Origin of the sequence: Pseudomonas sp. GM60 (genome assembly GCF_000282415.1) — a bacterium.
In the GTDB taxonomy this organism is placed as follows: Bacteria; Pseudomonadota; Gammaproteobacteria; order Pseudomonadales; family Pseudomonadaceae; genus Aquipseudomonas; species Aquipseudomonas migulae.
Window position 1 is genome coordinate 1 of record NZ_AKJI01000105.1, and the last position, 53,489, is coordinate 53,489.

Annotated in this window: 48 protein-coding genes, 4 tRNA genes and 1 riboswitch; of the genes, 23 read left to right on the forward strand and 29 right to left on the reverse strand. The window is 57.6% G+C overall.

The window, feature by feature from the left end; genetic code table 11:
• Nucleotides 1-205: 205 nt before the first annotated feature.
• Together cheR and PMI32_RS06025 are read right to left on the reverse strand one after the other, a co-directional pair.
• Nucleotides 206-1,033, reverse strand: a complete 828-nt coding sequence (gene cheR / locus PMI32_RS06030; protein ID WP_008033047.1) for a protein-glutamate O-methyltransferase CheR — start codon at nucleotides 1,031-1,033, stop codon at nucleotides 206-208.
• Between the two features lie 46 nt (nucleotides 1,034-1,079).
• Nucleotides 1,080-2,012 carry a chemotaxis protein CheV gene (locus tag PMI32_RS06025; protein WP_008033048.1) on the reverse strand — a complete coding sequence of 311 codons (933 nt, stop codon included), beginning with the start codon at nucleotides 2,010-2,012 and terminating at the stop codon, nucleotides 1,080-1,082.
• An 81-nt stretch (nucleotides 2,013-2,093) separates the two neighbouring features.
• On the opposite strand from PMI32_RS06025, the gene flgA reads away from it, so the two are divergent.
• The 4 genes from flgA (at nucleotide 2,094) to PMI32_RS06005 (ending at nucleotide 4,704) form a co-directional block, all read left to right on the forward strand.
• Entirely contained in the window at nucleotides 2,094-2,855 is a 762-nt protein-coding gene (gene flgA / locus PMI32_RS06020; RefSeq protein ID WP_032829077.1) for a flagellar basal body P-ring formation chaperone FlgA, read from the forward strand.
• Nucleotides 2,856-3,022: 167 nt separating this feature from the next.
• Nucleotides 3,023-3,349, forward strand: a complete 327-nt coding sequence (flgM, locus tag PMI32_RS06015) for a flagellar biosynthesis anti-sigma factor FlgM (RefSeq protein WP_008033053.1) — start codon at nucleotides 3,023-3,025, stop codon at nucleotides 3,347-3,349.
• A 48-nt stretch (nucleotides 3,350-3,397) separates the two neighbouring features.
• Nucleotides 3,398-3,865: a flagella synthesis protein FlgN gene (locus tag PMI32_RS06010; RefSeq protein ID WP_008033056.1), complete on the forward strand. Its 468-nt coding sequence runs from the start codon at nucleotides 3,398-3,400 to the stop codon at nucleotides 3,863-3,865.
• A gap of 92 nt (nucleotides 3,866-3,957) precedes the next feature.
• A complete protein-coding gene (locus PMI32_RS06005; protein WP_008033058.1) occupies nucleotides 3,958-4,704 on the forward strand; it encodes a flagellar brake protein in 747 nt (248 codons plus the stop codon).
• A gap of 63 nt (nucleotides 4,705-4,767) precedes the next feature.
• Here PMI32_RS06005 and PMI32_RS06000 read toward each other — a convergent pair whose 3' ends face one another.
• The 4 genes from PMI32_RS06000 to PMI32_RS05985 form a co-directional block, all read right to left on the reverse strand.
• On the reverse strand, nucleotides 4,768-6,138 hold the full coding sequence (locus PMI32_RS06000; protein ID WP_008033059.1) for an MFS transporter: 1,371 nt from the start codon (nucleotides 6,136-6,138) through the stop codon (nucleotides 4,768-4,770).
• A gap of 70 nt (nucleotides 6,139-6,208) precedes the next feature.
• Nucleotides 6,209-7,450: a glutamine synthetase family protein gene (locus PMI32_RS05995; protein ID WP_177318890.1), complete on the reverse strand. Its 1,242-nt coding sequence runs from the start codon at nucleotides 7,448-7,450 to the stop codon at nucleotides 6,209-6,211.
• 320 nt (nucleotides 7,451-7,770) lie between these two features.
• Nucleotides 7,771-8,463, reverse strand: coding sequence for a sensor histidine kinase (locus PMI32_RS05990; RefSeq protein ID WP_008033064.1), 693 nt, complete (start codon nucleotides 8,461-8,463; stop codon nucleotides 7,771-7,773).
• A complete protein-coding gene (locus tag PMI32_RS05985) occupies nucleotides 8,460-10,064 on the reverse strand; it encodes a tetratricopeptide repeat-containing response regulator (protein WP_008033066.1) in 1,605 nt (534 codons plus the stop codon). Before PMI32_RS05985 ends, PMI32_RS05990 begins: the two co-directional genes overlap by 4 nt.
• A 243-nt stretch (nucleotides 10,065-10,307) precedes the next feature.
• Between PMI32_RS05985 and PMI32_RS05980 the strand changes: the two genes are divergently transcribed.
• A complete protein-coding gene (locus PMI32_RS05980; RefSeq protein WP_008033069.1) occupies nucleotides 10,308-14,441 on the forward strand; it encodes a CheR family methyltransferase in 4,134 nt (1,377 codons plus the stop codon).
• 7 nt (nucleotides 14,442-14,448) lie between these two features.
• Here PMI32_RS05980 and PMI32_RS05975 read toward each other — a convergent pair whose 3' ends face one another.
• Entirely contained in the window at nucleotides 14,449-14,988 is a 540-nt protein-coding gene (locus tag PMI32_RS05975; protein ID WP_008033071.1) for a hypothetical protein, read from the reverse strand.
• Between the two features lie 318 nt (nucleotides 14,989-15,306).
• Here PMI32_RS05975 and PMI32_RS05970 point away from each other — a divergent pair, with 318 nt between their 5' ends.
• Complete coding sequence (locus PMI32_RS05970) at nucleotides 15,307-16,518, forward strand: site-specific integrase (protein WP_008033073.1); 1,212 nt, start codon at nucleotides 15,307-15,309, stop codon at nucleotides 16,516-16,518.
• Here the strand turns inward: PMI32_RS05970 and PMI32_RS05965 are convergent.
• On the reverse strand, nucleotides 16,515-17,048 hold the full coding sequence (locus PMI32_RS05965) for a hypothetical protein (protein WP_008033074.1): 534 nt from the start codon (nucleotides 17,046-17,048) through the stop codon (nucleotides 16,515-16,517). The genes PMI32_RS05970 and PMI32_RS05965 overlap by 4 nt on opposite strands.
• A gap of 117 nt (nucleotides 17,049-17,165) precedes the next feature.
• On the opposite strand from PMI32_RS05965, the gene PMI32_RS0129130 reads away from it, so the two are divergent.
• The 8 genes from PMI32_RS0129130 to PMI32_RS05945 all read left to right on the forward strand — a co-directional run bounded on the left by PMI32_RS0129130 (nucleotide 17,166) and on the right by PMI32_RS05945 (nucleotide 22,648).
• The gene (locus PMI32_RS0129130; RefSeq protein WP_032829078.1) at nucleotides 17,166-17,366 is read left to right on the forward strand and encodes a helix-turn-helix domain-containing protein; all 201 of its coding nucleotides are present in this window, start codon (nucleotides 17,166-17,168) and stop codon (nucleotides 17,364-17,366) included.
• Between the two features lie 252 nt (nucleotides 17,367-17,618).
• Nucleotides 17,619-17,753 carry a hypothetical protein gene (locus tag PMI32_RS30915; RefSeq protein ID WP_008033076.1) on the forward strand — a complete coding sequence of 45 codons (135 nt, stop codon included), beginning with the start codon at nucleotides 17,619-17,621 and terminating at the stop codon, nucleotides 17,751-17,753.
• Complete coding sequence (locus tag PMI32_RS0129135) at nucleotides 17,750-17,989, forward strand: hypothetical protein (RefSeq protein WP_008033077.1); 240 nt, start codon at nucleotides 17,750-17,752, stop codon at nucleotides 17,987-17,989. Before PMI32_RS30915 ends, PMI32_RS0129135 begins: the two co-directional genes overlap by 4 nt.
• A complete protein-coding gene (locus PMI32_RS31170) occupies nucleotides 17,979-18,287 on the forward strand; it encodes a hypothetical protein (protein ID WP_032829079.1) in 309 nt (102 codons plus the stop codon). Before PMI32_RS0129135 ends, PMI32_RS31170 begins: the two co-directional genes overlap by 11 nt.
• Before the next feature lie 95 nt (nucleotides 18,288-18,382).
• Nucleotides 18,383-18,997, forward strand: a complete 615-nt coding sequence (locus tag PMI32_RS05960; protein ID WP_008033079.1) for a hypothetical protein — start codon at nucleotides 18,383-18,385, stop codon at nucleotides 18,995-18,997.
• Nucleotides 18,994-20,007 carry a toprim domain-containing protein gene (locus PMI32_RS05955; protein ID WP_008033081.1) on the forward strand — a complete coding sequence of 338 codons (1,014 nt, stop codon included), beginning with the start codon at nucleotides 18,994-18,996 and terminating at the stop codon, nucleotides 20,005-20,007. The genes PMI32_RS05960 and PMI32_RS05955 overlap by 4 nt, the downstream gene beginning before the upstream one ends.
• Nucleotides 20,004-21,788, forward strand: a complete 1,785-nt coding sequence (locus tag PMI32_RS05950) for a DUF927 domain-containing protein (protein WP_008033082.1) — start codon at nucleotides 20,004-20,006, stop codon at nucleotides 21,786-21,788. Before PMI32_RS05955 ends, PMI32_RS05950 begins: the two co-directional genes overlap by 4 nt.
• Nucleotides 21,789-22,366: 578 nt before the next feature.
• The gene (locus PMI32_RS05945; RefSeq protein WP_008033083.1) at nucleotides 22,367-22,648 is read left to right on the forward strand and encodes a hypothetical protein; all 282 of its coding nucleotides are present in this window, start codon (nucleotides 22,367-22,369) and stop codon (nucleotides 22,646-22,648) included.
• 67 nt (nucleotides 22,649-22,715) lie between these two features.
• Here PMI32_RS05945 and PMI32_RS30005 read toward each other — a convergent pair whose 3' ends face one another.
• Nucleotides 22,716-22,928: a hypothetical protein gene (locus PMI32_RS30005; protein WP_081501791.1), complete on the reverse strand. Its 213-nt coding sequence runs from the start codon at nucleotides 22,926-22,928 to the stop codon at nucleotides 22,716-22,718.
• A complete protein-coding gene (locus PMI32_RS30010) occupies nucleotides 22,925-23,179 on the reverse strand; it encodes an ogr/Delta-like zinc finger family protein (protein WP_081501792.1) in 255 nt (84 codons plus the stop codon). Before PMI32_RS30010 ends, PMI32_RS30005 begins: the two co-directional genes overlap by 4 nt.
• 139 nt (nucleotides 23,180-23,318) lie before the next feature.
• On the opposite strand from PMI32_RS30010, the gene PMI32_RS05940 reads away from it, so the two are divergent.
• From PMI32_RS05940 to PMI32_RS0129145, 3 genes are all read left to right on the forward strand, one after another.
• A complete protein-coding gene (locus PMI32_RS05940; protein ID WP_008033084.1) occupies nucleotides 23,319-24,044 on the forward strand; it encodes a hypothetical protein in 726 nt (241 codons plus the stop codon).
• A gap of 80 nt (nucleotides 24,045-24,124) precedes the next feature.
• Complete coding sequence (locus PMI32_RS30015; RefSeq protein ID WP_081501793.1) at nucleotides 24,125-24,307, forward strand: helix-turn-helix transcriptional regulator; 183 nt, start codon at nucleotides 24,125-24,127, stop codon at nucleotides 24,305-24,307.
• Between the two features lie 736 nt (nucleotides 24,308-25,043).
• Nucleotides 25,044-26,141, forward strand: a complete 1,098-nt coding sequence (locus PMI32_RS0129145; protein WP_008033085.1) for a RelA/SpoT domain-containing protein — start codon at nucleotides 25,044-25,046, stop codon at nucleotides 26,139-26,141.
• Nucleotides 26,142-26,350: 209 nt separating this feature from the next.
• Here the strand turns inward: PMI32_RS0129145 and mobV are convergent, their stop codons facing one another.
• On the reverse strand, nucleotides 26,351-27,364 hold the full coding sequence (gene mobV, locus PMI32_RS29410) for a MobV family relaxase (RefSeq protein ID WP_008033087.1): 1,014 nt from the start codon (nucleotides 27,362-27,364) through the stop codon (nucleotides 26,351-26,353).
• A gap of 489 nt (nucleotides 27,365-27,853) precedes the next feature.
• Nucleotides 27,854-27,930: transfer RNA gene (locus tag PMI32_RS05935), tRNA-Arg, on the reverse strand.
• Between the two features lie 292 nt (nucleotides 27,931-28,222).
• On the opposite strand from PMI32_RS05935, the gene PMI32_RS05930 reads away from it, so the two are divergent.
• The gene (locus PMI32_RS05930) at nucleotides 28,223-28,456 is read left to right on the forward strand and encodes a hypothetical protein (protein WP_008033088.1); all 234 of its coding nucleotides are present in this window, start codon (nucleotides 28,223-28,225) and stop codon (nucleotides 28,454-28,456) included.
• Between the two features lie 21 nt (nucleotides 28,457-28,477).
• On the forward strand, nucleotides 28,478-28,657 hold the full coding sequence (locus tag PMI32_RS05925) for a PA3371 family protein (RefSeq protein WP_008033091.1): 180 nt from the start codon (nucleotides 28,478-28,480) through the stop codon (nucleotides 28,655-28,657).
• Here the strand turns inward: PMI32_RS05925 and phnN are convergent.
• Complete coding sequence (gene phnN, locus PMI32_RS05920) at nucleotides 28,632-29,204, reverse strand: phosphonate metabolism protein/1,5-bisphosphokinase (PRPP-forming) PhnN (protein ID WP_008033093.1); 573 nt, start codon at nucleotides 29,202-29,204, stop codon at nucleotides 28,632-28,634. The genes PMI32_RS05925 and phnN overlap by 26 nt on opposite strands.
• A 388-nt stretch (nucleotides 29,205-29,592) precedes the next feature.
• Here phnN and PMI32_RS05915 point away from each other — a divergent pair, with 388 nt between their 5' ends.
• Nucleotides 29,593-29,919, forward strand: coding sequence for an Arc family DNA-binding protein (locus PMI32_RS05915; RefSeq protein ID WP_003178899.1), 327 nt, complete (start codon nucleotides 29,593-29,595; stop codon nucleotides 29,917-29,919).
• 222 nt (nucleotides 29,920-30,141) lie between these two features.
• Here PMI32_RS05915 and mgtE read toward each other — a convergent pair whose 3' ends face one another.
• Nucleotides 30,142-31,584 (reverse strand): magnesium transporter, encoded by a 1,443-nt coding sequence (gene mgtE, locus PMI32_RS05910; RefSeq protein WP_008033095.1) that lies wholly within the window; start codon nucleotides 31,582-31,584, stop codon nucleotides 30,142-30,144.
• A gap of 320 nt (nucleotides 31,585-31,904) precedes the next feature.
• Between mgtE and PMI32_RS05905 the strand changes: the two genes are divergently transcribed.
• Nucleotides 31,905-32,423 carry a hypothetical protein gene (locus PMI32_RS05905; RefSeq protein ID WP_008033097.1) on the forward strand — a complete coding sequence of 173 codons (519 nt, stop codon included), beginning with the start codon at nucleotides 31,905-31,907 and terminating at the stop codon, nucleotides 32,421-32,423.
• A 19-nt stretch (nucleotides 32,424-32,442) separates the two neighbouring features.
• On the opposite strand, the gene PMI32_RS05900 is transcribed toward PMI32_RS05905, so the two are convergent.
• From PMI32_RS05900 to ltaE, 7 genes are all read right to left on the reverse strand, one after another.
• A tRNA-Arg gene (locus PMI32_RS05900) sits at nucleotides 32,443-32,519 on the reverse strand.
• 72 nt (nucleotides 32,520-32,591) lie between these two features.
• Nucleotides 32,592-32,668, reverse strand: a tRNA-Arg gene (locus tag PMI32_RS05895).
• A gap of 108 nt (nucleotides 32,669-32,776) precedes the next feature.
• Nucleotides 32,777-32,867: transfer RNA gene (locus PMI32_RS05890), tRNA-Ser, on the reverse strand.
• 62 nt (nucleotides 32,868-32,929) lie between these two features.
• The gene (gene csrA, locus PMI32_RS05885) at nucleotides 32,930-33,118 is read right to left on the reverse strand and encodes a carbon storage regulator CsrA (protein ID WP_002554426.1); all 189 of its coding nucleotides are present in this window, start codon (nucleotides 33,116-33,118) and stop codon (nucleotides 32,930-32,932) included.
• 187 nt (nucleotides 33,119-33,305) lie between these two features.
• Nucleotides 33,306-34,547: an aspartate kinase gene (locus PMI32_RS05880; RefSeq protein ID WP_008033100.1), complete on the reverse strand. Its 1,242-nt coding sequence runs from the start codon at nucleotides 34,545-34,547 to the stop codon at nucleotides 33,306-33,308.
• Nucleotides 34,548-34,638: 91 nt separating this feature from the next.
• On the reverse strand, nucleotides 34,639-37,257 hold the full coding sequence (gene alaS / locus PMI32_RS05875; protein WP_008033101.1) for an alanine--tRNA ligase: 2,619 nt from the start codon (nucleotides 37,255-37,257) through the stop codon (nucleotides 34,639-34,641).
• 146 nt (nucleotides 37,258-37,403) lie between these two features.
• Nucleotides 37,404-38,408: a low-specificity L-threonine aldolase gene (ltaE, locus tag PMI32_RS05870; protein ID WP_008033103.1), complete on the reverse strand. Its 1,005-nt coding sequence runs from the start codon at nucleotides 38,406-38,408 to the stop codon at nucleotides 37,404-37,406.
• 197 nt (nucleotides 38,409-38,605) lie between these two features.
• A riboswitch (FMN riboswitch) is annotated at nucleotides 38,606-38,777 on the forward strand.
• 102 nt (nucleotides 38,778-38,879) lie between these two features.
• On the opposite strand from ltaE, the gene PMI32_RS05865 reads away from it, so the two are divergent.
• Complete coding sequence (locus PMI32_RS05865; protein ID WP_008033105.1) at nucleotides 38,880-39,389, forward strand: 6,7-dimethyl-8-ribityllumazine synthase; 510 nt, start codon at nucleotides 38,880-38,882, stop codon at nucleotides 39,387-39,389.
• Between the two features lie 173 nt (nucleotides 39,390-39,562).
• Here PMI32_RS05865 and astE read toward each other — a convergent pair whose 3' ends face one another.
• From astE to PMI32_RS05830, 7 genes are all read right to left on the reverse strand, one after another.
• On the reverse strand, nucleotides 39,563-40,573 hold the full coding sequence (gene astE, locus PMI32_RS05860) for a succinylglutamate desuccinylase (protein WP_008033106.1): 1,011 nt from the start codon (nucleotides 40,571-40,573) through the stop codon (nucleotides 39,563-39,565).
• A 12-nt stretch (nucleotides 40,574-40,585) separates the two neighbouring features.
• Nucleotides 40,586-40,873: a hypothetical protein gene (locus PMI32_RS05855; protein WP_008033108.1), complete on the reverse strand. Its 288-nt coding sequence runs from the start codon at nucleotides 40,871-40,873 to the stop codon at nucleotides 40,586-40,588.
• Nucleotides 40,874-40,893: 20 nt separating this feature from the next.
• Nucleotides 40,894-42,240, reverse strand: coding sequence for an N-succinylarginine dihydrolase (gene astB, locus PMI32_RS05850; protein ID WP_008033110.1), 1,347 nt, complete (start codon nucleotides 42,238-42,240; stop codon nucleotides 40,894-40,896).
• 162 nt (nucleotides 42,241-42,402) lie between these two features.
• Complete coding sequence (gene astD, locus PMI32_RS05845; RefSeq protein WP_177318891.1) at nucleotides 42,403-43,872, reverse strand: succinylglutamate-semialdehyde dehydrogenase; 1,470 nt, start codon at nucleotides 43,870-43,872, stop codon at nucleotides 42,403-42,405.
• On the reverse strand, nucleotides 43,869-44,894 hold the full coding sequence (gene aruG / locus PMI32_RS05840; RefSeq protein ID WP_008033114.1) for an arginine N-succinyltransferase: 1,026 nt from the start codon (nucleotides 44,892-44,894) through the stop codon (nucleotides 43,869-43,871). Before aruG ends, astD begins: the two co-directional genes overlap by 4 nt.
• Before the next feature lie 71 nt (nucleotides 44,895-44,965).
• The gene (aruF, locus tag PMI32_RS05835; RefSeq protein ID WP_008033116.1) at nucleotides 44,966-45,985 is read right to left on the reverse strand and encodes an arginine/ornithine succinyltransferase subunit alpha; all 1,020 of its coding nucleotides are present in this window, start codon (nucleotides 45,983-45,985) and stop codon (nucleotides 44,966-44,968) included.
• 195 nt (nucleotides 45,986-46,180) lie between these two features.
• The gene (locus tag PMI32_RS05830) at nucleotides 46,181-47,401 is read right to left on the reverse strand and encodes an aspartate aminotransferase family protein (protein WP_008033117.1); all 1,221 of its coding nucleotides are present in this window, start codon (nucleotides 47,399-47,401) and stop codon (nucleotides 46,181-46,183) included.
• Nucleotides 47,402-47,688: 287 nt separating this feature from the next.
• Between PMI32_RS05830 and PMI32_RS05825 the strand changes: the two genes are divergently transcribed.
• On the forward strand, nucleotides 47,689-52,404 hold the full coding sequence (locus PMI32_RS05825; RefSeq protein WP_008033119.1) for a dermonecrotic toxin domain-containing protein: 4,716 nt from the start codon (nucleotides 47,689-47,691) through the stop codon (nucleotides 52,402-52,404).
• A gap of 1 nt (nucleotide 52,405) precedes the next feature.
• Here the strand turns inward: PMI32_RS05825 and argR are convergent, their stop codons facing one another.
• A complete protein-coding gene (gene argR / locus PMI32_RS05820; RefSeq protein WP_008033121.1) occupies nucleotides 52,406-53,386 on the reverse strand; it encodes a transcriptional regulator ArgR in 981 nt (326 codons plus the stop codon).
• Between the last annotated feature and the right edge of the window lie 103 nt (nucleotides 53,387-53,489).

A 53,489-nucleotide genomic window follows, 5' to 3' on the forward strand; every position in this document is an offset into this window, starting at 1 on the left:
GGAGCGAGGGCATGCCGAGCCTAGGCGAGGCACCGAACGAAAGGGGCAAGAGCCCTTGGTTACTTGGGGCTCTTCCAAGTGACTCGCCGTAAGGGCGAAACCAATAGCCGCCATAACCCCAGAAACGGATATACACACCAACACAGCAGACAAAAAAAAACGGGAGCCCCCAAGGACTCCCGTTTTTCAAACTACCGCCAACCCATCACTTCGCCTGGTAAATGATCCCCGGGCTGCACTGGACCATCTGGTAATGATCCGGCAAACCGTTCAGCGCTTCAGACGCGCCAAGGAACAGATAACCGCCCGGCTTCAACGTGCTGTGGATGCGCAACAGGATGTCTTTCTTCACCTCGGCGGAGAAGTAGATCAGCACGTTACGGCAGAACACGATGTCGAACTTGCCGAGGCTCGCGTAGCTGTCCAGCAGGTTGAACGAGCGAAACTCCACCCGACTCTTGATCGGCGCCTTGATGGCCCAGCGCCCCGGACCTTTCGGGTCGAAATAACGCTGAAGACGCTCGGGCGACAACCCACGGCCGATGGCCAGGCTATCGTACTCGCCAGTCTTGCAGTTGGTCAGCATGGAGCCGGACAGGTCAGTGGCAACGATCTGCACACCCATCTTCAACTGGCCCATATTGACCCGCTCGAACTCGTCGATGGACATCGACAGCGAATACGGTTCCTGACCCGACGAGCAGGCCGCCGACCAGATTCGCAAGCGTTGCCCCGGAGCCGCCTTGATCGCTTCGGGCAGTACCTTGTTCTTCAAGACTTCAAACGGATAGGTGTCACGAAACCACAGGGTTTCGTTGGTCGTCATGGCATCGACCACCAACTCGCGCAAACCGCTGCGCGGCTGGGTCTGGATGCGCTGAACCAGCTCACCCAGGGACTTGATGCCTTGCTGTTCCATCAGTTTGTTGAGACGGCTCGAGACCAGGTACTGCTTGTTTTCACCGAGCAAAATGCCACAGGCTTTTTCCAGGAAGACCCGGAACTGTTCGAAATCCAAATTACCCGTAGACAAAGATGCCGCCTCTTAAATCGTGTTAATCACCAGGGGCAAAAGGCCCCTAGCTGATGTCTGCTGCTTTGATCCGGTCAACTACCCGGGATGCCAGGTCATCAGGACGGAATTTGGCCAGGAAGTCATCGGCACCGACTTTCTTGACCATCGCCTGATTGAACACACCCGACAACGAAGTATGCAGGATGATATGAAGCTTTTGCATGCGAGGGTCGTTGCGGATCTCGGCCGTCAGGGTGTACCCGTCCATCTCCGGCATCTCGATGTCGGAGATCATCATCAGGAACTCTTCTTCCGGCTTCTTACCCTCGTCGGCCAGTTTGCGCAGGTAATCCAGCGCTTGCCGTCCGTCGTTCAACGCCACCACTTCAACGCCTACCGTTTGCAGGCAGCGCGTGACCTGCTTGCGCGCCACCGACGAGTCATCGACCGTCAGCACCCGCAGCGACAGCGCCTTGTGCTGGGTCTCGACATCGACCACGCCGACGGAAATCGCTTCCGGTGTCGGCGCCACTTCCGCCAGGATCTTCTCGACGTCGATGATTTCGACTAACTGATTGTCGACCCGAGTCACAGCCGTCAGGTAATGATCGCGTCCGGTGCCCTTGGGAGGCGGATGAATCTCCTCCCAGTTCATGTTGACGATGCGTTCCACCGAGCGCACCAGGAAACCCTGGGTCTTGGTGTTGTACTCCGTGATGATCACGAAAGGATTGCTTTGATCTTTTAGCGCCCCGGAACCGGTCGCCATTGCCAGATCAAGGATCGGAATGGTCGCCCCCCGGATATTTGCCACACCGCACACGACAGGACTGGACTTGGGCATCAGGGTCAGCTTGGGGCATTGCAGCACCTCGCGAACCTTGAACACGTTGATCCCGTAAAGCTGCTGGCCGTCGAGACGGAACAACAACAGCTCCAGGCGATTCTGCCCTACCAGTTGCGTGCGCTGGTTTACCGAATCCATTACACCAGCCATGCCCAGACTCCTACACCAACGCTAAGTGTGTTGCGACGCACATTCATCACTAAACGGCACGGCGCTTGCTTTTTAACTTTTATGAACACAGAACCGACATTTTTCCGACGCCTGACATCACCTATCCGCAGATTGCTCTGTGCAGTGTCGGCCGTTTGCCTGTTCAACGCTGGCAGCCCTGCCTTTGCTGACGCAGTTACCTTGCCTGACATGCTTATCGGCGTCACCCAGGGCTTTCTTGAATTCACCGTAGAAGACTATCTGGCTACCAGTCAAACGGAAGGTCGCTACGAAATCCAGGTCAACCAGCTCGACTCGCGGCTGCGCATGCCCATGTGCGACAAGGAATTGACAGCCAGCCTCGAGAGTCCGGCCAAGCCGCTGGGCCGGGTCACGGTCAAGGTTCGTTGCGAGGGGGCATCGCCCTGGACAGTCTTCGTACCCGCTCAAGTCCGCCTGTTTCGCGACGTTGTGACCGTCACCCGCCCCCTTCGCCGCGCAGGGATTGTCGAGCCCGATGACGTAACGCTGCGCGAGCGTGACGTCAGCCTGATTGGCCAGGGCTACTTCACATCCGTAGACCAGGCGATCGGCCAGCGACTTACCCGACCAATGGTCACCGACCAGGTGATTACCCTGGTTCATCTCGAACAGGCGGAAGTCATTCGCAAAGGCGATCAGGTGGTGATTACCGCCCGCAGTGGTACGCTCAGCGTGCGTATGCCCGGCGAGGCGCTCTCCAACGGCGGCATGGCCGAGCAGATACGCGTGAAAAACCTCAATTCCAGACGGGTCATCAAGGCGCAGGTTACCGCGCCAGGTCAGGTGGAAGTGTCCATGTAGGATTCTCTGTTCGTGAAGATGTGGCGTTGCCCGAGGCTGTTCCCTAAACTGTGCCGCATGCAGGAGAAGTGCTGGCGCATGCGGGCCCATTTGATAATTGGGTCTAAAGTTTTCACAGGGAGAGCCGAAAACATGGCAAGCGTCCAAATACTCAGAGGTTTTTTACCATGGTCATCGATTTCAGCCGTTTGAACAGCTCCTCGCCACTTACGGGCAGTACACGTACCAGCGTTGCCAAGGAAACTGCCGACGCCGGCAAATCCGCGCCGCTGAATACCCCGGCCGAACAGGCCACTGCCATCAAAAGCGGGGAATCGGTACACCTCAGCAATGAGGCTCAACAGTTGCAACAGGTCACTGACAAGCTGCGCGATCAGCCTGCCGTCGACAACGCCCGTGTGGCCGAGTTGAAAGCAGCGATTGCCGATGGCAGCTATAAAGTCGACAGCAGCCGTGTAGCCAGCAAACTGCTCAACTTCGAAGCCCAGCGCTAGGCTACGGCCCGCGCCAGGCTTTTGGACGCTTAAAACCCAAGGCCAGCCATGCAAGACACTAATTTACTGCAACTGATCACCGACGACTTTGCTCCAGCGCAACACTTGCTTGAGTTACTGCAAACCGAGTCCCTCGCCTTGCACGGTCGGGACATGCCACTGCTCGAAGACATTCTGGCGCAGAAACAGGCATTGATCATTCTGCTTGAACAGCATGGCCGCAAGCGCAGCGAAATCCTCGCCAGCCTCAACCTGCCGACCAATCGCAACGGCCTGGAGCAACTCGCCAGCCATTCGAGCATTGGCGAGCAGTTGCTGGCCCAGAGCGATGTGCTGACCGATCTACTGGCTCAATGCCAGGCGGCGAACGCCAATAATGGCCAGTCCATCCTGGTCCAGCAGGCCGCCACGGCCAATCAGCTGAAAATCCTGACCGGCGGTGAACCGCCAGCGCTTTATGACGCCCGCGGATCAACCGCCAAGCTTGCGAAGCCGCGCCCGCTCAGTCAGGCTTGAGCCCGCAAATGACCACGCCCTATCAAGACTCGCAACATGCTGGCAATATACTGGCCAGCCGTAGTCATATTTTGTCTGGAGATTGATTAACCGTGTCCAATGCCTTAACCGCGGAAGATGCCCCGCAGCCACCCAAGGTGCTTACCACACCGTTGGAAATCTCCGGCAACCTGCGCCAACTGCAAGAAAGCCATGACCCGCTGATCATCACGTTCCATGAGCGCACCCAGCGCTTCCAGAGCTATCTGGTGGACGTGGACCGCGAGCGCGGGACCATCGCGCTCGACGAAATGATCCCGCGTGACGGTGAGCGCTTCATGCTGGCCGGCGAACCGTTCAAGGTCGAAGGCTTTCACGAAGGCGTGCGCATTGCCTGGGAAAGCAACGGTCAACTGACCATCGACGAGTCCGGTGACACCCGCTGCTATCGTGGCCCGCTGCCGGATGAAGTGGTTTATCACCAGCGCCGCAATGCCTTCCGCGCAGCCTTGAAACTGGCCCAACTGGTCAACGTCGATCTGGACGGTGAAAAGCTCAAGGCGCCGATCAGTGGCAAGCTGTTGGACATCTCCGCCACCGGCTGCAAGTTGCGCTTTGAAGGCGACATCACCGGCAGCCTGCAATTGGGTCAGGTCTACGACCGCTTCGCCGCCGCCCTGCCCTTTGGCAAAATGACGGCACCGGTCGAACTGCGTTACCTGCATTTCGAAGAAAGAATCTCCACCACCTTCGCCGGCATCCGCTTTCATAACATGAGCGGCCTGGTGCAGCGTCAGGTCGAGCGCTTCGTCTATCAGCTTCAACGCGAAGCACGACGTTTCGACAAAGACGACCTGTAATTCCAGCGCTAATAAAAAACGGGCAGTCCCTCGCGGTGACTGCCCGTTTTTTTATGCCCCGATTTAAGGCCTGGCCTCGGTGAAGCTTTGCTCGCGGCCCGCGTCAGGGTCCTCCGGAGGTGGAGTGGCGGGTGTCTCGACCTCCGACTCAGGAGCCGGATCGGGATTGGCCGGGCTCTGCATCTGGTCCTGCACCACTTGCTCATCGACACGTGGATCAAGGCAAGCCACCAGCGGCGAACTCGACATGCTGTCCGGCATGGCGACGTGATGCAGCGGCGCGTCGTCGACCTGATGCAGGTTGGTCACCGCTTTCGGGCGGATCCGCCACACCAGCACCAACGCAAAGAAACTGAAGAAGGCGTAGAGCATTTGGCTGCCGAACATCTTCATCAGTACCCCGGCGACCAACGGCCCGATACTCGCGCCGACACCGTAGGTCACCAGCAACATCGCCGTCAGTGACACCCGCCGATCAGCCTCGACGTGGTCATTGGAAAACGCGACCGCCAGCGGGTACAGGCAAAACTTCACCAGCGAGCAGATAAAACCGGTGATGAACAACACCTCCAGCGGCACCTGCTTCATGATCGCCAGCGGCAACGCGGCGAGGGCCAGTACCAGCGCAAAACAGCGGATCAACAGCGCCCGGTCATAACGGTCGGACAACCAGCCCAACGGCCACTGCACCAGCAGGCCGGCAAAAATGCAGCTACCCATGAACAGACCGACCTGCTCCGTGGACAACCCTTGCTGCGAGGCATACAGCGGCGCCAGACCGTAGAACGAACCGATGATCAGCCCCGCACCCAGCACCGTACTCAACGACTGCGGCACGCGCTTGATAAAGAAGCGCGGCTCCATCGGTGCCGGATGCAGCGGCGCCGGGTGAATCCGCCGCGTCAGGGCCACCGGCACCAGGCACAGGGCAAAGCACAGGGCGACCAGCATCAGAAGCTCCAGACCGAGGCCCGGGTGCATGACCAGAATCAGTTGCCCCAGCACCAGGCCAAGATAAGAAGCGATCATGTAACCGCTGAACACCGTGCCACGCTGTGAGGCTTCGGCCTGCTCATTGAGCCAGCTTTCGATAACCATGTACTGGCACATCATGCCGAGACCGACGATGACCCGCAGGAATATCCACGCCGGCAGCCAGTCCACCAGACCATGGCCCAGCACTGCCGCGCCGACAATCCCGGCGCAGGCCGAATAAGCCCGGATATGCCCGACCCGGGCAATCAACCGGTGACCGATCTTGCCCCCCAGCACGAGGCCGAAATAGTTGGCCGCCATCAACGCACCGACCCACAGGCTGTCGACATGGTCGGCCGCCAGGCGCAAGCCCAGGTAAGTACTCAGCAAGCCGGAGCCGATCAACATCATCAGCGAGGCGAAATACAGCGCTCGAAAGGGTTTCCAGATTTGGCGCATCGGCGTTCCGAGCGGCTCCTTGCGGTGAGAAACGGGCTATCCGAAAAGATAGCCCGAAGACGAAGGTTCGTCAGGCCTGGGCGGCTAAAACACGGCGCTCCCAGGGCGTAATTTCATCAAAGAAGCTGGTCAACTCCATGGTCTTCGAAGCGACGTAGCCTTCGATGAACTCCTTGCCGAACAGTTCCTTCGCCAATTGGCTACGTTTCAGACGCTCGAGCGCGGCATGCAAGGTACACGGCAACGAAAGATTATCCGGCACCTCGAACTCACCCTGGATCGCTTCACTCGGCTCCACTGTATTTTCGATGCCATACAACCCTGCCGCCAGGCTCGCTGCAATCGCCAGATACGGGTTGGCATCAGCGCCCGGCAGGCGATTTTCCACCCGACGCGCCACCGGCGAGCTGGCCGGAATGCGCAAACCGGCCGCCCGATTGTCGTGGGACCAGCAGGCATTATTCGGTGATGCGAACGGATGGCACAAGCGCTGATAGGAGTTCACGTTCGGTGCAAATAATGCCGTGAAATCCGCCATGCAGGCCTGCTGGCCACCGATGAAGTGACGGAAGGTCGCCGTCGGCTCGCCGGCCTCGTCGCTGAAGACGTTACGCCCGGTGGCGATCTCGACGATGCTCTGGTGAATATGCATCGAGCTGCCCGGCGTGTGCGCCAGTGGCTTGGCCATGCAGACCACCGTCAGCCCATGCTTGAGCGCCACTTCTTTAAGCAGATGCTTGAACAGCAATGTCTGGTCGGCCAGCAACAAGGGATCACCGTGCAGCAGGTTGATCTCGAACTGACTGACGCCCATTTCGTGCATGAACGTATCGCGCGGCAAACCGAGGGCCGCCATGCACTCATAGACTTCACTGAAAAACGGCCGCAAGCCGTTATTGGAACTGACACTGAACGCCGAATGACCGTCCTCGCGCCGACCGTCCAGGCCTACCGGCGGCTGGAACGGTTGCGTCGGGTCGGTGTTGGGCGCGAAGACGAAAAACTCAAGCTCAGTGGCCACCACCGGCGCCAGCCCAAGAGCGGCGTAACGCGCGATAACTGCTTTGAGTTGACCACGAGTCGACAGAGGGGAGCTTTCGCCGGTCAGTTCGTCCGCATCGCAAATGGCCAAGGCACGCGGCTGCTTGCTCCAGGGCAAGCGATGGATCTGCGCAGGGTCGGGCACCAACGCCAGGTCGCCATCATCGCTGCCGTAAAAACGCGCTGGCGGATATCCGCCCATGATGCATTGCAGCAGCACACCCCGCGCCATCTGCAAACGCCGCCCCTCGTGAAAGCCTTCGGCCGTCATGACCTTGCCACGGGGCACGCCGTTCAAATCCGGCGTAACACATTCAATCTCATCAATGCCCGTCAATCGCTGCGCGAGTGAGCGCTGGCCACCGGTTGTCATGACGCAATCCTTTGTAGTTGTGCAAGCCGCGAACGGCGACCGTACAAAATAGGCTCCGCGTGTTCGGAATATCAAGCAGCGACGTACAAATGACTCAATATCGCCGCAACCCTTGTAGGAGCCGGCTTGCTGGCGATAGCGGTGGGTCAGTCAATATGTTTATCGTCTGAACGGACGCCATCGCCAGCAAGCCGGCTCCTACAGGGGGATGCGGTGTTTCAGGGGAGATAGAGGCTGAACACTCCACCGCCCAACGGGCCGCCGTTGCTGATTTCTGTGCGCCCACCGATGCCGTTGCGCTGATGCAACGCGGCAATCCGTCCGGCGAAATACAGGCCCAGGCCGGTGCTGCCGCTGCTGTGGTTGATGCCCTGCACGTAATCGGCCTGACGCTCGATCATCTCGGCCGGATAACCCTCGCCATCGTCGTTGATGGTCAACACCAGTTGCCCGGCCTCGTCGCTCACCGTGATCAACAATGCGTGACGGGCGTAACGGATGGCGTTGTTGATGCTGTTGGCCAGCACCGACGCAATCAGCTCACGGTCGAAGAAACCCAGCGGGCTCAGCGGGTCCACTTCATAGGTCGCCATGATGCCGCGACTGGCGAACACGTCCTGATGGCAGGCCAGTTGCGCTTCGATGAAGTCATCCAGTTCGTGATAAGCCGGCTGCAGCGGCATCTGGTTGACGCCGAGTTTGTACAGTCCCAGCAACTGAACCAGCATCCCGTTGAGGTGGGCGAACTCGAAATCGATCACGCCCTGCTCCGGGGTGTGCCGCGCCGGATCGGGCAAGCGCGCCAGCCATTGGCTGTGTGCCTGCATCAGCATCGCCAGAGAGTTCTTCATGTCGTGCACGGTGGAAGCAATCACCGTGGAGAAATCCAGTGCCGGGTTGTCTTGGTTCATCCGCTGAACGCCTTGATTTTCAGTTTCTGATAACGCGCATATCGCGCATCGGTGTCGGGCATCAGGCCGACCGTTTTCAGGCAGGCGCGACATTCTTCAAGCTCCGCCGATGGCGCGCTGGTGTCGGTGCCATGCAGCAGCGATTGCGCCATGTTCAACGCAATACTGATGTTCTTCGGTTGCAACGCCAGGGCTTTGCGGAACACCGCCCGCGCCTCCACCAGGTTGCCGGTCTTGTACACCCGCACGCCTTGACGGTTGAGTTCCGCCGCATCGTTGCCGGAGTTGAGGATGCTCGGGTCGTCGGTCAGCTTGGCGATGCCCTGCATCACTGTCGGATCGTCGCCGTAGATTTCTGCGCAGTTTTTCAGCATCGACTTACCGGCATCAGCCTGCCCAAGCATTTGCAGCTGCTTGGCCACCAGCAGCGCGGCTTCGGCGCTCATGAACTGCTCCATGCCATCGAGGCGCAACATCGCCTGCTCGGTGAGCTTTTCCGCGGTTTCGGCGTCGTTGAGCAACAGGCTGGTGGCCTTCATCAGCCGCGCACGAATCTGCAGGCCCGGGTCGGAAGGGTTTTCCTTGGCCACGGCACTCAGCGTAGTGTTGATTTCCAGCCGGGTCCGGGTGTCCAGGCCCTTTTCGCTGCCCTTGCTGATCAACGCATGGGCGAGGCCGAGGTTGCTTTCGGCGTCCTTGAAACGTGACTGGGCACCTTGGCTGACGGCCTGACGGTAAGCTTTGGACGCGGTATCGAAATCTTCGTTGGTCATCGCCAGCTTACCCAGCAGCGCTTGCCGGCGTACGGCCAGCGGCGACAAACGAATCGCCTCCTCCAACACCTGTTGCGCAGCCTTGGTGTCGCCCTCGGCGACCAGCACATCGGCCATGCCGTCATACAGCGCCGGCATCATCGGAAACACTTTCAACGCTTTTTCGTAGATGCCCTTGGCCTGGCTGACCTGACCCCGCTTGAACAGCAACTGGCCCAGCCCGGCAAATGCCCATGGCAAAGGCCGGTCGGCAATGATGCTGTCGTAGAGTCGCTCCAGCGCTTCGTTCTGGTTCAAGTCGCGCAAGGCATCGGCGCGGTAGCGCAAACACAGCGGCGAGTAGCGGATGTCCTGCTTGCACAAGGCGATGCAGGCATTGAGCACTTCAACCGGTTTACCGCGATCGAGCGCCTGCAGGATCGGCTTGAGCAAGGTCTTGCGCTGCTCCAGACGTTCCAGGCGCTGGGCCAGGCCAGAACGGTTGAACGGTTTGGTCAGGTAAGCATCGGGCTCGTGCTCCAGGGCGCTGAGCACCATCGCCTGGCTGGTCTCGGCGGTGACCATGACGAACACGGCTTCGTGGCTGATCAGCTTCTCGACCATCAGGTCTTCGAGAACCTGCTGACCGTTCTTCTTGCCATCACCAAGGTGGAAATCCTGGAGGATGAAATCGTAGGACTTCTGTGAACACATGCGCAGCGCCTGCTCGCCGGTGTCGGCGGTGTCCACGTCCTTGACGCCCAGCTCACGCAGCATGGACCTGACGGAACTGCGGAAATCCGAGAAATCATCGACGATCAAAAAACGCTTTTGGTGATACGACAGCATCGAAGATTTCCAGGCAGTTTTAAGAAGAAGATCATGACTGTCCGGGTTATCGGCCAGCAGGGCCATTCACTTGAAGAATTGGAATGCATTTGCGCCGCTGGAGTCCAAATTTAAAAGGGCCGCGAATGCGGGCTAAATATTTGAAGGCGTTATTGAAAAACGGGATTATCCTGATTTATTGCAACGCGTCTGCTACCCCTCTTTCAGACCCAGACGCTCCCGTCGTCGGCACAGGCATAAGTTATGACCACCACCCCCAATCGCTCAGTGAACTCCAATGAGCGAAAGACCCTGATCCCCAGTACCCTGGATTTTCCGGTGGTGGGAATTGGCGCGTCGGCCGGTGGGCTGCAAGCCATCAAGCTGTTCTTCGAAAACATGCCGCAGGACAACGGCATGGCGTTCGTGATCATTCTTCACCTCTCCCCCGATCACCAGAGCATTGCCGACAGGATCGTCCAGGAATCGACCGCGATGCCGGTTCTGCAAGTCACTGAAAGGGTGTCCATCGAGAAAAACCATGTGTACGTCATTTCACCGGCGCAACGCCTGTCGATGAACGATGGTTTTCTTGAGGTCAGTACCAGCGATACCCGGGAATCCCGGCACGCCTCGATCGATCTGTTCTTCCGCGACCTGGCCGATGTCCATCGGGAACGAGCGTTCTGCCTGGTGCTGTCGGGCACCGGTTCCGACGGTGCCGTCGGTCTTTCGCGCATCAAGGAACAGGGCGGCGTCACGCTGGCGCAGGCACCGGAAGACGCCGAGTTCGACGGCATGCCCCGCGCCGCCATCGATACCCGCATGGTTGACCTGGTTCTGCCGGTCGTTGAAATGCCGCAAAAACTGCTGGAGCTGTGGCGTAACTCTCAGGAAATCAGCTTGCCCATCGCCAACGACCCCGAACCGCAGACCATTGTCGCCATCTCCGAACGCGAAGCGCTGGTCGCAGAGCAAATGCTGCACGACATTCTGATCCAGCTGCGTACCGGCACCGGTCATGATTTCAAACACTACAAACGCGCCACCGTGTTGCGCCGGATCGAACGGCGGATGCAGGTCACGTCTCAACCGGATCTGGCGTCCTATTTCCATTACCTGCAAAACAATCCCGAAGAAACCAAGGCCCTGCTCGGCGACATGCTGATCGGCGTGACCAACTTCTTCCGCGATCGCGAGGCCTTCGAAGCACTGGAGCGCGATGTCGTGCCGCAACTGGTCAGTGCCGCCGTGTCGGCGCAACCCGAGAAAGAAGAAATTCGCGTCTGGTCCGCGGGTTGTTCCACCGGCGAAGAAGCCTACAGCCTGGCGATGTTGCTCAGCGATCAACTGCAACTGGACGCCAGTGCGGCTTCGCTGCAATTGTTTGCCACTGACATTGACGAGCGCGCCATCAGCGTCGGCCGGGCCGGGCTGTACCCGCAAGCCATCGTCACCGACGTGCCGCCCACGCGACTGCGGCATTACTTCCTCAAGGAAGATGACCATTACCGGATTCGCAAGGAAATCCGCGAAAAAGTCCTTTTCGCCAAACACAGCCTGCTGTCCGATCCGCCGTTCTCGCAGATCGACCTGATCGTGTGCCGCAACCTGCTGATCTATCTCGATCGCGAAGTGCAGCGCGAAATCCTGCAAATGTTCCACTTTGCCCTGCGCCCCGGCGGGTTCCTGTTTCTCGGCTCCTCCGAGAGCGCGGACGCGTGCCACGAACTGTTCGCCCCAGTGGACAAACGCAACCGGATCTTCCGCGCCAAAACCGGTACGGCTAACAGCCGCCGCACGCCGACCATGCCGCGTGGAGGCTACGTGCGGACCAACATTTCCCAGCAACCGACGAACAGCGGTGTACAGCGCAAAACCTCTTTCGCCGACATCCATCAACGCGCCCTCGAACAGTCCGCGCCACCGAGCGTGATCGTCGACGCCAACGCCGACATTCTGCACATGAGTGAAAGTGCCGGGCGTTTCCTGCGGCACGTCGGCGGTGAGATGTCGCGCAATTTACTGACGTTGATCCTTCCAGAGCTGCGCCTGGAACTGCGCACCACGTTGTTCCAGGTTCAGCAGAGCAGTCTGTCGGTCAAATCCCGCGAAGTGTCGATCAAGCGTGATGAGCGGCGTTATCTGATCGATCTGGTCGCTCATCCCTACAAGGATGAAGGCTCGGACAGCGAGTACATGTTGGTGATTTTCGAGGAGGTCGAAGTCGATCCTTCAGAGCTGGCGGCAACCACCGTGCTGCAGAACGAAAACCAGGTGCTGTCCAACCTCGAACGCGAACTGCAACGCACCAAGCTGCATTTGCAGGACACCATCGAACAATCGGAGGTCTCCAGCGAAGAGCTCAAGGCCTCCAACGAAGAAATGCAGGCGATCAACGAAGAACTGCGCTCGGCCACCGAAGAGCTGGAGACCAGTAAAGAAGAGCTGCAATCCATCAACGAAGAGTTGCTGACGGTCAATTTCGAGCTGAAAACCAAGGTCGAAGAAACCGACAAGATCAACGACTACCTGACCAACCTGATCGCCTCCACCGACATCGCCACGGTGTTTGTCGACCGCAGCATGCGCATCAAGTGGTTCACCCCGCGCGCCACCGACATTTTCAGCATGCTGCCGGTGGACACCGGGCGCTCCCTGCTCGACATCACCCACCGCCTGCATTACGACAATCTGGCCGGTGACGCGGCGCTGGTGTTCGAATCGCTGAACATGATCGAGCGTGAAGTCAGCAGCACCGACAATCGCTGGTACATCGCCCGCCTGCTGCCCTACCGCTCCAGCGAAGACCACATCGACGGCACCGTGCTGACCTTCATCGACATCACCAAGCGCCGGGCGGCCGAAGAAGAGCTGCGCCTGGGCGAGGAGCGCATGCGCCTGGTCGCTGAAAGCACCCGCGACTACGCGATCATCACGCTCGATGAACAAGGTGTGATCACCACCTGGAACAAAGGCGCGGAGTTGATCTTCGGCTACAGCAAGGCCGAGGCCGAAGGCGCCTACTATGACTTCATTTTCTCTGCGGAGGACCGCGCGGCAGGCGTGCCGGAAAACGAGCTGCTGACGGTGCGCAACCACGGCCGCAGCGACGATGAACGCTGGCATTTGCGCAAGGATGGCAGCCGCTTCTTTTGCAGCGGCGAAGTGACTCTGCTCAGCGGCGATAACCTGCAGGGCTACGTGAAAATTGCCCGCGACCTGACCGGCCATAAACGCCAGCACGAAGAACAGAGTCAGGAGCTGGCCGAGACTCGTAACACCAATAACCTCAAGGACGAGTTCTTTGCGGTCATGTCCCACGAGCTCAAGCACCCGCTGAACCTGATCCAGCTCAACGCAGAATTGCTGCGGCGCTTGTCGGTGACCAAGTCGCTGGCATCGGCGGCCAGGGCGGTGAACACCATCTGCGACGCGGTCACCAGCCAGGCACGGATCATCGACGATCTGCTGGATGTGGCCCGGGTCCGCACCGGCAAGCTCAAGCTGCAAACGGTCGCCGTCGACCTCGCCAGTGTGCTGCGCGATGTCCACACTGTCGTGCTCAATGACCAGCATGACGTCACGGTCGAACTGCTGGTGCCGTCCGATGCGTTGATGGTCCAGGCCGACCCGACACGGCTGGAACAAATCATCTGGAACCTGGTGAACAATGCACTGAAATTCACCCCGACCAAGGGGCGTGTGCAATTGATCGCCAGCCAGGCCGGGGACATGGCGCGGCTCGACATCAAAGACAATGGCGTCGGCATTGCCCCGGAAAACCTTGATCACGTGTTCGACCTGTTCGGCCAGGCTGAAAAACAACATGCCACCCATAACCGTGAAGGGCTCGGGATTGGTTTGTCACTGGTCCGTCAGTTGACCGAGGCGCAACGCGGTGCAGTCGAGGTGAGTTCGGCTGGCGTAGGCACAGGCTGCACGTTCACCGTCTACCTGCCATTGGCCAAAACCGCCGGCGAAGCGCAAGCCGCTGCCCAGACCGAAGAGGCCTGCGGCAGACTGAGCGGACTGACGATTCTGTTGGTGGACGATTCCGCGGACGTGCTGGAAACCCTGAAAATGCTGCTGGAGATGGAAGATGCGCAAGTGATTGCCTTTGACCGCCCGGTGGCGGCGCTGGACGCGGCAAAAAGTACCCGATTCGACCTGATCATTTCCGACCTCGGCATACCGGTCATGAATGGCCACGAGTTGATGAGCGCACTGCGTGAGTTGCCGCTCGCGAAGGATGTGCCGGCCATCGCCCTGACCGGCTACGGGGCTCACAGCGACATTCAGAAATCACGACAGTCGGGCTTTGACCAGCATGTTGGCAAACCGGTGTCCTACGATGACCTGATCCAGACCATCGAGACGCTGCGCAACCAGCGCTGAAGCGCGCTCAGTTCAGATAGTCGCGCTGCACGCAGGCGCGCCGATCGATCGCCTGCCTGAGCCGCTCCTTGTGATCGGCCCAGACCATAGGGTCAACCTTGGTGGAGCGCATCAAGACGAGCATGGCCTCCTTGGCGTCCAGGTACTCTGACCAGGCATCGGCAGACCTGAGCTTCAAGCGTTCACGCTCGGTCATCTCCATCCGGCGCAACGCGACGACCGACTCATCGGTAATCACCGGACTCAACGTCAGTTGCACCCGGTGCGGCGCGACGAACTCCTGAGTGTCCGCCACAATCTCCCTCGCCCGCTGGGTCCCCCACTTCAATGCGGCACAGTAATGCTCACCCGCCTTGAGGTCATGATGCTCCTCGCGAATCGGCCAGCCATCAACGCCATAGACACCTACAAAAATCTGGGTAACCCCTTCAACACTGATCCGCGCATGCACCTCGATTTGCACGCCACTGCCCAGCACTTCTTCGTGGGTGTGCAGAGGCAATCGCGTGTTGGTCCACAACCAGAATTGGGCGCCCCTGCGTCGCATCGATTTCGCTCCCTGTGTGGTCTTTGGAGTAAGGCACAGCAATGAGCGTCTTTCAAATGTTGGTCGTCAGGTGATCGCACACGAAAAAGCCCCGCCGGATACGAGATCCTGGCGGGGCTTTTTTGACAGCCACAGGGCTGGAAATTGATGGTGTCCCAGGGCAGGTTCGAACTGCCAACCTTCCCCTTAGGAGGGTTATATGGCGCGCAGCAAACAATGGGAAGCCCCCGCATGCACTGGGGCTTTGAGTCCAGTTGTGTCCGGCAAAACGGTTCCGTATAGTCATTTTTGCACCCATATTGCACCCATGAGGATCAGGTGAAAGAAAAACTAACCGCCAAAGTGCTGTCGTCCATGCAGGTCACGGGTCGAGAGTACGAGATCCACGATACTGCCGTCACAGGTCTTTTCGTCCGTGTGACAGCTGCTGGCGCAAAGTCATACGTAGTGACCTGGGCCCGCGGCCGCAAAAAGACGCTTGGCCGCGTTGGGATCCTTACACTCGACCAGGCCCGGCAAGAAGCAACCCAGTACCTTGCAGAGGCGCGCAAGCTTGGAGAACCCTTAGCAGTAACTCAAGGCCGCAAGGGCGCCACGCTCCCATCTCTTCGCGACTTTATCGACGACACCTACATGCCGTGGTTTAAGACGCATCACAAAGGCCACGAAAAGACCCTGCATACACTGGAAAACAACTTCGACGCGATCATGCCTCAGCGCATCGACGCAATATCTGGCCGTGACCTGGAGCAAATCCGTACGGCTTGGATGCAGGCTGGTAATAAGGCATCGACGGTGAATCGAAAAATGGGCTCGATCAGCGGCGTGTTCAGCCGTGCGGTTGAGTGGGAGTACATCGGTACGCACCCACTGGCCAAGTTGAAACAGCTAAAGGTCGACTCATTGGGCCTAGTTCGCTACCTGGACACTGATGAGGCCAAACGCCTGCGCGAAGCCTTGGACACTCGGCAGGATGAAATACGAGCTGAGCGTGAGAGCGCGAATCAGTGGCGGGCGGATCGTAGCAAGCAACAGATGCAAAGTTTGCTGCAACTGCCATTCACCGATCACCTGAAACCAATGGTGCTGGTATCGCTGAACACCGGCATGAGACGCGGGGAGCTATTCGATCTGAAATGGTCTGCTGTGAACTTCAGCACAAACACAATAACTGCCGCTGGCGATACAACCAAGACGAGCGACACCCGGCACATCCCAATGAACAAGGAAACCGTGAGCGTTCTGGAGCAATGGAAAAAACAGGCTGGCAAATCTCGGTATGTGTTCCCGAGCCAGGAAGGAGGTCGCCTAGAGGACGTTAAAAGCGCCTGGCTCAGGCTGCTAGAGCGAGCCAAGATCGAGGGCTTTCGCTGGCACGATATGCGCCATGATTTCGCGTCACGCTTGGTGATGGCTGGTGTGCCGCTGAACACAGTGCGGGATCTTCTAGGGCATTCAGACATCAAAATGACACTTCGATATGCCCATCTAGCACCAGGCACAAAAGCGGCAGCAGTAGAGCTCATCTAGCTGTTATCGCCTCTCATTTTCTTGTAATCCTCGTACGAAACTACTAGCGGCTGATTGCTATCCAGAAAAGCTATATAGCTCTCGATAATCGGCCACTCCTTCTTTACCAACTCCAGATTCACGTAGTGCTTTTCATACGTACCGCCCCATAAAGCCGTATGGCCATTCAAATCGCCGAATAGATCGTATTCGCCCTTGAAGCGCTCAGAACCGATAACGACCTTGGCCTGGCGAGAAATTGTTTCCCCACAAAAATCCGGCCCGATCGTTCCCGCTCTTAGCTTGAAAACGACCTCATCCTGATCCCATACGGCTTCAAACACCGTCATGAAATTCATATCTCCGCCGTCAGGTAAATGCCCTCCCCTAAATGGGTTCTGAACTGTCAGCTCAGCCAGCCCTACCTCTACAAGCTCCTCCAGGAGCTTCACGATTTTCTTGTTGAGCTTACTCGCAGCGATGTCCAGGGCATCTTTCAGCTGCGGGTCAATCCGTGCCGAGATCACGACCTTTTTTGATCGGTTTGCCATCTGCGCTCCATGAGTGTCTACAAACAAATATGCTTGCAGATAATGTTACTTACAAATAGTATGTTTACGTCTGACACAGTATCGTACAGTCCATGTGGACACTCAAGGAGAAAGAAAATGACTCAATCAGAACTCACGCCTTCGCTTTCTGTGAGCGTTGAAGAAGCTGCGCGACTCACAAGCCATTCACGGTCGGGAATTTACGAGGTAATTGCTTCTGGCGACCTCAAAGCATTCAAGCTTGGACGCCGACGTCTGATCTTAGTGGCCGAGTTGAAAGCTTGGATTGAGCGGGTAGCGAAGGATGGGGCCAGGTGATGGCTGCAGCGCTGAAGGGCGCAAAACAAGAAGGGATTCAAATCACACTGCGGCCTGATGAGCACAGGCCTGAAAGAAAAAGTGCCGAGTCAGTGTTTCGACCACTGACCCGACCCACCGCACAGAACTCTTAGGAAAAACCATGCGACCACTGAATTCTACTCCTCTGCTGATAAACGATGCCAGCACTGCGCCCCTTGCATGTAAACAATCGCCGTCTTCTAGCCTCGCGATTACTCAAGGAGCATCAGCATGAAAATCACCATATGCCTGTTTGATCGCGCCGGCCAATCGCTTGGCCAGCTAACGCTGGCATCGACCACGTTCCTGATCGATCTCGAAGCTCTCCGCAACATCGGCGCTTGGCGCGTGGGGATCAATAAATGAACCGCCCCTACAGCCTTTCCGAAGACGAATTTCACAAGCTGAAACGGGCCCAGGATTCCATCCAGTTGCTACAAATCCTCTTCGACGAAGTGCAGCGGCCCACCACTTATACCCCCCAAATGATCGCCTCTTTTTTAGAAGGGCTTGGGGAGGACGTTTCGCGGGTCATTCAGTCCGTGGTTTATGAGTCGCCGTCGCAGAATGGCCAATCAAAAGGGGAAAACCATGTCAGGTGACTTGCCACCCACTCTGGTAGATCTGCTCAGCTCGATCCAAGAACTGATTCGGCAGTTGCAACGTCCAGCTGTAGCGGCTGAAGACGAGCTGTGGACAGCGCAGGACATCGCTGCTTACTTGAAGCTATCCACCTACACCGTTGAGCGCAGGGTTGTTGTTCAGCCCGACTTCCCGACGAGCGTACAGCCCTGCGCTACTGGAGTGAAAGCGGCGAAAAGGTGGTTTGCAGCAGAGGTGATTAGCTGGTTGCGACAACATCGCGCCAAATTGCCCGTAGCGAGGCGCTCAAGAAAGTAGCGTGACGACTGGCCACCCTTGATGTGAGCCCTCACGGATGGGTAGCAGGCATACGAGCCATGTGACCCTCCTCCCATCTTTACGGAAGAATCGAAATGAAGAACTTTGAAGAGCGCAGCGATGCGCTGACGGGATCTGCTTGCCTGAAAAAAGCCGTTGATGATCAGCACCAGGACAACTCCAGTGCCAGGGACAGTGGCCAGGTAGCTCTTCCAGACTACTGCCAAGTTGGAGACTTTCAGCGTGCCAAGGCAGGAGATTCAGGAGTCGCTATATCGGGAAGCGACGGGGCGGCGCTGGTCGGCCAGGGTGGTATTGCCATCGCAGGGGATAGAGGCACAGCGAGCGCCGGTACTTACGGTACAGCCACGGCCGGACTGTGGGGCAAGGCCTTCGCTGGATTCAAGGGCACCGCCTCTGCACGGAGCTTTGGGGAGGCCTCGGCAGGTGTCAGCGGGACGGCTACTGCCGGAGATGTTGGTACCGCCTCAGTTGGGGATCGAGGCGTCGCGAACACGGGGCTCGGAGGCATTGCTTCTGCAGGTGACAAAGGGGAAATCCGTATCCGGTACTACGACGGACAGGCACGTCGGTGCCGCACCAAGATCGGGTACATCGGCGAAAACGGTTTGAAGCCCAACCAACCTTACACCCTGAACGAACACGGGAATTTTGTGCCAGTCGCTGTGACGTGTGGAGGTGTGCAATGAGCAGTCTCAGCCCGCTTGATCTGATACGCCAAACAGCCCTGCACGCCCTGAGCGCCGCCGAAACGCTGCTGCCTGAATGGCTGCCTGGAGGCACACGCAAAGGCCGCGAATGGGTGGCACCCAACATTGCTCGTGGGGATCAGAAAGCCGGTTCCTTCGGCGTGTCACTCGACTCTGGCCGGTGGAATGATTTTGCCGACGACAGCGCGCACGGAGGTGACCTGGTGTCCCTGTTGGCCTACCTCAATGGTTGCCGGCAAATGGAGGCAGCCAAGGAGATTGACGAACGTCTGCGCCTGGGCCTGTTCAACCTCACGACTGCCGATGCTCAGCAGCTCCAGGAACGTCGGTGGCAGGCCGAACTGGAGCGCACGGCATCCGCTCTGCGCATACAGCAGCTCCAGGAGAAGAAAAAACTTGCGGCTGCCAACCAAGCCTCGCAGCTCTGGAAAATGGCGAAGCCCGCCGACCCACTGCACACCTACTTGCTCGCCAAAGGTGTACAGCCGTATCTATTGCGCCAGTTAGGACAGGGCCGTCTGCTGGTTCCGCTCTGCGATGACGGGCGCCTGGTCAACCTGCAAATCATCATGCCGGACGGCGGTAAACGCTTTTTGACGGGTGGCCGAGTCCAGGGTTGCTATTCGCCCCTGGGCAAGTTCTCCGAAGGCTGCCGCCTGTATGTCTGCGAAGGCTGGGCCACTGGCGCAACGCTGCATAAAAACACCGGTAGTCCGGTGGTCTGTGCAATGAACGCGGGCAACCTCAAATCCGTGGCCGTGGCAATGCGCGAGCGCTACGGCGCAACGCTGGATCTGGTGATTGCCGGTGATGACGACCGCAAAACAATTGGCAATCCGGGAAAGCGCGCTGCCAACCAAGCAGCCCGAGCAACCAATGCTCGTGTGGTTTTCCCCGAATGGCCCGGCGATGCCCCGTCCGACCTATCCGATTTCAACGACCTGTGCCTGTGGCTTACAGGACAATCCAAAAGGAGCCGCAAGGTATGAGCATTCACGAGAAAGCGTCCCCCCTGAGCCTTGTTGGCGAACCTGTCGCTCCAGCACCTGAAAAACTGGAACGACCACGTTATGCCGTCTACGAGCACCCTCGCACCATCGAGGGCAAGACATACAAGGCAGGCACCTGGTATCACGGGTTGAAGCAAAGCGGGCCGGAGGAAAAGGCCATACCAGTGGATCATTGGATCTGCACGCCGTTGACCGTAGAAGCTGAAACCGTTAATTCAGAGGACGGCACCATTGGGCGACTGCTTTCTTTCAGTCACCGGGGAAGACGCATCGAGTGGGTTATGCCCATGGAGGCGCTGGCCGGTAAAGGTGATGAAGTCATGAAGGTTCTGTTGGGGCGGGGTTTGGTCATAGAACACCATCAGCGTCGCCAGATCGTTCCATACCTGGCTAGCCACCAATCGCCAAATTTGGTGATCGCCACCACCACCAAACCGGGTTGGCATGAGTCTGGAGCGTTTGTACTGCCCTCTCGCGTTATTGGCGGCGATAACGTGCGCTTCCAAGATTCTGGCAAGGCAGCAAATATCTTCACCTGCAAGGGATCTATCAACGGCTGGCAAACCGAGATAGCCACACGCTGCCTGGGCAACCCGGTATTGATCCTGTCGGTCTGCTGCGCCTTGGCAGGGCCTCTGCTCGCCAAGGTGGGGGTGAATGGGGGCGGTGTGCACCTGGTAGGGGATTCGTCGAGTGGCAAATCGCTCGCGCAGCTATTGGCCGCATCTGTGTGGGGAAATCCAGGCAATTTCGCGGCGTCATGGGACGTATCGAAAGGCGGCGTCGAGATTGAAGCGGCGTCACGCAACGACACTGTCTTGATCCTGGACGAAATTAAGCGAGCGGATCCTAAGCGCGTGCAGGAAATGGCATATGCAATCGCCAATGGCACGGGCAAAGGCACCATGACCCGTGAACGGGAAGGCCGTGCCAAATTGACATGGCGCGTACTGGCGCTTTCCAGCGGCGAGCGTTCATTGTCAGACCACGCTGCCATCGGGGGAAGCAATGCGCACGCCGGTGCCGAGCTCCGAATGGTGGATGTGAATGCAGGAAATCGCACACACCGTGCCTTTGATGAAGTTCACGGTATGACCGGACAAGAGTTCCACCGGACGCTCAACGATGCCGTTGCTCAGAACTACGGCCATGTAGGCCCAGCATTCGTCGAATCCCTGATTAAACAACCTGAGGATCTGCACAGCGCCTTCCGTCACGAGCGGCAGGCCTTTGGTACAGAAAGCTCACAGGCTGGCCGCGTCGCGGATCGCTTTGCAATTATGGCGCTAGCCGGTGAACTGGCAATTCGTCGCAAGCTAATAAACTGGCCCGAAGGTACAGCTACTAAAGCCTGTCGCCTGTTGTTCAATGAATGGCTTTCAACAATGGGAGACGGTAACGCAGAGGATCGCCAAATCCTGCGCGGCATCGCTAACTTCATTGACTTGCACGGCGACAGTCGTTTTTCCGAGTTGCGCCACTCTGGCACCACTACTGTGCATAACCGAGCCGGTTACTACGAAGTCGAATGCGGGGCGCGCCTGTACCTGTTTAACAATCCAGGTCTGGCAGAGGCCGCTATCGGTTTCAACCTGAAAAGGATTGTTCGTGCGCTCCAGGGCGCGGACGCGCTCGCCAAGGTGGACATTGAGGCAGGCCAGAAACGTAGTAACAAAAGCTATGTCATGCCAGGCGGAGGAAAGTCGCGTTTTTATGTGATTGATCCCGTAAAACTTGATCATGAAGGCGCAGGCCAGTGAACAAGTCTGCACGCCAGGCGGTCGCCCTCAGTTGTCGTAGTGAACCGCTTCCCTTGAAACCTTAGAGCGAAGGCGCGCGCAGCTGTCAATCTGCTCAAGGCATGACGACTGCCGGGAACAGTGTTTTTTAAAGGGAATACAGGGAATGAGGGAAGGAACCAATAAATCCGTGGCTTACAGGGTTCCCTTAATAGCCTAGAGGATAGGGAATAAGGGAACACACCTCTGTTTAATAAGGGTATTGACTGCATCTACATTCCCTCGAAAAAAACACAGGGATTGAATCGATGGTCTGTAAGCCCCGGTTTATAAGGGTTTCCCCTCGAAACCTTGAATCCCTGCAGTTTTCGAAATCAGACACGGTAAAGGTGGGGATGTGAGATTTTTGTTGATGGAATATCGAAAAGTTGATCTAGAAAAAATAGCTATCCAAGCGGCGGACATTCAGGCACGCCAAAGCCAGTGAACGCATCGCCACTTGGCGAGCAGCTTTCCGCCCTTCAGCGTCGAAAAATTGCTATCACTTTTCGAGCTCGATCGGCGCACCAGGTCAAAAACTGCTAGCAAGGAAAGATGCAATGAAAGAACAGAAAAAGGTGCTCACCATCCGAAACCCATCGCCCTTTTTGATCCTGCAAGCCAAAGCCATGACAGGAAAAGCCACGGGTAGCCAGGCATTCATTGCTGGTATCGAATTGATGATCCGGCAATCCGAGCAAATTGCCGATATGAGAGACGACAACCGCAAGCTTCGCGAGCAGCTCCACATTGCTAAGGGCCTTCTCCGACAGATCGCGCCAATGTGCGTTCAAGTGGCCGAACTAGCGGGTCAGAAAGACTGGTTGTTCGACGACCAATAGTCTCGTTGACTGACCTTGAATGAAAAATCCACTACCTTGCGATGCCTTTAGTTCCCCCCTGCTCGCATCACAGGATGTCAGGCGCATATTTTTCATCGCTGGCCGGATTTAAGCCACCCGCCTGATTAATTAGATCAAGAGTTGTCCAAGGGCCAGCACGACCACGAAATATGTGCACACCCTGATCTATTAGTGTTCGCTCAACATCCGAACGCCTTTGATATCCCGTGATGTGCTGAAGATCTTGAAAGGTCAGAACACCTGGCACGACCCTGCTCATGTCAACATATCCAACTGCTCAAGTATTTGAAGTTTCTTGTGACTGGGTAATTCTCGAAGGCGATCAAGCAAAAAACCATTCTCCTCCTTTGCAGAAGGCTTAAGGCTGTGAGAAAAACTAAAGCTCATAACAAAAGAATAAGCACACCTAGGATTCAAACATAAACAATAGAGCCTCTTCAGCTCTAAAGACACATCCTCAACCTCTGAAATCAATGCTTTCCCCTTGCACTCTCGACAATTAATCCTCATCAACCCCACCCAACTTTGTCAGATATACAATTGTATTGTGTTAAAATTAACATGTAAATACAGCATGACACATGCTTTCAACCAGACCAAAACAAATCAATTAACAATCATCAAAACCAAGCAATCAAGGAACAACAACATGCAACTCACTACTATTGAACGAGACAACCTGAATCCAGAGCTACAGGAGCGACTAGCTTGCTTCGAGGCAAACAAAACCGCTTATATTGCTCTTCAAAAGCAGCTCACCGAGGTAACGCAAGAAGACCAACGACTAAAGAAGAAAGCCTCTGAACTTGAAAGCCAAGCCGACCGCACTGATGCCTCCTGGAATGCGATGGCCAAATCAGCCACCATCGATCAAAGTAAAATCAATGAAGAAATTGAACGCAGTGCCAAGCTTAGAAAGGAAGCTCAGGATTTACGTCTCATCGCTGAAGCCAGAACAGACATCCACAACAAATTGGTTATTCAAGTAGCAGAAGCACGCATAAAGCTGGTAGGCGTTCCGAGTACAATCAACAAAGAGTATCATCAAGCGCTTTTGGCAAGGGCGCTGAAGCAAGAGGGGACGCTGGATATTCTGTTGGAGCTGTTCACTTTGTCTCGTGCTTTGTTCCTCAAAAGCCTTGACGAGCATGATGGATTGCTTGCTCGCTGCAATAGCATGCGCGAACGACAAACAAAAACCCAAGAACTCACCTGGGTCACCTTCGGAAAAGAAATTGAAAAGTTATTTGATGGAGCGGAGAAGGAAGCACTAGCACCAACACTGGCAACTATGCCACCTGCGGTACAGAAGGAAATAGTAGTAGATACCCACGTTGCGCTTCGGAAACTTCTGCGTGCAAACTCCGCGGCCTGAGACTTAGCAGCCATTCCAATTTAGGAGTGTCGCATAGGCTCAGATCATAGGAGCCCAACTTGAATAAACTGGATCGTTTCATGCGGGAAAGGGATGTGCTGGATGCCACCTCCCTTTCTCGAACCACCCTATGGCGACTTATGAAAACAGGGCACTTCCCCAGATCTGTACGAATCTCACCAGGGCGCGTCGGATGGCGTGAGTCAGCAATCATTTCTTGGCAGGAAAATCCTACCGAGTGGAGCCCAACGAAGGCCGTGTAAGCGGCCTCACTTTACCCTCTCCAAGTACCACCCCGCCTGCAAGACTTCGCCGATCCCGGGAGCTGCCAAAAACAGCACTTTTTTATGGTTATCCTTGTGAACTGGGACTCTTAGAGCTTCCGTCGATATCCTTCTCCATACGTTGCGAGCACATGCCTGTGTGCGTTTTCGATTTCTTCCTGAAGGCAAGAATGTTGGAGCTTTGACAGCGCCATCCCAGCACTTCCCATGTAATGAAATGAAATCGACAAAACCTTGCCAATCTAGCTGAAACCCCTACTCCGTATGGCGCGCATGCCTTTCCTTCACTCTCGGTTCATAAAAACGCCTACCAAAAAAATCAGCCCACTCACTTTAAGAAAACACCGCCGCACCCTTATTGCCATTGGGTTTTGTGAATCGAAACGTAGTCAGGAAGCGCCCTATGCTTGTGCAAGGTGTTTGCATTTCACTGAAAAACTTTGCACAAAATGAAAAAACCAATCGCCTGCCAAAGCCCGCAGCCAGCCTGGGCTAGACCCCGGATTGCACTACTTTCAGATTTGCACAAAAAAATCACACAGAGTGCGTCGGCGGGAGGGGGATAAGTGCTTTTTCAGCTCATTTTTTCTTAACCGGACGATTTTCGTTGAGGTAAGCACCGGTCGGTGGGGACATGGGGCTGTGTGCTGAAGCCGGTCAGTGGTACATTCCCGAAACCGCCTAAACAGAGCAAGACATCCGAAGGAGCACCTTAATGGTAACGGGACTAACAGAAGAAGATTTTCGTCGGCGGGCTAATATTTCAGATGAGCAATGGCTAAACTCAAAGATCAACTGGGAAGATTTGAAGGCTATTGAAACGCACTATAACGAGCAGCAAAAATCACTGCGCAGTGCGGCAGAACTCATTTCATCTCGAATCAGAGATTTTCCAAGTGTCCATTCGGTACGATGGCGAATCAAAGACAGCTTTAGCTTACTGAAGAAAATTTATCGTAAAAAAACCGACCCCAAGGCCGCTGAAAAATGGCTAACGGTGAGTAGTGACAATTATCTATCGGTCGTGACCGACCTAATAGGTGTTCGGGTACTACATCTACTCAAAAGTGAATGTATCGCGATCGACAATGCTGTACGTGCCACATGGGATCCTTCTGAAGTTATTGTCTATAGCAGAATGGGTGATGCCGTGTTAAATGCTATAGCTGAAATGGATGATGTCCGTTCTGTGACACATAGCAACGGATACCGTTCAATTCACTACATTATTCATCTTCAACCGGAAAAATCGGTACTCACAGCAGAACTGCAAGTAAGAACAATATTCCAAGAAGGCTGGAGCGAAATTGACCACCGCGTTAAATATCCGGACTTCTCAGACGACCCTCTAGTCGCCTACTTCTTAGATTTATTTAATGGTCTAGCTGGAAGCGCCGATGATATGGGCTCATTCCTCATGGACTTAATCCAATCAAAACTCGAAACAGATACAGAAGCCAAGCAAGCGCAAGAAATAATCAAGTCTCAAAATGACTCGCTCGACAGCATCAACAAACAACTGATAGAACTGAAAGAACTGAAAGCAAACAGCGACAAAGAATCGCAAAAAATTATCGGAAAACTTCAATCGGAAATCAATGATTTACTACCAAGCCGCAGCACGCCGCACCTATCCACAAAAAATTTCAAAATCCCTACAGCTCTAGACTTTGCCAAAATCGGCAGCGTTATTGAACGAAATAAGTTAGGAAGTGCCGCACGAACCTTTGGAACAAAAAATATTCTTACCAGTTCCTTACTAGGAAACGCCTTATCGTCGCATGCCATTTTCTCAGATGGAGATGATGATTAATTTTAGTTGCTCTTCGTAAAATCACATCAAACCGATTGTGCTTACGCGCAACGCGTCATACCTGGCACCATTTAAAAGCCCGCGCTAGGCGGGCTCTGGACTGCTGACTAATAGTCCGTGGTTGTCATCCTGATATCACTTCCCACATCTAAACGCCCCAGCCTAGTGCAGTGTTTGTCATTTTCAACGCTAGAGATCAGGTGGTGCACTCAGCCAAGCGTGAACTCCGGATCATTGTGTTCCCCTCGTGCCCAGACTTTGCCTCTGCACAGGCTGCTTTCAAGCATTTTTAGACGATGCTCCAAGTCGAACTTTTCAGCGGCGAGCACCACCGCTTTTTGCTCCGCCTCACTGGCCTGGCTCACCAGGTCGTCAATGCTCCTGGAGCGCCGATCCAGATCCACTTCTCTGCTGCGCAACCGGTGCTCCCGCCGTTCTATTTCTCTCTGCCGATCTTCCACCAGGGACGCTGCTTTTTTCACAGCCCGCGCACGTGAAAGCACTGCCTGTTTTGAACGTGCGTGACGAGCTGCGCCCAGGGCATTGGCGCTGGCCACGGCTTCGGCTCGCAGCCAGGCTTCTGTCTTCATACCGACAGCCGCGGCTGCATAGTCGCGAGGCTTCAGCACCGGAGCTTCGCCTGCTGCGGTCATGGTCGAGTAGAATGCTGACACGGCCTCATGTTTTGCCTTCGAACCCTCCACGCCACGCTCCAGCCCACGTTGCGCACCAACCTTGGCATGGAAGCTGGTTTGCATCGCTCTGAGCTTCTCAGGCCCGCCAAGGAAGTCGCGGCACGACGGCCTCCTGTCTGCTGTCATAGGCACAACGTAAACGACCATATGCGGCGTTGACTCATCCAGGTGGATGGTCGCACTGAGGACATTCGCTGCACCGTGGCGCGTCTTCAGCCACTTCAACGCATCGGCAAAGTAACCGTCCCCCATGTCATCCAGACGTCCACCGTGACGCTTGAAAGCTTCAGGGGACGCGGTGACCAGGTACTCAATCGCGAGCACCGCATCCTTACGTCTTTTCGTCGGCAACGTGCGCACCAGGGCAGCGAGTATCTGCTCCGATCCTTTGGCCCCCACCGTCCGGTTTCGCCCTGTGAGTATAGGATCTGCATTCGGGGTGGGCTGCATCCTGAACGTGTGCTGTGCCGACCTCGACACCGCTCCCATGGTTTTGAGTTTCTTCGCCCTGATGATTGCGTAAGCCATAGCGCTTCTCCGTCGCTTTTAACTGCCTTATCAGTCAGTTAAGCGCTTGGAGCATCACCCAATGCAACCCCCAGTTTGAACAAAACTGAAGGCGGCAATGTGTAACCCACTACACATCACTTCGTGATGGTGGGCCTGCTGCGCAGGGATAGAAGCGACAGCAGCGAATATCGAAGTCATTTCAGTTTCAGTACGGAAAAAGAGAGCGCGTCGCTACGTGAAATCTGAGCGATTACCTCTATCAGCCCCTGCACTTTTCATTATCAGACGCCACGGCAGTAAGGACAGCGAGCATGAAATTAGGGAGTCGCTTGCTCAAACCGCGCTCAGGATCAGTACGTGGCGAGCGCCTTCGACCGACATAAAAAAGCCCCACTAGGTGATCCTATGCGGGGCTTTTTACTGCTTGGAGCATTTCCTGATGCACCCGCCCTGCACCCACGGGGTTACGGCGGAAAAGCATAAAATCGCTGAAAGCCTTGAATTATATGGTGTCCCAGGGCAGGTTCGAACTGCCAACCTTCCCCTTAGGAGGGGGATGCTCTATCCAATTGAGCTACTGAGACACAAGTCGCACGCGAGAAATGCGATGCGATGGACGGCGTGCATGTTAACGGGCGGGTCTGATTTTGTCATGTCGTCCGTAGGCTTTTTAAGTGTAGGCAGACTCCCCTCTACAGCACGGGATTTGTTAACCGTGCAAATTGCATCACCGCAAAAAGCCATCATTGCAAATTGCAATGAGACCACCTTGCACGATTATCTTAATTCTTTGTTTTTAAAGGATTTAATAGCCGCTAGACTCTTGGCACGTCGGCTGCTTCAGCTGTTCTCAAAGAACAACGGAGGTCAGCCCTCATGAACCGCGCCCTTTTACTCTCGAACGCGATCGCTCTGGCGATTTTTTTGGGTTTTCATTTTGCCCCGCAGAGCGGTGCCGAGCCGGTTGCCCAACGAATGCCTCATTACCTCCAGGTACAGAAGGCACCTCAATTGGCGGTGTTGGGTAATCAACAGGGTTTTGTCGGTCAAGAAGTGAGCCAGGAAAATGTCCTGCTGCCAGCGCAGTCTTCAGAACGCCTGGCATTTTGAACAACCCATCAGGAGCACAGCATGTCCAAATCAGCCGCAGGATTTTTCGTCCTCGCCCTGCTCAGCGGCATTCTTCATTTATCACTGGTAGAGGACGCAATCGTCACTCTGCCGTTGATTGCCTGCGGCGTTTTCAGTGCGTTGTTTGTGCTGGCGCTGGTCGCTGGGCGCAAGATCAAGTTTGATCCGGTGTTGCGCTGACTTGTATCAGCTTCAACAGGCCGGCCACTGTGTCCGAAAGTTCGCCTGAATTGTCGAGTTGGTGGATAAGCGTCTCACCGACTGAGGCGTCCGCCGTGAACAGTTCATTTCTGCGCAATCTCGCCTCAATCTCCGCCAGACTTTCACGCCCGCGCCGCAACAAGCGCTCTCGCAGCACGTCCTCCCTGACCGTCAACAGAATCGGCACCAGCGCCGGATAGCGGCGTAACGCCTGGGCCAAGTGCCCGCGGGAGCCGTTGATCAGGACATCCCTGCCCTCCTTGAGCCATTGATCGATCACGATGGGAATGCCGTAATCCAGGCCATTGGCATGCCAGCACAGCGCAAAGTCGCCCTCTTCTTTGCGGCGCGCGAACTCTTCACGGGAAACACCGATGGCATCCTCGCCCACGGATTCGGCTGAACGCGTAATGACCCGACGCACCACTTCGCAGTTGATTGCCTGCAAAGGCTCGCGAGCAGCCTCGATGAGACTGTCCTTGCCGGATCCGGAAGGCCCCATCAGGTAAATCAGTCTGCCATCCATCCTGAATTAGCCCCCCATGTCGTGGTTGCCACTAGTAAATCGGCCAATTGCCACTATTCTGTACGAAGTAAGGAATCGTGATCGAAATCCGCACAGCATGCACCTTCAGGTGTCCCAGGACATCTCCTGTCGTGCAATAGGACGCGGCCAGCGATACGGACATGGGTAGTCTTTTCAAACCAGTCCGCATTTCTGATAATTGGTGCTGGCATAACGCCTTTATCCAGTTCAATATTTGTCACAGAATTGACGCCAATGATCTGGCTTCTTTGAGGCATGATGCGAGCCTCTATCAATTCAGGTTGAACATTTGGCCAGAGTCCTTGTCCTATCAGACATCGCGCGGCCAATCCCGAGAACCGCTCCCCTGAACTAACCGGTTAAATATATGCGCCCATTGAAACAGGCAATTTATTCCAGCCGTACGGCTGACAAGTTCGTCGTACGTCTGCCAGACGGAATGCGTGAACGCATTGCCGAGGTGGCTCGCAATCATCATCGCAGCATGAACTCCGAAATCATTGCGCGCCTTGAGCAGAGTCTCATTCAGGAAGGCGCACTGGGTGAAGAGTTGAGCATGCGACTGGACAGCCCGGAGCTGTCACTGCACGAACGCGAACTGCTGCAGCGCTTCCGCCAACTCTCCCACCGTCAGCAGAACGCACTCGTTTCGCTGATTGCCCACGACGCCGAAATGGCCGCAGACGCCTCCTGATTCATCCGAACACTCAAGCCAGCTTAATCGCTGGCTTTTTTTTGCCTGAAATTCAGGCACAAAAAAACCCGCCACCCGGAAACCTGTAGGAGCGAGCCTGCTCGCGATGGACGTAAACGATGATGCGTTAATACTGGAAAAACGCGTCGTTCTTGAGTCCATCGCGAGCAGGCTCGCTCCTACAGTTCTACGCCGGATGGCGGGTTTTGTTCTGCGTGGGGATCAGAGCAGGAAAATAGTCGCCAGCCCGAGGAAGATGAAGAAACCACCGCTGTCGGTCATGGCCGTAATCATCACGCTGGCGCCCATCGCCGGATCGCGACCCATCTTCGCCAGGGTCATGGGGATCAACACCCCCATCAACGCCGCGAGCAACAGGTTGAGCGTCATGGCAGCGGTCATCACCACGCCGAGGGACCAACTGCCGTAAAGCAGGTAGGCCACCGCACCAATCACCCCACCCCACACCAAACCGTTGATCAAACCGACGGCCAGCTCCTTGCGCATCAGACGCGAGGTATTGCCGGTACTCACCTGGTCCAGCGCCATGGCGCGAACGATCATGGTGATGGTCTGGTTACCCGAGTTACCACCGATGCCCGCCACGATCGGCATCAAGGCCGCGAGCGCCACCAGCTTCTCGATCGAACCTTCGAACAATCCGATCACGCGAGAGGCAATAAAGGCGGTGATCAGGTTGATTGCCAGCCAGGCCCAGCGGTTGCGCAGAGATTTCCAGACTGACGCGAAAATATCTTCCTCTTCACGCAGACCCGCCATGTTGAGAACTTCGTTTTCGCTCTCTTCACGAATCAGGTCGACCATTTCATCGATGGTCAGACGGCCGATCAGTTTGCCGTTCTTGTCGACCACCGGGGCCGAGATCAAGTCGTAACGTTCGAACGCTTGTGCAGCATCGTAGGCGTCTTCGTCCGGGTGAAAACTCACCGGGTCGCTGGCCATCACTTCCGATACTTGTTTTTCCGGGTCGTTGACCAGCAAACGCTTGATCGGCAGCACGCCCTTGAGCACGCCGTCGTAATCGACCACGAACAGTTTGTCGGTGTGACCCGGTAGCTCCTTGAGTCGGCGCAGGTAGCGCAACACCACCTCGAGACTGACGTCCTCACGGATCGTCACCATCTCGAAGTCCATCAGCGCACCGACCTGCTCCTCGTCATAGGACAACGCGGAGCGAACGCGCTCACGCTGCTGGCCATCAAGGGTTTCCATCAGCTCGTGGACGACGTCTCGCGGCAGCTCGGAGGCCAGGTCAGCCAGTTCGTCGGCATCCATGTCCTTGGCCGCCGCCAGGAGCTCGTGATCGTCCATGTCGGCGATCAGGGTTTCACGTACCGAGTCGGACACTTCGAGCAGGATGTCGCCGTCGCGGTCAGCCTTGACCAATTGCCAGAGCGTCAGACGATCGTCCAGCGGCAAGGCTTCAAGGATGTAGGCAACGTCGGCGGAGTGCAGGTCATCGAGCTTGCGTTGCAGCTCGACGAGGTTTTGCCGGTGAACCAGGTTTTCAACCCGGTCGTGATGCGGACCTTCCTGGCGATGAGTCAGGTCTTCGACCACCCGCTGACGCTGCAACAGCTCAATCACTTGAGCGAGGCGGTCCTGCAGGCTTTCTTGCGTTTTCTTTACTTCAACTTCGGACATAGGCGAACTCCACTCCCAGCAGCGGGGCACGCCGGAAGGATCAATCAGTCAATTCATGATTGGAAAAGCGGTTTACTGAATTACTACTGGGTAAGTCCATGGAGGTATTCCACAAGCCCCGGCGGGGCTGACGGGCGCAATGATACACCGCCCAACGGTTTTAAATGTTAAAAAATCGCGGCTGAAACAAGCGCTTGCGAGACAAACCTGAGCGCCGTCCTGATCCGTAAAAATGCGACGACTCATTCTGAAAAGAAAACACACCAGCGCCGAAAAATGTAGCGGCTACCCTTGAGTCAGACCGTCATGGAGGACGTTTGATGCCATTGAATGCCTGTTATTTTCTGCTGATCGCCCTGCTCTGCCTGCCGCCCGTGGTACTTGCCTCAACCGTTCACCGCTGCGAGGCAGCAAACGGCCGCATCACCTTCACCACGCTGAGTTGTACGGCCGGAGAAAGCCTTTCGCTCCAGGAAGTACGCACGTTTACCCCCGGCAGCACAGTGTCGCTTATGCCGGAAGCGGACTTTCGTGAAACATCACGTACGAATATCAAAAGGAGGGAGCCAACGGTCGTCGGCCAGACAGAGGACAAATGTGGAAACCTGATCGATGCCAGAGAACGCAGGGAAGCAATCATCAATCAACGGATTGTCGCCGGCATGACCCGGCAAGACGTCGAAAGCGCCCTCGGCAAGCCAGACAAGATCAGTATTCGCAATTCGGCCACGAGCTACCGATACGACACCAAGCGAGGTCGTAGCGCACACGTCGAATTCGATGAGAGAGGTTGTACCAGAGGAAAAGCCAAATCCCAGACGGCAAAAAGCCCGCGTTAAACGCGGGCTTTTTGTTGTTTGGTGCACTCGACAGGATTCGAACCTGTGACCGCTCGGTTCGTAGCCGAGTACTCTATCCAGCTGAGCTACGAGTGCAATTTGTGTTTTTAGACCAGATCACAACTGGTTGAAACAGAGTAGCTCACATCACTGCAAACAACTCTTAAATGGTGCACTCGACAGGATTCGAACCTGTGACCGCTCGGTTCGTAGCCGAGTACTCTATCCAGCTGAGCTACGAGTGCATTTGTTGCCGCGCATTATAGGCCGTCGAATCTTTTTGTAAAGCGCTTTTTTCTAGTAATTTCAACAACTTACCGAAGAAGCCAGATTACAACGTACTACGCAAATAATGGCGGAGAACGGGGGATTCGAACCCCCGACACCCTTTTGAGGTGTACTCCCTTAGCAGGGGAGCGCCTTCGGCCACTCGGCCAGCTCTCCGCAACACGGGGCGTATATTAACCAGCTTCTTCCCCGTTTGCAAACATAAAAAACGATAAAAATTAATGGCTTGGTTCTTCGTCCTTCTCTTTCTTTATACGCAGGTAAATTTCCTCACGGTGGACCGCAACCTCTTTCGGGGCGTTGACACCGATACGCACTTGATTTCCTTTAACGCCGAGCACGGTCACGGTGATTTCTCCATCACCAATAATCAGGCTTTCTGCGCACCGACGAGTCAGAATCAGCATACCTTTCTCCTCACGCATTTCATTTCAGGGACAACAGTCTGCAAAAAAAAGGCACTCGACCTACAACCTGAAAGATCGTAGCCCTACATGCCTGAGTATTGACTAGCGCGGGCAAAAGAACAGCTTCGAGCCGCACCATTCAAAAAAACAAAAGGGCGCGGTCAGACCGCGCCCTTCGGCAAACGCATCACTCGCCCGTTCGGGCCGGCGCGTCCAGTTCGAAAGCCGTGTGCAGGGCGCGCACAGCCAGTTCCAGGTACTTCTCTTCGATCACCACGGAAACCTTGATTTCCGAAGTCGAGATCATCTGGATGTTGATGCTTTCTTTCGCCAGGGATTCGAACATGCGGCTGGCCACACCTGCGTGGGAGCGCATGCCGACACCGACGATCGAGACCTTGGCGATCTTGATGTCGCCAACGACTTCACGGGCACCGATCTCGCGAGCGGTGTTTTCCAGTACGGTTTGCGCGGCCTGGAAGTCATTGCGGTGTACGGTGAAGGTGAAGTCGGTGGTGTTATCGTGCGCAACGTTCTGCACGATCATGTCGACTTCGATGTTCGCGGCGCTGATCGGGCCGAGAATCTTGAATGCAACGCCCGGGGTGTCTGGCACGCCACGGATGGTCAGCTTGGCTTCATCGCGGTTGAAAGCGATGCCGGAAATGATCGGCTGTTCCATGGTTTCCTCTTCATCAATAGTAATGAGGGTGCCCGGACCCTCCTTGAAGCTGTGCAGTACGCGCAGCGGAACGTTGTACTTGCCGGCGAATTCCACCGCACGGATCTGCAACACCTTGGAACCGAGGCTGGCCATTTCCAGCATCTCTTCGAAGGTAATCTTGTCCAGGCGCTGGGCCACGGACACCACACGCGGGTCGGTGGTGTAGACGCCGTCGACGTCGGTGTAGATCTGGCATTCGTCAGCCTTCAAGGCTGCCGCCAGCGCCACGCCGGTGGTGTCGGAACCGCCACGACCGAGGGTGGTGATGTTGCCGTGCTCGTCGACGCCCTGGAAACCGGCGACAACCACCACACGACCTGCTTTCAGATCACCGCGAATCTTCTGGTCATCAATCTGCAAGATACGCGCTTTATTGTGCGCGCTATCCGTCAGAATCCGTACCTGGTTGCCGGTGTAGGACACCGCTGGCACGCCGCGCTTGATCAGCGCCATAGCCAACAGGGCAATCGTCACCTGCTCACCGGTGGAGACGATCACATCCAGCTCACGCGGAACCGGCTGGCCGTCGCCACTGATTTGCTTGGCCAGATCGATCAGACGGTTGGTTTCGCCGCTCATTGCAGACAGCACAACCACCAGGTCATCGCCGGCATCGCGGAATTTCTTAACCTTGTCGGCGACCTGCTCGATTCTCTCGACAGTGCCGACCGAGGTGCCTCCAAATTTCTGTACGATCAAAGCCATTTCAAAGCCGCCTCTGCCCATGAAGGGCGCCCAAATAATCACTCAAACAGCGTTCCGGCCCACCACTAGACTGTGGGCCGGACACACTGCCTTATAAACCCTGCTCTACAAATGGAACAGTCAGGGCCAATGCCGCATCCAGTGCGCCAGCGTCAGTACCACCGCCCTGCGCCATGTCTGGACGACCACCGCCCTTCCCGCCCACTGCCGCAGCGGCTTGCTTCATCAAATCACCGGCTTTGAGTTGGCCAGTCAGGTCTTTGGTTACGCCTGCAACCAGAACGACCTTTTCCTCATGGACACTGCCGAGCAGGATCACTGCGCGGCCGAGTTTGTTTTTCAGTTGATCGACCAGCGCCAGCAGCGCCTTGCCATCCTGACCGTCCAGACGCACGGCCAGCACTTTCACGCCTTTGACGTCCAGGGCGGAAGCCGACAGATCGTCGCCCGCCGCGCTGGCAGCCTTGGCCTGCAACTGCTCGAGTTGCTTTTCCAGCAGACGGTTGCGCTCAAGCACAGCCGACAGCTTGTCGATCAGGTTGTCGCGGCTGCCCTTGACCAGGTTGGCCGCTTCCTTGAGTTGTTCTTCGGCAGCGTTCAAGTATGCCAGCGCCGCAGCGCCGGTGACCGCTTCGATACGACGCACACCGGAAGCCACACCGCCTTCGCTGATGATTTTCAGCAGACCGATGTCGCCGGTACGGTTGGCGTGGATCCCGCCGCACAGCTCGACGGAGAAATCGCCGCCCATGCTCAGTACGCGCACGTTGTCGCCATATTTCTCGCCAAACAGCGCCATGGCGCCTTTTTGCTTGGCGGTTTCGATATCGGTTTCTTCGGTTTCAACTGCCGTGTTCTTGCGAATCTCGGCGTTGACGATGTCTTCCAGCGCCTTCAGTTGCTCAGGCTTGATGGCTTCGAAGTGACTGAAGTCAAAGCGCAGGCGCTGACTGTCGACCAACGAACCTTTCTGCTGAACGTGATCGCCCAGCACCTGACGCAATGCAGCGTGCAGCAAGTGAGTGGCCGAATGGTTCAGCGATGTCGCGTGGCGCACGTCGGCTTCGACGTGGGTCTCGACCGGCGAACCGACAGTCAGGCTGCCCAATGCCTGCACACCGTGGTGCAGGAACGCGCCACCGGTCTTGGTGGTGTCGCGCACATCGAAACGGCCGATGTTCGATTGCAGGTAACCGCAGTCGCCAATCTGACCGCCGGATTCAGCGTAGAACGGGGTCTGATCGAGAACGATCACGCCCTCTTCGCCTTCACTCAAGACGTCGACGGACTTGCCTTCTTTATAGATAGCGACAATTTTCGCCGAACCACTGGTGGCCTTGTAGCCGGTGAACTCGGTCGCCACGTCAACCTTGACCAGCGTGTTGTAGTCCAGACCGAACGAACTGGCGGAACGGGCACGGACGCGCTGGGCTTCCATTTCGCGTTCGAAGCCGGCTTCGTCGACGGTCAGGTTGCGCTCACGGGCGATGTCCGCGGTCAGGTCCATCGGGAAACCGTAGGTGTCGTAGAGTTTGAACACCACGTCGCCTGGCACCACGGTGCCTTTGAGTTCCAGCAGATCCTGCTCGAGAATCTTCAGGCCGTGCTCCAGGGTCTTGGAGAACTGCTCTTCTTCGGCCTTGAGCACGCGCTCGATGTTGGCTTGTTGCTTCTGCAGTTCAGGGAACGCTTCGCCCATCTCGGCAACCAGCGCCGCGACGATCTTGTAGAAGAAGCTGCCGGTCGCGCCCAGCTTGTTACCGTGACGGCACGCACGACGAATGATCCGGCGCAGCACGTAGCCGCGACCTTCGTTGGACGGCAGCACGCCGTCGGCAATCAGGAAACCGCACGAACGGATGTGGTCGGACACAACCTTCAGCGAAGACTGATCGTCATTGGTGCAGCCAATGGCCTTGGCCGATGCGCTCAGCAGGTTCTTGAACAGGTCGATTTCATAGTTGGAATGAACGTGCTGCATCACCGCACTGATCCGCTCCAGGCCCATGCCGGTGTCGACCGACGGTGCTGGCAGCGGATGCAACACGCCATCGGCGGTGCGGTTGAACTGCATGAACACGTTGTTCCAGATCTCGATGTAACGGTCGCCGTCTTCTTCCGGCGAGCCCGGTGGGCCGCCCCAGATGTCGGCGCCGTGATCGTAGAAAATCTCGGTGCAAGGACCGCACGGGCCGGTATCGCCCATGGTCCAGAAGTTGTCGGAGGCGTACGGCGCTCCTTTGTTGTCGCCGATGCGGATCATGCGCTCGACCGGCACACCGATCTGCTGGGTCCAGATGTCATAGGCTTCGTCATCCGAGGCGTAGACCGTTACCCAGAGTTTTTCCTTGGGCAGCTTCAGGACGCCGGTCAGGAAGGTCCAGGCGTAGGTGATCGCGTCGTGCTTGAAATAGTCACCGAAGCTGAAGTTACCCAGCATTTCGAAGAAGGTGTGGTGACGAGCGGTATAACCGACGTTTTCCAGGTCACTGTTCTTGCCACCGGCACGCACGCATTTCTGGCTGCTGGTCGCACGGGTGTACGCACGTTTTTCCTGGCCCAGGAAACAGTCCTTGAACTGGTTCATCCCCGCGTTAGTGAACAGCAGGGTTGGGTCGTTGCCCGGAATCAAAGAGCTGGAGGCTACACGAGTGTGGCCTTGCTCTTCGAAGAAGCGAAGGAAGGCTTCACGGATTTCTGCGCTTTTCATTAGGTTCTTCCACGGAGGCTGCGGCCAAAGGCCTGTGCGAAACGTCAACAGACGAAGCGACGGCAAAGGGCCGCATTATATCGGCCCAGCGCGCGGGGTACAGCGTGTTTATACGATAGAAACGGTCAATTGGACGGCTAACGCTGTCAGTTGCGCGAAAACTCGACGAATGTCGCGACGACTTGCTCGATTTGCGCGCGGCTCACGTCCATGTGCGTGACCATTCTAAGACGACCGGCGGCACTGAGCTTGATCCCGCGCTCAGCGGCAAACGCCTTGATCGCCTCGGCCTTGTCGCCCATCTGCACATAAACCATGTTGGTTTGCACTGGTTCGACTTCGTAACCGGCTTTTCGCAGTCCGTCCGCGAGGAATTGCGCGTTGGCATGGTCGTCCGCCAGACGCTGAACGTTATTGTCCAGAGCGTACAACCCCGCCGCCGCCAGAATCCCGGCCTGACGCATGCCGCCGCCGACCATCTTGCGCAGACGGCGCGCCTTGCCGATCAACTCGACCGAGCCGCACAACACCGAACCGATCGGCGCGCCCAGCCCCTTGGACAGGCAGACTGACACCGAATCGAAGTGCTGGGTGATTTCCCGGGCATCAACACCCAGTTTGACTGCCGCGTTGTACAGGCGAGCGCCGTCGAGGTGCAGTTGCAACCCGTGTTCGCGAGTGAAACTGCGCGCCCGGGCCAGATACTCCAGCGGTAGAACCTTGCCCTGCATGGTGTTTTCCAGCGCCAGCAAGCGGGTGCGGGCGAAATGGAAATCGTCCGGCTTGATCGCGGCTGCCACCTGAGCCAGGTCCAGCGAGCCGTCGGCCTGCACTTCCAGCGGTTGCGGCTGGATCGAACCGAGCACCGCCGCGCCGCCACCTTCGTACTTATACGTGTGCGCCTGTTGGCCAACGATGTATTCGTCACCGCGCTCGCAGTGCGCCATCAGGCCCAGCAGGTTGCTCATGGTGCCGGTCGGCACGAACAGCGCCGCGGCAAAGCCCAGGCGTTTCGCCAACTCGGCTTCCAGACGATTGACCGTCGGATCTTCACCGTAGACGTCGTCACCGGTGGCCGCGTTGGCCATCGCGTCGAGCATCCCTGGAGTCGGCTGAGTGACGGTGTCGCTGCGAAGATCGATAACGCTCATGAATCTGGCCTCGGTAAGCAGGGGAAAATCCCTTTCGGAATGGAATTACTGCGGTCATGTCGACGAATAATCAACCCTTGGGCGAGGAAAAGACGCAGCAAGTGAGCGAAAAAGTCGATAGCAATCATCAGATAGCAGCAATGCACGGCTGAGAAATATGTGTTAAAAACGCTGCGCCGCCAGACAATCTGTCGGCAAAACGTTCTCAGGGCGGGGTGCAACTCCCCACCGGCGGTAATTGCGCGCAATGCGCATAGCCCGCGAGCGCTTGGCGACAGGCACGGCTTCGGCGGTGTTTGACGGCAAGGTCAGCAGACCCGGTGTGATCCCGGGGCCGACGGTCATAGTCCGGATGAAGAGAGAACGGGATTGGCGCCAAAGGGCCGTCCGCAGGCATTCTTGCGAGCGTGCGTACCCTTAAATCCCATTCGATTCATATGCCCTGTTTTATACATAAACAGGAGTCAGAACATGCAACCCACCGCAATCGACAGCAAAAGCAAACACCATCAGGGCGAGCGCGTTGCGTTCATCCAGGCCTGCTGGCACAAGGAAATCGTCGATCAGAGCCGTAAGGGCTTCGTCGCAGAAATGATTGCTCAGGGTTATCAGGAATCCGATATCGACTTCTTCGAAGTCGGCGGCGCCTTTGAAATGCCCCTGCACGCCAAGTTGCTGGCCAAGACCGGCCGATATGCCGGTATTGTAGCCGCCGCCCTGGTGGTGGACGGCGGGATCTACCGTCACGAATTCGTCGCCCAGTCTGTGGTCAGCGGCCTGATGCAGGTTCAATTGGAAACCGAAGTGCCGGTATTCTCGGTGTCCCTGACCCCGCACCACTTCCATGCCGGCGAAGAACATCAGAAGTTCTTCTTCGAGCATTTCGTGCACAAAGGCCAGGAAGCGGCGAAGACGTGTGCGGATACGCTGAGCAAGATTCGGGCGTTGCGTCGTACTGAGCCGCGCGCAGTAGCCGTCTAAACCCGAAATCTGCTGCTTGGGTGCGGTTTTATAACCTCACCCAAACCCACTGTGGGAGCGAGACCGGCTTGCCGGCGATGGTCGTCAACGATAACGCGGGAAGTCTGGCTCCCCGCGGCGTTCTCGGGTTCATCGCGAGCAGGCTCGCTCCTACAGGGGGGCGGTGGCGCCAGTCAGGCCAGGTTTTCGTCGGTGGTCGGCACGATCAGGATGCCGGCGCGCAGGCCGTTCTTGACCTTGGGGTTCGGGAAGATAATCCGCGCGCCCTCTTCTTCGATGATCCAGCGCGTCTGGGCGATGTCTTCGGCCAGCAGATAACCCACTTCCAGTTCCGAAAAATTCTCGATGTCCGCCGGCAGGTTCAAGCGGAAGCTATCGCTGTGCTTGATGATTTCCCGTGCCACGCTGAACAACTGCAACCCATTCAGCGCCTCTTCGGTCAGTTCCGGCTCGGTGCCTTCGATGATCTGTTTAAGGCGGGTTTCCAGCAGGGAGACGTTGACCCCGTCGTTTTGCCCGAACGGCCGCGCCTTGCCCAATTCCAGGGTGAAAGACTCGGCACCCAGCTTGTCGTAGGTGTAGGAACTGAAAACGATGGACGGCTTGTTTTGCAGCAACACCGCTTCCATACCGGCGGCGCGCAGGCGAGCCAGTTCCTGACGGGAATGCTGGCGATCTTCTTTCCACGGATACAACGCAAACTGCTCGATCTTCGAGCCACGAATCGCCGTGTGCAGGTCGTAATGCAGACGATCGCGATCCGGCAGGCTGAAGAAACTGGCCGCCAGCCGCTCCAGTTCACAGGCACGCAGGGCTTCGGAGCCGCTGGTTTGTTCGTGACGGCCGTTGAACAGCCGATTGACGTCCTGCTCGATAAAGCGCTCGCCCTTGCGAATCGCTTCCGGGTTGCCGAACAGGAACAGAATACGTGCGCGCGGCTTCAAGTCGCCGCGAGCGATGTCATGCAACAGGCGATCAAGCAACTCGATCGGCGCTGTTTCGTTGCCATGGATCCCGGCTGACAGCAGCAGGTCCAGGCCATTGTCGCGAGCCTCAGGTGGCCGGACTTCCAGCGCACCTTCGCTCAACCAGCGCATGCGCACGCCTTCGACAGTCAGTTGAGTCTTCTCCGCCGGTTCGCGGCCGGCGAGGGTCAGTTCAAGCAGTTTGCCGAGGGCGAGCATAGAGCGGTTTCCTTAGTGGTCGTGGGCGCAATCCGGGCCGTGCACGTGGTCTTCGTCGCCGACTTCAGCCGGTTCCATTTCCAGTTGCAGACTTACCAGATTAGTCGCCAATGGGCGCAGCAGCAGGTTGGCGTATTCAGCGTCACCTTCTTCGACGTCCACGCCGATCAGCAATTGGCCGCGGCCATCGTGCTGAATCCACAGCTCTTTGCCTTGCCAAATGACAGCGACGCGGGTGCAGGAAGTTTCCAGTTGCGTGCCGTCGGTGTCTTCAAGGATCAGCTGCAGGGTATCGCTCATGTGTTTTACGCTCTCGACGTTCAATTGATCTGGAATGGATAAACCGCGCCCAGTTTAAGGATTTGCGTCAGTTCATCCAGTGCCGTCCGGCACTCAAGCAGCAATTGCGGGTCCGCAAGGTCGGTTTCGGCCATGCGGTCGCGGTAGTGCTTTTCGACCCATTCGGTCAGCGTGCCGTACAACGGTGCCGTCATGATAACCCCTGGGTTGACGGCCGCCAGTTCGGTTTCATTCAGTGCCACGCGCAAGCGCAGGCACGCCGGGCCACCACCGTTCTGCATGCTTTGCTTCAGATCGAAGACTTTGACTTCGCGGATCAGGCCGCCGGAACTGGTCAGGCTTTGCAGGTACTGCCAGACGCGTTCGTTGCCACGGCACTCTTCCGGCACGATCAACAGCATCGAGCCGTCAGGACGCGACAGCAACTGGCTGTTGAACAGGTAGGAACGCACCGCGTCTTCAACGGTAACCGCCGAACGCGGTACACACACCGACTGGAATTTGCCGCCGACCTTGGCGAGTTTGCTTTGCAGCTCGGCCAGCATCTGTTCGGTGTCGAGGAACGCGTCCTCGTGATAGAACAGCACCTCGCCGTTACCTACCGCGATCACGTCGTTGTGGAACACGCCCTGATCGATCACCGCAGGATTCTGCTGGGCGTAGACCACGCCGTCATCGCTCAAACCGTGCAGACGAGCAACAGCTTGCGAGGCTTCGAGGGTCTGGCGCGCCGGGTACTTCTGCGGTGCCGGGTAGCGGTTATCGAACGCGCTGCGACCGAACACAAAGAACTCGACGCCGGCTTCACCGTATTCACGGCAGAAACGCGTGTGGTTGGCTGCGCCTTCGTCACCGAATTGCGCCACGGCCGGCAACGCCGCGTGGTGAGCGAAGTGCTTCTGATCAGCGAACATTGCACCCAGTACACGACTGGTGGTCGGGTGCTCGATGCTGCGGTGGTATTTGCAGTTGAGGTTGGCGGCGGTGAAATGCACGCGACCGTCGGCAGTGTCGGCGCTCGGGCTGACCGTGGCGGCGTTGGCCACCCACATGCTCGATGCCGAGCAACTGGCGACCAGCAACGGCATCGCGTCTTTCGCAGCCTGCTCGATCACTTGCGCGTCGGTGCCGCTGAAGCCCAGGCGACGCAGGGCGGCGACGTCAGGACGCTCTTGCGGGGCCAGAACGCCTTGTTGAAAGCCCATTTCCATCAGCGCTTTCATTTTCGCCAGGCCTTGCAGCGCAGCTTCCTTCGGGTTCGAAGACTGCTGGCTGTTGCTCTGGGACGCGACGTTGCCGTAGGACAGGCCGCCGTAGTTATGGGTCGGCCCCACTAGACCGTCAAAATTGACTTCATAGGATTTCATCAGCGAGGCTCCACGAGAATCTGTTTTTATAGGCTTCAGTAACTATTCAGTACGACCGCGTTGCGGCCTTCGCCAGCAGGCTGGCTCCCACAGTGATTGGGTGGCACACAAAATGTGTGAACACCACCGAACCTGTGGGAGCCAGCCTGCTGGCGATGGGCATCACGCCATTTTCACGCCTGGCGTCAGGGCCGCTGGCAACGTCAGGCTCGGCGTTTCCAGCGAGGCCACCGGGTACGCGCAGTAATCTGCCGCGTAATAGGCGCTGGCGCGATGGTTGCCCGAGGCGCCGACGCCGCCGAACGGTGCGCTGCTCGCAGCACCGGTCAGCTGTTTGTTCCAGTTGACGATACCGGCACGGCTTTCCAGCCAGAACTGCTGATAACGCGCTTCGGAATCCGACAGCAAACCGGCCGCAAGGCCATAGTCGGTGTCGTTGGCTTCAGCGATCGCCGCTTCAAAATCAGCGTAGCGGATCACTTGCAGCAACGGGCCGAACAGCTCTTCGTCAGGACGATCGGCAACGGCGGTCACGTCCAGAATACCTGGGGTCAGCAACGCGGCTTGTGCCTCAGGTTGAGTCATTTCCAGCAACGTCACGGCGCCATTGGCCAGCAGATGTTCCTGCGCATCCATCAGCGCTTTCGCAGCGCCAAGGGAAATCACCGAGCCCATGAACGGCGCGGGCTGCTGATCGAACGCACCGACTTCAATCGTCGAGCTGACCGCCACCAGACGCGCCAGGAGCGTGTCGCCCCAGGCGCCCTGCGGTACCAGCAAGCGGCGAGCACAGGTGCAACGTTGACCGGCAGAAATGAAAGCGGACTGAATGATGGTGTACACCGCTGCATCCAGATCAGCGACCTCATCGACCACCAACGGGTTATTACCACCCATCTCCAGCGCGAGGATCTTGTCCGGACGACCGGCAAACTGCTGGTGCAGGTGATTGCCGGTGCGGCTCGAACCGGTGAAGAACAGACCGTCGATACCCGGGTTCGCCGCCAGGGCAATACCGGTTTCGCGAGCGCCTTGCAGCAGGTTCAACACGCCGGCTGGCAGGCCGGCTTCGATCCAGCACTTGACCGTCAGTTCGGCGACTTTCGGGGTCAGCTCGCTCGGTTTGAACAGCACGCTGTTACCGGCCAGCAGCGCCGGCACGATGTGACCGTTGGGCAAGTGACCCGGGAAGTTGTAAGGACCGAACACCGCGACCACGCCGTGTGGCTTGTGGCGCAACACGGCGGTGGCGTCGCCCAGCGGGCCGCTCTTCTCGCCGGTGCGTTCGCGGTAGCTCTGCACCGAAATCGCAATCTTGTTGACCATGCTGGTCACTTCAGTCGCCGCTTCCCACAGCGGTTTACCGGTTTCTTCACCGATGCAACGCGCCAGTTCGTCAGCGTTGTTTTTCAGCGCGCCAGCAAAGGCTTCCAGCACCGAAATACGTTCTTCCAAAGTACGACGGGCCCAACCCGGAAACGCCTGACGCGCGGCTTGCACGGCGGACTCAACCTGAGCGGCGGTAGCGCCCTCGCCGGCCCACAGCACTTGCTGGGTCACCGGGTTCAACGATTGGAAGGCTTCACCCTGACCGGCCAGCCACTCACCTGCGATGTATAGCGAATTCATTATTTCGACTCCCGAGCAGCAGACAACGGAACGGCGCGCACTTGATCGCCGGCGTTGAGTTGAAGACGTTTGGCGGTCAGCGGATCGACTACCAGCGTACCGGCGGCAAGACGTGCGGGAGCGGCAGTGATCCGGCAGTCTTCGCGCTTGCGGTTGTGAATGATGAATGGCGTGGCGTCGTCACCCGGCGTGCCAACGGCCAACACCAGCGCCTGACTGTCTCGCACGGCGCGGATCTTGCCGGTTTCGCATTCGATGGCCGGGCCGGCGTCGAAAATGTCGACGTAGCCCTGGTAGCTAAAACCTTCGCTCTTGAGCATGGCCAGCGCCGGCTCGGTGTCCGGGTGAACCTGACCAATCACGTTACGTGCATCCGGCGACAGGAAGCAGGTGTACAGCGGGAATTTCGGCATCAGTTCGGCGATGAACGCCTTGTTGCCCACGCCCGTCAGGTAATCGGCCTGGCTGAATTCCATTTTGAAGAAGTGTCGACCCAGGCTTTCCCAGAACGGCGAACGCCCTGCTTCGTCGGAGACACCGCGCATTTCGGCAATGATCTTGTTGCCGAACAGTTGCGGGAACTCGGCGATGAACAGCATTCGCGCCTTGGACAGCATGCGACCGTTGAGGCCGGTGCGAAAATCGGCGTGCAGGAACAACGAGCACAATTCCGAGTTGCCGGTCAGGTCGTTGGCCAGAAACAGCGTCGGGATTTCGCGGTAGATGTTCAGCTCTTGCGAAGCGCTGACCGTCAGGCCGACCCGGAAGTTGTACCAGGGCTCACGCAGGCCGACGGCGCCGGCAATGGCGGAAATGCCCACCACACGAGCGTTGTCGTCTTCGAGGACGAACAGATAGTCCGCATCGCCGCGCCCGGCCTCGCCGCGAAAGGTCTTCTCGGCCCAGCCGACCCGATGGGCCAGACGTTCTTCGTTGGCCGGCAAGGTGGTCAGGCCGGTGCCGGTGCTGCGGGCCAGGTCGATCAGAGCGGGTAAATCGCTGCTGCGTACGGGACGAACGATCATGCTATCTCCTCAAACGGGCCGCTTGCGCCACCCGCGAAACACTTGCTGCTTTCTAGGTTGAAAAGCAGGCGTTAAACCGCCACCAGGCGCACGCTTGCACCTTCACCGACGCCCAGGGCTTCGGCCGCTTCCAGATCCAGGGTCACGGGTTTGCCCGGCGCGTAATCGAGCTCGAGCAACACGGCGCGGTAATCCTGCAACTGCGCATTGGCCACCAGGTACTGACGCCCTGCGCCTTTGACCGGCTCGCCGATTTTCACCGGCACTACACGGCTCTGGGCGATCGAACGGATCCCCGAAACACGCGCATGCAACGTCGGGCCACCGTCGAAAATGTCGATGTAGTGATCGGTCTCGAAGCCTTCGCGCATCAGGATGTCGAAAGTGATCTGCGCCCGTGGGTGCACCTGCCCCATCGCTTCTTGCGCGGAGTCCGGCAGCAACGGCACGTAGATCGGGTAATGCGGCATCAGCTCGGCGAGGAACGTGCGGCTCTTCAGGCCGCACAGACGCTCGGCTTCGGCGTAGTTGAGGTCGAAGAAGTTGCGACCGATGGCGTCCCAGAACGGCGAGTCGCCATTTTCATCGCTGTAACCGACGATCTCGGTCACCACGGAATCGGCAAAGCGCTCCGGATGGCTGGCCACGAACAGCAAACGGCCACGGGAGTTGAGCTCGGCCCACGGCGAACCCACCAACTCGCGCTGCACGTAGAAACTGGTCAGCAAGCTGTTGCCGGTCAGGTCGTGGCACTGGGAGAGCACGTGAATCTTGTTATGAATCTTCAGCTCGCGGGAGGCGTGCACGAAGGTTTCATTGCGGAAGCTGTAGAACGGCTCGGAATAACCGGCAGAGGCGACGATGGCCGAGCAGCCGGCCAGTTTGCCGGTGGCCGTGTCTTCGAGGACGAAGAAATAGCTCTCTTCACCGTTGAAGCTGACTTCGGCAGCGAACGAGGCTTCGCTCGCGGCGATCTTGTCGCTCAGGCGTTCAACGTCATCCGGCAAGGAAGTGACACCAATCGGGCTGTCCGCAGCCAGACGCTGTACCTCGCCCAGATCAGCCATTTGCGCGGGGCGCATCACCAGCATGGTGTCACTCCTTTCTCATACTCTTTGAGGAAAATAAGCCGCCCCTTGTAGGAGCGAAGCTTGCTCGCGAAGGTGTGTCAGTCACAGTGATGTCGACTGACACACCTTCGCGAGCAAGCTTCGCTCCTACAGAAAAGCGGGGCCGGCATCAAAATTGGGTTCGACGCCTGAAATCATCAGGCGCCGAAGGGTCTATCAGGCTTGCGTCAGTTTTGCTGCAGCGCGCTCGAAACGATCCAGGCCGGCATCGATATCGGCGTCTTCAACCACCAGGCTTGGCGCAAAACGCACCACGTCCGGGCCGGCTTGCAGGACCATCAGGCCTTCGCGCTCGGCGGCGTTGAAGATGTCCTTCGCCTTGCCTTTCCAGGCCTCGCTCAGCACGCAACCGATCAACAGGCCCATGCCACGAACCTTGGTGAACAGGCCGTATTTCTCGCCGATCTGCTCCAGGCGAGCCTTGAACTTGTCGTGCTTGGCGTTGACGCCGGCCAGCACTTCAGGGGTGTTGATCACGTCGATCACCGCTTCGGCGACGGCGCACGCCAGCGGGTTGCCGCCGTAAGTGGTGCCGTGGGTGCCGACGACCAGGTGTTTGGCCAGGTCTTCGGTGGTCAGCATGGCTGCAATCGGGAAACCGCCGCCCAGGCTCTTGGCGCTGGTCAGGATGTCCGGGATCACGCCGTAATGCTGGTAGGCGAACAGATGGCCGGTACGGCCCATGCCAGTCTGCACTTCATCGAAAATCAGCAGCGCGTTGTGCGCGGTGCACAGGTCACGGGCGCCTTGCAGGTATTCGAGTTCGGCCGGGATAACACCGCTCTCGCCCTGGATCGGTTCCAGGACCACAGCGCAGGTCTTGTCGGAAATGGCGGCTTTCAGCGCGGCCAGATCGTTGTACGGCACGTGGGTGATGCCGGTGATTTTCGGACCGAAACCGTCGGAATACTTCGACTGGCCACCGACGTTCACGGTGAACAGGGTACGGCCGTGGAAGCTGTTGAGCGCGGCGATGATTTCGTACTTCTCGCTGCCAAACCGATCATGACCGACACGACGGGCCAGCTTGAACGCGGCCTCGTTGGCTTCGGCGCCGGAGTTGCAGAAGAACGCACGCTCGGCAAAGGTTGCGTCGATCAGCTTGTGCGCCAGACGCAGGGCAGGCTCGTTGGTGAACACGTTGGACACGTGCCACAGCTTGTTCGCCTGCTCGGTCAAGGCACCGACCAGCGCCGGGTGCGCATGGCCCAATACGTTAACGGCAATCCCGCCGGCGAAGTCGATCAGCTCGCGGCCAGACTGGTCCCATACGCGGGAACCGGCGCCACGCACAGGAATGAAGGCGGCAGGCGCATAGTTGGGAACCATTACCTGGTCGAAATCGGCGCGTTCTACCGCAGCGTGCTCAACGGACATCGGAGTCTCCTGAAGAGGAACACTCGCCGGAAACTGGCGAGCGATGGGGGGATTGTAAGGACAGTTTTCAGCCCGGCCTTGCCGCCAAGCGACAACTTCTTATAGCGCAAACCCCGGTTTCAGCCGGGTTTACGGCAATGCGACATATAGCGTCGCAAAGGCGCAGTTTAAACCGGCGGCACAGGTTATAGGCAGGCTTGTCGAACGGTGCGGTAAATATGTACCGCACACCGTGCTTCATCGTTTGTTTTCCTTGGGTTCCATCCAAACGCTAACGGACTAGCGCCATGATTCAGCATGACCCCGAGCTTACGGCTCAGCCAGACGCGCATTTCCAGCATGCGTTCCACAATCTGCCCGACTGGCTATTAACAGCATCGCCCGCTACACGCACTGCACTGAAAAGCGCGCGGCTGGACATCCCTCAATGGCACACCCAGGCAACCCGCCAGCAGCACCAATCATTGAGAGCGGCCAGCACGCACTATCTGACCCAGCGTAACCACCTGGAATCCATGCTGGATAAACTGCAGAACGCCCGGGACTTTGCCGAACCGCTTCTGCGAGACGCGTTGAAAACCCGGTACGGCCTGGAACTGGACGTCAAGACGACCTTCCTGCGCCTGTACATTCCGCAGACCGTTCCGTGGTTCCCGATCAAGACCGGTGCCGCGCGCACCTGGACGGTCTCGCTGCTCGACGCCGCCCTGCACAACTTTCAGGATTCGGAAACTGAAGCACAGGCTTACGAATCAGCTTCAACGTTCATCACCGAACCCTCGCCCACGGGGCAATTCGATACATTGCCGGCGATCAAGCGCCAACTCTCCATTCAGCACTTCACCCGGTTGTGCAGGGAACTGGATATCGGCGGTCGATACGAGGCCCACCTCAAGGAAAACCTGGGGTTTACCAACCTGGTAGCCGCTGCCGTGTTGAAGTCGAGCGTGATCAAGACGCACAAGGCCGCCCTGCTATCAGCCCTGCATCTGGCCCAGGTCCGGGGTGATCTGCCGCTGGATGCCTGGCAATCGATTCTCGACATGATCGAGGGCCGCGAAAACGTGGGCCTGGACAACTGGCGACTGCACTGTCACGACCTGAGCCTGATGTCTTCATTGCTGACCGGCATCGTCATTTTCGCGCCGCGACTTGACCTCACCGCCCAGCGGTCGAGGATCATCGTCTACATCCCCGACGACCCGGAACACCCGCTCAAACAGTACCCCGACACCCTGGCGTTCATGACCGAGCTGACCCGCAAACTGCGCTCGCCTGCTTATCAGGCGTTCTTCAGCCGGTTCATCGATCATCAGGAACGAGGCCACTTTTTCGCCGACCTCAACAGTCGCCTCCGCGCCGTGACCTGGCATGAACACCAGCGCGGCGATCCGCTGCCGAGCTGGCGCGACACCCCCATCGACAAGCCCAACCTGCAGTTCTCGGTGAGCCCGATCAGAAACGATCTGTGGACTCACCTCTACCAGCAGCAATTGAACAAACTGCTCAATGACGCACGCACCCTCGCGGTCTCTACCGCCAGTGCCGACCGAGCGGCGCGATGGGCGGCGTGGGACGCCTTCAGCAATGTCGCCAAAAAAATCCTTGAAGTGGCGTCGTTCGTGGCCCTGCCCTTTGTTCCGTTTCTGGGCGAATTGATGCTCGCCTACATGGCCTACCAAGTGCTCGACGACACGTTCGAAGGCATCATCGACTGGGCCGAAGGCCTGAAAACCGAAGCGTTCGGACACTTGATGACGATCGCCGAAACGGTGGTTGAACTCGGGACGTTCGCGGTGGGCGGTGTCATGGCGGCCGGTGCGTTCAATGGCCTTATGTCTCGCGAGGCGGTGACGCTGATTTCCCCGCTCAAACCCATCAAGACAGCCGCAGGCAAAACCCGATACTGGAAACCGGATCTCACCCCTTACGAACAGTCCGTTGATCTGCCGGACGCTGCCAGCCCCGACCCTCTCGGTTTGTATCAGCATGAAGGCAAAACACTGGCGCGCGTTGAAGGCAAACTCTACTCGGTAAAACCGGACAGCAAGACTGGCCGCTTTCAGATTCAGCACCCGCGCCGGGCCGACGCCTATCAGCCTGCTCTGCGACACAACAGCCATGGTGCCTGGCAAACCATGCTGGAGCGACCGCTGACGTGGGACCGGGAAACCGTGCTGCGCCGCCTCGGCCAGAGCGTCGAGTCGTTCAATACTGCCGAGCGCGAGAAACTCCTGCAGATCAGCGGTTTTCACGACAACGTGTTGCGCGAGATCCATGTCGAGAATCAGCGCCCGCCTTCGCTGCTGACCGACACGATCAAGCGCTTCAAGATCGACCGCGACATTCAGGCACTGGTCGAGCAGACCGGCAGTGACCATCCCGACCGCTATCAGGCGCTGAACCAGCGCAGATCGCTGTTCCAGTCTCGCTACCGTGAACTTGAAAAAACCGATGATCGCCACGTTCTGCTACTGCAAGGCGAAGTACAGGGACTGCCCACGGACATCGCACAAGAACTGGTGAGCAACGCAAGCGGCACCGAACTGAAGCAAATGCACAGCGGCCGCTTGCCCCAGCGCCTCAAGGATGTAGCGCTGAAAGCCATGGACGCGGTGCGTGTCGCCAGAGCCTATGAGGGGTTTTATCTGGAGGGCATGGAAACGGCAGACACTCATCGCCTGGCCCTGCATAGCCTTGAAACATTGCCTGGCTGGCCTGCTCGCCTGCGCATCGAAGTCAGGGAGTTTTCCCCTGAGGGGACATTGCGCGACAGCATCGGAGACCCCGATGCGCCGACCCTCAGGACATTGGTGCACGCCGAGGACGGCACGTATCGGGTCCATGAAAACACGGCTCTGCCGGGCGACTTTTATCAGGCCCTCCTGCAGACACTTCCCGACGCTGAGCGTAGCGCACTGGGCCTTTCTGCCGAAGACGGTCAGCTACTCAAACAACGCATTGCCGAGCATGCGCAGAACAAACCCGCATTGCGCACGCTGCTGGTGAAGCATCCCAACCGAAAACCCTTCTATGACCCGGCGACCATGCGCCTGCCCGGCGGATCGGAGGGGTACAACCGAACAGGTCGCCCCACTCCCACACTGAATGACAGAGTTCGCGAGGTCTATCCAGGCCTGCCCCAGGATGAACTCAGCGTCGTCGTCGCCCGCTTGCAACGCCACCCCGATGGCGCTCGCGTGGAGCTTTCGCGCCTGAGCAATGAACTCGAACGGCTGCATGAAGACCTGGATACCTGGATAAAGGAAGCCCCTACCGTCCACCCCGAAACCAGACAGCCATTGAGCGAGCTGGAGCAACAGGCCCAGCAGCACAACCGCCGGTTGCTGGCTCAGGAGATCCAGCAGAGCTGGCGTCGGCAAACGCCACGGGATCTCGAATCGCCGGAGCACAGTGACCGCTATGTGCTGCGATTCGCCGAGCCGATTCTGGGTGAGCTGCCGGTGCTGACGGCCGACTTCAGTCACGTATCGCTGGTCGCCCTCGAAGGCAGTCACGCGGAGCAAGGTGTTCACGGTTTCCTGCAAAATTTCAGCGACCTTCGTCGCCTCGACTTGCGGCGCTTCTCCCTGACCACCCTGCCCGACGCCATCCCACGGATGACCAACCTCGACACATTGGTGCTGAACGAATGCGCGATCAGGATTGATGCCGATGCGTGGTCGAAACTTTCCTCTTTGAACAAACTGGTGATGCTGGACCTGTTCCGTAATCCGGTTGATGTGGTACCCGATGTCGGCGCATTTACCGAGCTCGTGCACCTGGACCTGAGCGCAACCGGGCTGACTGAAATCCCCGTCAGCGCTATCACGCACCCCAGACTCGATACGCTCATGCTGATCAATAACCGGATCACCGAGCTGCCCGAAGGGGTGTTCGACAGCGTGGTCTACGACAAGCGCGGCGTACACCTGTCGGACAACCCGCTCGTCGACAGCGCTCGGCAACTCGTCAAGCTGCACTACCTCGAAACCTCATACGATCTGGGCGTCTATGCCCCCGAGGCGGATATCGAACGAGCCAGGGCGCTCTACCCGAACATGGAAGTCGAGCAGGCCAGCGACTTCGTCTACGAACTGCCCGGCACACTGGAAGAGGGCCGAGAGGCGCTGACCCAACTGGAGGCAGAACTGGCTCAATTGAGCAACGACCTGACGACATGGACAGCCGATCTGCCGCCGCACCACCCGCTAACGGGCGAACCCTTCAGTGACATGCAACAGTTTGTCGAACACGCCAATCGCGATGAATTCAAAGAGGCACTGCAACGTTGCTGGCAGCATGACGCAGACCTGGATGATTTCACTGAGTCGCTTGAGCCGTCGTATGAACTCTCCATCCGCCCGGTCATCACCGGGGAACTGCCGACCCTCAGCGCTGACTTTAGCCATGTCTCGGCGCTGGAGCTGCACAGTGTCGATGGCGTGACGCGCATCGGGCGTTTTCTGGAATCCTTCCCGAACCTGAGAAGCCTGAGGCTGCGCGACTGCAACCTCGGTGACATTCCCGATGCGCTGTTCAAGATGGGGCAACTCAGGTCACTGTCGATTCCCAACTGCCGCGTCATTCTGTCCGTGGAGTCGGTCGGTGGATTGGCGGGAATGGAACAGCTCGAATACCTCGATCTGGGCCTCAACCCCTTGGGGCTGACACCGGACCTGAGTCAGATGCCGGACCTGGCGACCATTCTGCTCAACGACACCGGCATCACCGACATACCCGATGGCCTGCTACAACTGGCGGAACTGGACTGGGCAGACTTGAGCGGCAATGCAATCACCGACGTGCCCAGCGACCTGCTGGAGTTACCCGCGGAAGTGGCTGAGAACATTACGCTGAGGGGCAATCCGTTTACTGAGGAAAGCCTGTTGCGGCTGATCAGTTACTTCGAACGCACACGCGCCGACTTTGGCGTGGAAGAGGTGATCAATCGAGGTGAAATGTACGTATCCACCTCTGAGGGTTCCGAGATCGACGAATAGATCAGCCGCGCTCGGACGGCACTGACGACAACTCGAACGGACTGCTGCTACGCCGCTGGTTACGATCTTCCCGCGGCGTGGCGCCGAAGAAGTTGCGGTAGGCGCTGGAGAAGTGTGGCCCCGAGGAGAAGCCGCACGACAGGCCGATCTGGATGATCGACTTGCTGGTTTGCATCAACATCTGCCGGGCCTTGTTCAGGCGCAGTTCCAGGTAGTACTGGCTCGGCACGCGGTTGAGGTATTGCTTGAAGATCCGCTCCAACTGGCGACGGGATACGCACACGTGCTGGGCAATTTCGTCGGTGGTCAGCGGCTCTTCGATGTTCGCTTCCATCAGCAACACCGCTTGAGTGAGCTTCGGATGGCTGGAGCCGAGGCGGTTCTGCAGCGGAATGCGTTGGCGCTCGCCGCCTTCGCGGATGCGCTCGACCACCAGCTCTTCGGATACGGCGCCAGCGAGTTCGGCGCCGTGATCACGGGCCAGCACCGCCAACAACAGATCGAGAACCGACAGGCCGCCACACGCCGTCAGGCGATCGCGATCCCAGTCGAACAGATGGCTGGTGGCGATGACTTTCGGGAAACGTTCGGCGAAATCGTCCTGCCAGCGCCAGTGCACAGCAGCGCGATAACCGTCGAGCAAACCGAGTTGCGCCAACGGATAAACACCGGCGGACAAACCACCGATCACGCAACCGGCACGCACCAGTTGTTTCAGCGCACTGCTGAGCGCCGGCGCGAGGGTGGTCGGCGGCTCATCGGCGAGCAGGAACAGTTTCTGCAAGTTTTCGAGCTTGCCGGCCCAGGGTTCACCCGGCAATTGCCAGGCGCCTTCGGTCGACGGTTCGGCCTGCAGGAACGACAGTTCGTAGACCACGTCCGGATGCACACGCTGGGCAACACGCAAGGCCTCCTCAGCCAGCGCAAGCGTCAGTGCTTTAGTGCTGGGCCAAATCAGGAAACCAATTCGATGGGCAGTCATGGCGGGCAATCCGAAACGAAACAGTGATGAAGGCATGGGCCAATGCTAGCCCGTAAATGAACGCAAATCTCAAAACCAACGCAGATCAACTGTAGGAGCCGGC

What these genes read in the sequence shown, in the direction of transcription:
- PMI32_RS06025 (WP_008033048.1), bottom strand. Translation starts at nt 2,012, where the DNA reads ATGGCTGGTGTAATGGATTCGGTAAACCAGCGCACGCAACTGGTAGGG.
- flgA (WP_032829077.1), top strand. Translation starts at nt 2,094, where the DNA reads ATGAACACAGAACCGACATTTTTCCGACGCCTGACATCACCTATCCGC.
- flgM (WP_008033053.1), top strand. Translation starts at nt 3,023, where the DNA reads ATGGTCATCGATTTCAGCCGTTTGAACAGCTCCTCGCCACTTACGGGC.
- PMI32_RS06010 (WP_008033056.1), top strand. Translation starts at nt 3,398, where the DNA reads ATGCAAGACACTAATTTACTGCAACTGATCACCGACGACTTTGCTCCA.
- PMI32_RS06000 (WP_008033059.1), bottom strand. Translation starts at nt 6,138, where the DNA reads ATGCGCCAAATCTGGAAACCCTTTCGAGCGCTGTATTTCGCCTCGCTG.
- PMI32_RS05995 (WP_177318890.1), bottom strand. Translation starts at nt 7,450, where the DNA reads ATGACGGCCGAAGGCTTTCACGAGGGGCGGCGTTTGCAGATGGCGCGG.
- PMI32_RS05990 (WP_008033064.1), bottom strand. Translation starts at nt 8,463, where the DNA reads ATGAACCAAGACAACCCGGCACTGGATTTCTCCACGGTGATTGCTTCC.
- PMI32_RS05985 (WP_008033066.1), bottom strand. Translation starts at nt 10,064, where the DNA reads ATGCTGTCGTATCACCAAAAGCGTTTTTTGATCGTCGATGATTTCTCG.
- PMI32_RS05980 (WP_008033069.1), top strand. Translation starts at nt 10,308, where the DNA reads ATGACCACCACCCCCAATCGCTCAGTGAACTCCAATGAGCGAAAGACC.
- PMI32_RS05975 (WP_008033071.1), bottom strand. Translation starts at nt 14,988, where the DNA reads ATGCGACGCAGGGGCGCCCAATTCTGGTTGTGGACCAACACGCGATTG.
- PMI32_RS05965 (WP_008033074.1), bottom strand. Translation starts at nt 17,048, where the DNA reads ATGGCAAACCGATCAAAAAAGGTCGTGATCTCGGCACGGATTGACCCG.
- PMI32_RS0129130 (WP_032829078.1), top strand. Translation starts at nt 17,166, where the DNA reads ATGACTCAATCAGAACTCACGCCTTCGCTTTCTGTGAGCGTTGAAGAA.
- PMI32_RS30915 (WP_008033076.1), top strand. Translation starts at nt 17,619, where the DNA reads ATGAAAATCACCATATGCCTGTTTGATCGCGCCGGCCAATCGCTTGGC.
- PMI32_RS0129135 (WP_008033077.1), top strand. Translation starts at nt 17,750, where the DNA reads ATGAACCGCCCCTACAGCCTTTCCGAAGACGAATTTCACAAGCTGAAA.
- PMI32_RS31170 (WP_032829079.1), top strand. Translation starts at nt 17,979, where the DNA reads ATGTCAGGTGACTTGCCACCCACTCTGGTAGATCTGCTCAGCTCGATC.
- PMI32_RS05960 (WP_008033079.1), top strand. Translation starts at nt 18,383, where the DNA reads ATGAAGAACTTTGAAGAGCGCAGCGATGCGCTGACGGGATCTGCTTGC.
- PMI32_RS05955 (WP_008033081.1), top strand. Translation starts at nt 18,994, where the DNA reads ATGAGCAGTCTCAGCCCGCTTGATCTGATACGCCAAACAGCCCTGCAC.
- PMI32_RS05950 (WP_008033082.1), top strand. Translation starts at nt 20,004, where the DNA reads ATGAGCATTCACGAGAAAGCGTCCCCCCTGAGCCTTGTTGGCGAACCT.
- PMI32_RS05945 (WP_008033083.1), top strand. Translation starts at nt 22,367, where the DNA reads ATGAAAGAACAGAAAAAGGTGCTCACCATCCGAAACCCATCGCCCTTT.
- PMI32_RS30005 (WP_081501791.1), bottom strand. Translation starts at nt 22,928, where the DNA reads ATGAGCAGGGTCGTGCCAGGTGTTCTGACCTTTCAAGATCTTCAGCAC.
- PMI32_RS30010 (WP_081501792.1), bottom strand. Translation starts at nt 23,179, where the DNA reads ATGAGGATTAATTGTCGAGAGTGCAAGGGGAAAGCATTGATTTCAGAG.
- PMI32_RS05940 (WP_008033084.1), top strand. Translation starts at nt 23,319, where the DNA reads ATGCAACTCACTACTATTGAACGAGACAACCTGAATCCAGAGCTACAG.
- PMI32_RS30015 (WP_081501793.1), top strand. Translation starts at nt 24,125, where the DNA reads ATGCGGGAAAGGGATGTGCTGGATGCCACCTCCCTTTCTCGAACCACC.
- PMI32_RS0129145 (WP_008033085.1), top strand. Translation starts at nt 25,044, where the DNA reads ATGGTAACGGGACTAACAGAAGAAGATTTTCGTCGGCGGGCTAATATT.
- mobV (WP_008033087.1), bottom strand. Translation starts at nt 27,364, where the DNA reads ATGGCTTACGCAATCATCAGGGCGAAGAAACTCAAAACCATGGGAGCG.
- PMI32_RS05930 (WP_008033088.1), top strand. Translation starts at nt 28,223, where the DNA reads ATGAACCGCGCCCTTTTACTCTCGAACGCGATCGCTCTGGCGATTTTT.
- PMI32_RS05925 (WP_008033091.1), top strand. Translation starts at nt 28,478, where the DNA reads ATGTCCAAATCAGCCGCAGGATTTTTCGTCCTCGCCCTGCTCAGCGGC.
- phnN (WP_008033093.1), bottom strand. Translation starts at nt 29,204, where the DNA reads ATGGATGGCAGACTGATTTACCTGATGGGGCCTTCCGGATCCGGCAAG.
- PMI32_RS05915 (WP_003178899.1), top strand. Translation starts at nt 29,593, where the DNA reads ATGCGCCCATTGAAACAGGCAATTTATTCCAGCCGTACGGCTGACAAG.
- mgtE (WP_008033095.1), bottom strand. Translation starts at nt 31,584, where the DNA reads ATGTCCGAAGTTGAAGTAAAGAAAACGCAAGAAAGCCTGCAGGACCGC.
- PMI32_RS05905 (WP_008033097.1), top strand. Translation starts at nt 31,905, where the DNA reads ATGCCATTGAATGCCTGTTATTTTCTGCTGATCGCCCTGCTCTGCCTG.
- csrA (WP_002554426.1), bottom strand. Translation starts at nt 33,118, where the DNA reads ATGCTGATTCTGACTCGTCGGTGCGCAGAAAGCCTGATTATTGGTGAT.
- PMI32_RS05880 (WP_008033100.1), bottom strand. Translation starts at nt 34,547, where the DNA reads ATGGCTTTGATCGTACAGAAATTTGGAGGCACCTCGGTCGGCACTGTC.
- alaS (WP_008033101.1), bottom strand. Translation starts at nt 37,257, where the DNA reads ATGAAAAGCGCAGAAATCCGTGAAGCCTTCCTTCGCTTCTTCGAAGAG.
- ltaE (WP_008033103.1), bottom strand. Translation starts at nt 38,408, where the DNA reads ATGAGCGTTATCGATCTTCGCAGCGACACCGTCACTCAGCCGACTCCA.
- PMI32_RS05865 (WP_008033105.1), top strand. Translation starts at nt 38,880, where the DNA reads ATGCAACCCACCGCAATCGACAGCAAAAGCAAACACCATCAGGGCGAG.
- astE (WP_008033106.1), bottom strand. Translation starts at nt 40,573, where the DNA reads ATGCTCGCCCTCGGCAAACTGCTTGAACTGACCCTCGCCGGCCGCGAA.
- PMI32_RS05855 (WP_008033108.1), bottom strand. Translation starts at nt 40,873, where the DNA reads ATGAGCGATACCCTGCAGCTGATCCTTGAAGACACCGACGGCACGCAA.
- astB (WP_008033110.1), bottom strand. Translation starts at nt 42,240, where the DNA reads ATGAAATCCTATGAAGTCAATTTTGACGGTCTAGTGGGGCCGACCCAT.
- aruG (WP_008033114.1), bottom strand. Translation starts at nt 44,894, where the DNA reads ATGATCGTTCGTCCCGTACGCAGCAGCGATTTACCCGCTCTGATCGAC.
- aruF (WP_008033116.1), bottom strand. Translation starts at nt 45,985, where the DNA reads ATGCTGGTGATGCGCCCCGCGCAAATGGCTGATCTGGGCGAGGTACAG.
- PMI32_RS05830 (WP_008033117.1), bottom strand. Translation starts at nt 47,401, where the DNA reads ATGTCCGTTGAGCACGCTGCGGTAGAACGCGCCGATTTCGACCAGGTA.
- PMI32_RS05825 (WP_008033119.1), top strand. Translation starts at nt 47,689, where the DNA reads ATGATTCAGCATGACCCCGAGCTTACGGCTCAGCCAGACGCGCATTTC.
- argR (WP_008033121.1), bottom strand. Translation starts at nt 53,386, where the DNA reads ATGACTGCCCATCGAATTGGTTTCCTGATTTGGCCCAGCACTAAAGCA.